Genomic DNA, 54,874 nt, shown 5'->3' with positions numbered 1-54,874 from the left:
CAGGATATTCTCACCTGCGTGCGCGAGGGCACCACCATCGCCGAGGCCGGGCGGCGGCTCATGGCGAATGCCGAGCGCCACCTCAAGCCTGCCGCCGAGATGGCGCGTCTGTTCCGCGACGCCCCCGAGGCGGTGGCGGAAAGCGCGTCCCTCCTCGCCCGCATCGACTTCACCCTCAAGGAGCTGAAATACGACTATCCCGAGGAGCCGGTGCCCCCCGGCTGGACGCCGCAGGCGTGGCTTGAGGAACTGACCTGGCGCTGTGCCGCCGTGCGCTATCCCGAAGGGGTGCCGGAGAAGGTGGAAAAACTGCTGAGGGACGAGCTGGCCCTCATCCGCAAGCTCGAGTACGCGCCCTATTTCCTCACCATCCACGACATCGTGCGCTTCGCCGAGAGCCAGGGTATCCTCTGCCAGGGGCGAGGCTCGGCGGCGAATTCCGCCGTCTGCTACGTGCTCGGCATCACCGCCGTGGACCCAGCCGACAACGATCTTCTCTTCGCCCGCTTCATCTCCGAGGAACGGCGCGAGCCGCCCGACATCGACGTGGATTTCGAGCACGCGCGGCGCGAAGAGGTGATCCAGCACATCTACGAGAAATACGGCCGCCACCGCGCCGGCATCGTCGCCACCGTCATCCACTACCGCCCGCGCAGCGCCATCCGCGACGTGGGCAAGGCCCTCGGGCTGACCGAGGACGTCACGGCGCGCCTCGCCTCCACCCAGTGGGGCAGTTGGGGGCGGGACATTTCCGACGCGCATATCCGGGAGGCGGGGCTCGACCCGTCAAACCCTTTCATCCGCCGCGCGGTGCAGTTGGCCGGCCGGCTGATGGGCGCGCCGCGCCACCTCTCCCAGCATGTGGGCGGCTTCGTGCTGGCCCGCGAGCGGCTGGATGACACGGTGCCCATCGGCAACGCCGCCATGGCGGACCGCACCTTCATCGAATGGGACAAGGACGACATCGACGTGCTCGGCCTGATGAAGGTGGATGTCCTGGCGCTCGGCATGCTCACCTGCATCCGGAAGGCGCTCGACCTGATGCGCGACCACGAGGGCATCGACTGGGGTCTTGCCGACGTGCCAAGCGGGCAGGCGGACGTCTACGCCATGCTCCAGCGCGGGGATTCCATCGGCGTGTTCCAGGTGGAGAGCCGGGCGCAGATCAACATGCTGCCGCGCCTGAAGCCGAAGGAGTTCTACGATCTCGTCATCCAGGTGGCCATCGTACGGCCGGGACCGATCCAGGGCGACATGGTCCACCCCTATCTGAGGCGCCGCAACGGGCTGGAGGCGGTGGACTACCCCTCCCCCGCCCCGCATCTCGGCGACAAGGACGAACTGCGCGACGTCCTCCACAAAACGCTCGGCGTGCCGCTGTTTCAGGAGCAGGCCATGAAGCTTGCCATGGTCGCCGCCCGTTTCTCCGATGTGGAAGCCAACAAGCTGCGCCGGGCCATGGCCACCTTCCGCAACCTCGGCACCATCCACGAATTCGAGAGCCTGATGGTGGAGCGCATGGTGGCGCGCGGCTACAAGCGGGAATTTGCTGCGCGCTGCTTCGAGCAGATCAAGGGCTTCGGCAGCTACGGCTTTCCCGAGAGCCATGCCGCCTCCTTCGCCAAGCTCGTCTACATCTCCTCCTACATCAAGTGCCGGCACCCGGCCGCCTTCGCCTGCGCGCTGCTCAACGCCCAGCCCATGGGCTTCTACGCCCCGGCGCAGATCGTGCGGGATGCCCGCGAGCATGGCGTGGAGGTGCGCCCGATCGACGTCAATTTCAGCCATCACGACAACACGCTGGAACACCGCAACGATGGCACCCTCGCCCTGCGTCTCGGCTTCCGACAGGTGGATGGCTTTCACGAGGACTGGGGCGGGCGCCTCGCCGCCGCCCGCGCCGTTCCCTTCGCAAGCATCGAGGACCTCGCCCGCCGTGCCCGCCTGCCCACCCGCGCGGTGAAACTGCTCGCCGATGCGGATGCCTTCCGCTCCATGGGCCTCGACCGCCGCGCGGCGCTGTGGCACGCCCGCCGCCTGCCGGACGACGACGCCCTGCCCCTGTTCGCGGCGGCGGACGCCCGTGAATTGGGCGTTGAAGAGGAGGTGACGCTGCCGCGCATGGCGCGGTCGGAGCACATCGTCGCCGACTACCAGACGGTGCGCCTCTCCCTGAAGGGGCATCCCATGGACGAACTGCGCGAGCATTTCCGGAAAGAACGCATTCTTTCCTGCGCCGAGGCATCAGCACTGAAGGACGGCGCCTTTGCCCGCACCGCCGGCGTGGTGCTGGTGCGCCAGCGGCCGGGCAATGGCAAGGCCATCTTCATCACCATCGAGGATGAGACCGGCATCACCAATATCGTCCTGTGGGAGCGGACGCTGGAGCGCTTCCGCCGCGAGGTGATGGGCGCGCGCCTGCTTTTGGTGGAAGGACGCATCCAGAAGAGCCCGGAGGGGGTGGTCCATCTCATGGCCCAGCGCCTCACCGACCGCACCGCCGACCTCGCCTTGCTCTCCCAGGTGCGGCAGCCGCGGATGGAGGTGGCGCGGGCCGACGAGTTCGCCCACCCCCAGCATCCGCGCAAGCATCCGCGTGACGTAAGGGTACTGCCCAAGTCCCGGGACTTTCACTGAGCGCGCCGCCCGCGATGCCGCAGAGGTATCCAGCAGCCCAAGTCCGTAAGGGGGCAGGCGAAAACCCGATAAATCGGGCAAAAAAGGCACGAGGGCCCCGCGCACTTCACGATTTATCCACAAAAACCCGTGAGGCTTCAGAGCATATGGAACCTAAGGCCGGGATACCGTCGCCGTGAAGCCGCTCCTCATCGTTACCGGATTTGTGGCCGCCGCCGCCGTGGGCGCCGGCATGGCCATCAGCCCGCTCCTGTCCGCCAAAGACGACGGCCCGGCGACCACCCAATCCATTTCCCAGCCGGCGAACCCGGCTGCCGGACAGGCCGCCCAGGGCAAGGGCGCGACCGCCGCGCAGAAGAGCGCGGCCGCATCGGCCCAGCCGGTGCCGGCCCCCGCGCCGGAGCCCGCGGCTCCGCCGCCGGTCACGCCGCGCAAGAACTACACCTACAAGTCGTTCGACGTGGATGGCTCCTACATCGCCATGACCTTCGACGACGGCCCGAACCCGGAGACGACGCCGCGCCTCCTGCAGATCCTGCGCGAGCGCAACATCAAGGTGACCTTCTTCGTGCTCGGCAACATGGTCGCCAAGCACCCCGAAGTGCTGAAGATGATCGCCGACGAGGGCCACGAGATCGGCAGCCATTCCTGGAGCCATCCGCAGCTCACCCGCATCAGCCAGGCGGCCGTGGACAAGGAGCTGGGCAACACCTCCGAAGCCATCTTCCAGGTCACTGGCAAGCGCCCGATCTATCTGCGCCCGCCCTACGGCTCCATGAAGCCGTCGCTGCGCAGCTACATCGAGGACAAGTACGGCCTGACCATCGTCAACTGGTCGGTGGACCCCAACGACTGGAAGAACCGCAACAGCCAGGCTGTGCATGACGCCATCATGGCGCAGGTGAAGCCCGGTGCCATTGTGCTCTCCCACGACATCTACGCCACCACCGTGGATGCCATGCCGCGCATCCTCGATGAGCTGGCGGCCAAGGGCTACAAGTTCGCTACGCTGTCGCAGATGGTGGCCATGGACAAGCCGCTGAAGGTGGCCCTCGCCACCCCCGGAACAACCACCGCCAAGAAGCCGAAGCCCGCTGGCGCGAAGCCCGCCGGCACCTCCAAGCCGGCCGCCGCCGCGCCGAAGCCGGCCGCATCCCCGGCCCCGGCCCGCAGTGCCGGTGTCTACTGACGCGACAAACCTATCCCCTCAAACGGCGCTCCGGTCCCCGGGGCGCCGTTTTTCGTTTCGGACCGGTCAGTCCTCGCCCGGATGGGTATGCCCATGATGGTCGTGGTGGGCATCCAGCGCGGGGAGCGTGAGGCCGAAGGTCTTCACCAGATCGTCCACCTGTGCCGGCGACAAATAACGCGGATTGAGGCCGCGCAGCAGCAGATAGAGCTTCGCCGTCTCTTCCAGTTCCTCGGTAGCGAAGACCGCCGCCTCCAGCGTGTCGCCCGCAACCACCGGACCGTGATTGGCCAAGAGCACTGACGTGTACCGGCCGGCAAGGCCCCGGATCGCGTCAGCGACGGCGGGATCGCCCGGCCGATAATAGGGCAGAAGCGCCGTCTGCCCGGCGCGCATGAGGTAATAGGGTGTCATGGGCGGCAAGGCCGCGCGCGGGTCGATCTCCGGCAGCATGGTGAGTGCCACCGAGTGGGTCGAGTGCAAGTGCACGATGGCCCTTGCCGTGCCGCGGGTCTCGTAGAGCGCCGAATGCAGCGGGATTTCCTTGGTGGGCGGATCGCCACTCAGGAGCCGTCCAGCGGCATCGAGGCGGGAGATGCGCGCGGGATCAAGGAAGCCGAGGGACGCATTGGTGGGCGTCACCAGCCATCCGCCGTCGTCGAGCCTCAGGCTGATATTGCCGGACGAACCGGGCGTCAGCCCCCGCTCGAACAGGGAGCGCCCGAAGCGGCAGATCTCCTCCCGCAGTCTGGTCTCGTCCATGGCCGGCCTCCGCTTGTTCCGCCGACGCACCAAAGCGAAGCGGAACTCCCTTGGCAAGCGTGAACCGCACCGCGGTTAAAACGATTTGATCCACCATCGGCGGACTCTTACAAAAGGCTCCAGATGCCGTCTGGCCAACAGGCGGCCGAGACACGGGGAAACGGCCATGGTCGAGCAGGCGGACGGAACAGCGGGCAACCAGGGCGCCGGACGCGCGGGCGTGATCGGCCTCGGCTCCATGGGCTTCGGCATGGCCCAATCGCTGCTGCGGGCGGGGCTTGATGTCGCCGGCTGCGATGTCGGCGCGGCCGTGGTGGAGCGCTTCGTCGCGGCGGGCGGGCGTGGTGCGGGCTCACCGGCTGAGGCGGCCGAAGGGGCGGACATGGTGGTGAGCGTGGTGGTCAACGCCGCGCAGACGGAGGCCATCCTGTTCGGGCCTTCCGGCGTCGCGGAGACGCTGCCCGAGGGTGCCGTCTTCATCTCCTCCGCCACCATGGACCCGGACATCGCCCGCAGCCTCGCCGCGCGGCTGGAGGCCACCGGGCGGCACTATCTCGACGCCCCCATCTCCGGCGGCGCCCAAAGGGCGGCGGAAGGGGCGCTCACCATCCTCGCGTCCGGCAGCCCCACCGCCTTCGCCAAAGCGAAGCCAGCCCTCGACGCCATGGCCGCCAAGCTCTACGCGCTGGGTGACGCTCCCGGTCAGGGTGCCGCCTTCAAGATGATCAACCAGCTCCTCGCCGGCGTGCACATCGCCGCCGCCAGCGAGGCCATGGCCTTCGCCGCGCGGCAGGGGCTGGACCTGAAGAAAGTCTACGAGGTCATCACCGCCTCGGCCGGCAACAGCTGGATGTTCGAGAACCGCATGCCGCACGTGCTCGACGGCGACTACACGCCGAAAAGCGCCGTGGACATCTTCGTGAAGGACCTCGGCATCATCCAGGATATGGCGCGCAGCGCGAAGTTCCCGGTGCCGGTCTCGGCCGCCGCCCTGCAGATGTTTCTCGCCACTTCCGCCGCCGGCATGGGCCGCGACGACGACGCCTCCGTTGCCCGCCTTTATGCCCGCATCACCGGCACGAAGCTGCCCGGCGAGGGGAGCTGAGGCGCGGCGGGAGTCGCTTTTTTGCCGCGGCAGGGACGTTACACTCCGTCGCGATTCGTTACCTTTGGAGAATGCCTGTGCAACCTCGCCCCGCGAGGGTCAGGCATAGACCCGACGCAACCACATGAGGATCCTGCCGATGACCCTCTCGCTCCGCGCCTCTTTCCTCGCGCTCCCTCTTCTGGCCCTCTGCGCCGGCCCGGCTCCGGCGCAAACCGCCGCCAATCTCACCGCAGAGCAGGCCCAGGCCCTGCGCACCGCCTGTTCGGCGGACGTGAAGAAGCTGTGCGGTGACGTGCAACCCGGCGGCGGCCGCGTGGTCCAGTGCATGCAGAGCAAGAAGGAACAGACTACCCCGCCCTGCCAGGCCGCCCTCGGCGCCCTCGGCAAGAAGTAGTTTCCTCAGCGAACCTCAGGCGCGCGAGGCTGGCGTTATCTACCGCAGCGCACGGCGGCCCGCGCGCTGACTTGCTCCGCTCTCCCTCCGTCAGCGCGGCGGTGGTTTTGCGGCATTGCATCATGGCTCAGGTGGCGTTTCACTGGAGGTGAATTCGGAGCCTGACCTTGCCCCATCCCTCGACCACCCTCGAGACCCCGTTGCTGCGGTTCCTGAAGGACACGCACGCGGATTTCTCCCGCATCGACGAGGGCGAGGTCGCCTCCTACATCCCCGAACTGGGCAAGGCCAATCCTGACCATTTCGGCATCGCCGTCGCCACCACGGACGGGCATGTCTACGAGGCGGGCGACACGCAGGTGCCCTTCACCATCCAGTCGGTGTCGAAGGCCATGGTGTTCGCCCTGGCTCTCGATCTGCTGGGGGCGGAGCGGGTGGAAGCGGCCATCGGCGTGGAGCCGAGCGGCGAGGCGTTCAACTCCATCCGCCTTCGAGCCGACAACAAGCCGTTCAACGCCATGGTGAATGCGGGCGCCATCGCCTGCTCGGGCCTCATTGCCGAGAGCACCGGCGGGGATGCGTTCGAGCTGATCCGCCAGGCCCTCGGCCGCTTCGCCGGGCGCGACCTCGGCCTGGACGAGGCGGTGTTCGAGAGCGAGCGCTCCACCGGCGACCGCAACCGTGCCATCGCCTACCTCCTGCGCACCTATGGCGGCGTCACGGGAGACGTGGACCGGCTGCTCGATGTCTATTTCCGCCAGTGCTCCGTGCTGGTCACCGCCCGAGACCTTGCAGTGATGGGCGCGACCTTCGCCAACCACGGCGTCAACCCGCTCACCGGCGTCACCGTGGCCTCCAGCTACGCGGTGGCGCGCACGCTGGCGGTCATGAGTTCATCCGGCATGTACGACTTCGCCGGCGAGTGGATCTACCGCGTGGGCGTGCCGGCCAAGAGCGGCGTCGGCGGCGGCATTCTCGCGGCGCTGCCGTCCCAGCTCGGCCTCGGCACCTTCTCTCCGCGGCTCGACATGCACGGCAACAGCGTGCGCGGCATCCGCACCTGCGAGGCCATTTCCGAGGCCTTCGACCTGCACATGCTCTCCCGGCGGGACGATGTGCGCACCTGCATCGTCGCCGATTACGATTTCCGCACCGTGCCCTCCAAGCCCGGCCGGCAGCCGCACGAGCAGGACATCCTCTCCGCCCGTTCCGGCGCCATTCGGGCCATCGAGCTGGCCGGCAAGCTTTCCTTCGCCTCCATGGATTACGTCACGCGACGCCTCACGGACCCCGGTGACGTGCCGGAGTTCCTCATCCTCAACCTGCACCGCGTCGCCACCATCACCGACGCGGGCTTGAGGCTGCTGACCGGCCTCATCAAGAACCAGCTGCCGGCCGCCACCACCGCGGTCATCGCCGGCGTGGAGGCGGCCTCCCCGCTCAATCCCCAGCTGAAGGCGCTGCGCGAGCAGGGCGTGCGCGTGCGCATCTTCCCCACCTACGACGCGGCGGTGGAGTGGGCCGAGGACCAGGTGGTGTACCGCCATGGCGGGTTCTCGCGCATAGAGGTGGAGGCGGACCTCAGCCGACAGGCGCTGCTCGCGGGCCTTTCCCCTCAGGAGTTGGCCGATCTGTCCCGGCTCGGCACCCGCGTCGTATTCCCGGCCGGCACAAGGATCATCTCCGCCAACGAGCCGCCGGCCAGGGTCTATTTCCTGCTGCGGGGCATGGTCAGCGCGCGCTCGGTGGGAGACGTGCGGCTCTCCACCATGATCCCCGGCATGGTGTTCGGGGAAATGGCCCTCATCGAGCAGCCGCGCAGCACGGACGTCTGGGCGGACACGGAGGCGGTGTGCGTGGAGGTGACGGCCGACCAGTTCCATGCCTTCCAGGAGACCCACGCCCGCGCCGCCGACAAGATCATGCGCAACCTCGCCATCCTGCTTGCCGGGCGCATCCGCATGGCCACCGCCCGCATCGAGATGCTGACCGGATAAACCCTTCCGCATCATTGGCTTGCATCATCACAGGCACAAGCCCCAGGAGGCCGTCCGGTCGCGCACCGCGCCTAGCACTTTCGGCCAGCCTTGAGCGAAGCCCTTTACAACCCCCCGTTCCCCTCCCAGTCTTCTTCCAAAGAGAAGAATTCGGGAGGTGAAGATGGTGGATACGGTGGAGAACCGGCCACAGGCCGTGCAGGCGATGCCGGCGGTCCGGGCGGTGACGTTCGCGGACGTGAAGGCCTCGCTCATCGAGGGACTGTCAGACTTCGCGCAGGCTCCGGCCTTCGGCCTTGCGTTCGGCGCGCTTTATGCGGCGGGCGGTCTCGCCATCGTTGCCTGCGTCTTCTTCTTCGAGCTGGGCTATCTCGCCTATCCGCTCTTCGCCGGATCCGTGCTGATCGGGCCGTTCGTGGCGGCCGGGCTCTACGATGTCAGCCGGGAACTCGAGGCGGGCCGCCAGCCCACATGGCAGGGCGTCCTGTCCACCATCTTCGCCCAGCGCCAGCGCGAGCTTGGATGGATGGCGTTCGTCACCATCTTCGCCTTCATCATCTGGATGTATCAGGTGCGGCTGCTGCTCGCGCTGTTCCTCGGCTTCGCCTCCTTCGCCACGCTCAACGACTTCCTGAAGGTGCTGTTCACCACCTCGGACGGCATCGCCTTCCTGGCGGTGGGTCACGTGATCGGTGCGGCGCTGGCGTTGGGGCTCTTCTCCATCACGGTCATCTCCTTCCCGCTGCTCATGGACCGGGATCTCGACGTGGTGACCGCGATGATCACCAGCGTGCAGGCGGTGCTCACCAGCCCTGGTCCGATGATCCTGTGGGGCATCTGCGTCGTGGTGCTGATCGCCATCGGCACGGCACCGGCCTTCCTCGGGCTGATCTTCGTGCTGCCGGTTCTGGGGCACGCCACATGGCACCTGTACCGCCGGGCCGTGGCGCCGCTTCCCTGAAACGGCCACGCCGGCGCGAAGACGGCGTCGGGGCACGCCGCCTAGCGCTTCGGCTTGGAGGGAGATTTAGGCGCGGCGGCCTTGCGCGCCTGCGTCTTCTTGCTGGCGGTAGCACTCTCCGTGGCGGACGCGAGCGCCTTAGCGGGCTTGGGTGTCGTTGTTTTGGCCGTCGTAATCTTGGCAGCCGCGGTCTTGGCAATCGCGGTCTTGGCAGCCGGTTTCCTGACCCGCGCAGCTTTGCCCGAGGCGGTTTTGACTGCCGCAACTTTGGCCGGCTTCGCTGAGCCCTTGGCCTTCGCCACCTTCGGCTTCACGGCCTTAGGTTTCACCGACTTTGCGACCGTCGCTGTCCTCGCCGCCTTGGCGACCATCGTCTTGGCAACGCCCTTGGTCCTCGCCCCCGCTTTTGCCAGCCTGGTATCGGCGGCAGGCACCGGGGCCGGAGCAGCCTTCGCCTGTGCTGCAAGCGCCTTGCTCACCTTGCCCTTGGCGCCTTTGGTTCGGGCGGGCGGCGCAGCGTCCTTCTCCTGCGCCTCATCGGCCGGCGACGGTTTTTCCGGGTCCACGGCAAGCGCCGCTCCGCCCTTCGCGGACTTCGTCTTGGCCGTTTTCGCCTTGCTCGCCTTCGCCTTTGCCGACTTCGGGGCAGCCTTTACCGGCTTCGGCTCCTTCGACGGCTTTCCCTTCGGCGCCTCGGGCTCGGCCTGCTCGGGCGCAGCGTCCGTGCCCTTGGCCACCTTGGCCTTGCCTTCCCGGACCTTGGTTGCCTTCGCTTTCGCCGGCTTCGCCTTGGCGGCGACTCCTTCGGCGGCGCTCGCGGCTTCGGCCTGCGCCTCCTCCCAGCGCCGCGCCATGATGGCGCCGAAGGACAGAATCAGCTCGGAGAGATCCTCCTCCTGAACCGCCGCAGCAGCAGTTTCGACGGAGAACCAGAATCCATAGCGCTGGAACCGTTCCGGCCACTTCTGCAGCAGGCGCTTGACCTTGAGCGGGAACACCAGCACGTCGCAGAGCACCGAGCGGGTGCCGAGGCGCTTCTCGTAGGTGTATGCGCCGAGCGGCTCGCGGGAGACCACGCCGACGAGGCCGGCCTCCTCATAGCATTCGCGGGCGGCCGTCTTTGGAGGCGTCAGTCCCTTGATGGGCCATCCCTTGGGGATCACCCAGCGGCGCGTCTCGCGGGAAGTGATGAGGCGGACCTGCACCTCGCCGTCGCGCCGCACACGGTACGGCAGGGCAGCATATTGCACCCTGCGTCCCGAAGGCCCGCCGGTGACCGCGAGATGGGGCCATTCCGACGAAGGCGCCATGACGATCCAACATCGGCGGTACGTGAAAAACAGACGCAATACACGGGGGACCCGTTCTCCGCCCGCCGACGGTAGAATCGGTCATTATGACTGATCTATCACAAAGCATTCCTGCCAAGAAATCGGCCTGAAACGCGAGTGCCGGCCCCTATTGGGGCTCGGCTTCGTAGACCAGGACGGTACGGGCCCGCACCTCGATCTCCCCGGCCTCGACCGGCACGGCCATGCGGGCCGAATCCGCCTTCATCATCATGGGCGCCGGCATGATGGGACCGCCGCTCTGCCCCTCGGGCTGGATCGACATGATGCGCGTGAGCCGAAGCCCCGCAGCCGCCGCGACGCCCTTCGCCTGCTCGATGGCATCCTTTACGGAGGCGGCGCGCGCTTCGCCTTCCAGACGGTCGGTGTCGGCGAGGGCGAAGGAGAGGCCGGAGGCCTGGTTGGCACCGGACTGCACCACCTTGTCGAGGAGCCCGCCGAGCTTGCTCAGGTCGCGCACCGTGATCCGCACCGAATTGCGCACCTCGAAGCCGATCAGCTTCGGCGTCTCGCGTGACGGCGGCTGCGGATAGGACTGCTGAGGCTGGATGGAGAAGGAGGAGGTGGAGATGTCGTTCGGCGCAATGCCGGCCGCCTTCAGCGCCGCGATCACCTCCGACACCGCCTTGGAATTGGCGGCAAGGGCGTCATCGGCGGTCTTGGCATTGCTGACGACCCCGGTGGTGAGCACCGCCATATCCGGCGGCGCGGTGCGCTTCGCCTCGCCCACCACAGTGATGGTGGCCGCCGCCGCCGCAGGCCCCGCAACGGCAAGCGTTGCGGCCAAGGCCGCCGCGAACACGGCCGCCGTGCTGGCCGCGGCGCGCGGAAGGGAAACGATGCGGGCCGGCGAATGACGCATGGAGGTATCCTCGTTCGGCCCCGGGCGTTCTGTCACCGGGACATGGACCCGCAGACGACAGCGCGAACACGGCGCCATTGCGGCGAGGCCGCCCCCGTCCCCACCCTTAGGGCACGCGTCTCCCGGCTGGACGGGAATCTGTTGTTCCCGAGAGGCAGGATTGGTAGAGCAGCAGGAACATGCCGCACTTTGGGGGCCTGTAGCTCAATGGTTAGAGCTGACCGCTCATAACGGTTAGGTTGCAGGTTCGAGTCCTGCCGGGCCCACCAAATCTCAATGGCTTGTGGACGAAGTGCGATTTGGAGCGCTCACGCGTTCGGCGGCGAGGCAAGCCATCTGTAAATAGCCTTCAGGTGTCGCGTTCACTCTGTTGGCTGAGGGCGGCTACCGCGATGTTCGCTGCCGGTAGCAGAAGCTGTGAAGCTCAGACTCACCGGGAAGGCGAGACTAGTTCTTCGCCCGTCCGGTCGGGGCGCCGGCCACGTACTGGATGGCGCGGTGAATCAGCTCGGCCAGATTCGTCGCCCCGAGCTTGGCCTTGAGCTGGGAGCAGGTATTGGCCACCGTCTTGTAGCTGACGCCCAGTTCGTCGGCGATCTGGCCATAGGCCTTGCCCTCGGCAAGCAGCGCCAGCGCCTGCAGCTCGCGCGGAGTGAGATCGGCCATCACGCCGCTGCGCCCGCGTGTGCCGAGCAGGGCCACCTCCAGCGCGAGGTCGTGGCTGATGTAGGGCTGGCCGCGCCGCACCTTCTCGAAGGCTTCGAGGAGGTCGTCGGGCGAGGTGTCCTTCAGGAGATAACCGGTCGCACCGGCCTCCAGCGCGCGGCTGGCGATCACCGGGTCGGCGTGCATGGAGAAGACCAGGATGGGCATGCGCGCCGCCTGCGCCCTGAGCCGCCGCACCAGAGCGAGGCCGGCGAGGCCGCTGCCGTTGAGCGCGAGATCCACGATCACCACGTCCGGCCGCTTGCGACGGAACAGGCGATAGCCGGCCAGCGCCGTCTGCGCCTCCATCAGGTCGCTGATGCCCGCGTCCTCCAGCAAGTGCCGGCAGCCCTGCAGCACGATGGGGTGGTCGTCGATGAGGAGAACGCTGGTCATACCGAATGCCCTGGCCCTGAACGCACGCGCCTGCCCTCGGCGGAGGCCGAAGACGCAGAGGCAGAATGCCCCAACGGGATGGGAAGCTCCACAAAAAGGCGCGCCCCTCCTTCGCTACCCCGCTCCAGTCGACAGATGCCGCCCAGCGCGCGCACCCGTTCCTTCATGCCCGAGAGGCCGTGGCCCATGGATGGAATGGCCGGCGGCCCCTGCCCGTCATCCGCGACGACAAGGCGCAGCATGCCCCCTGCGCCACGTCGGCCTTCCTCGCCCACGATGATGCGCACGGAACGGGCATTGCCGTGCTTGAGCGCGTTGGTCACGCCCTCCTGCGCGCAGCGATAGACAGTGGCGTCGAAAGATGGCTCGTAATGATCGGAGAGCACACCGGTCTCCAGCGCGAATCGCCGCTCGGGATCGTGCTGGCGGAAATCGGCGACGAGGCTGGAAAGCACGTCCTTCAGCGGCACATGGTCGAGCGCAGCGGGGCGGATGCGGGTGAGCAGGCGGCGGTTGGCGACCTGCATCCGCTCGACGATCTCAATGAGGCTCTTCGCCCGCGCCACCATGCGCTCAGCATTCTCCGCAGGTGCGGTGGCCGCGAGGCGGGCGAGCGAATCGGCGCTGGCCTTCAGGCCGAACATGAGTGGCCCCAGCTCGTCATGCAGATCACCGGCGATCTGGCGCCGCTCGTCCTCCTGCAGGCTCACGAGACGGCCATAGAGGTGGGCATTCTCCTCCCGCGCCGCGCCGAGGGTTTCGGCGAAGGCGTTGAAGCGCTCCGCCACCTCGGCGAGCTCGCGGGTGCGGGGCGGTTCGACGCGGCAGGCGAACTCGTTGTGCTCCAGCTCGTCCAGAGCGCCGCGGAAGCGCGAGAGATCCCGTCGCACCTGTCCCAGGGCGACGAACAGGGCCGAGAGGATGGCGAAGTTCACCGCGAGGGCGACGCTGGCGAAATCGAATACGTCGTCCCAGACCTCCGCCACCTCGTCGTCGGGAACGCCCTCGATCCGCACCCGGCCGATGAGACGCCCGTCAGCCACCACGTCGATCCGTCGCGTGACCTGTGACACGCCGATGAGCCGGGCGAACCAGGAGGGCGCCGCCTCGCTGTTTGCCGGCGCGCCATCGGCGGGCAACACGGCCGGGCGCCCGTCCGGCCCCTCGAGGGAGATGCGCACATGGCGCAGGTGGCGCAGGTGGGGCGGAAAGGCCGCGGCGAGGGTCGTTCCCTGCTCCGTGGCCACACGCTCGGCCACCTCGCGGACCATATTTTCCGCCATCTCGATGGAGGCCACCATCTCGCGCCCGGCCGCAACGCGCGCATTCACCACCACCACGGCGCCCGCAACCACAGCGGCGACCAGATTGATGGCGAGAACGGCGCCGAGCACGCGGGTGCGCAGCGACACGCGGCGCACCGACGCCTCCCCTGCGCCCGCCTGTCCCGCCTCGTCTTTCGCGCCCGCGATGCCCCGCGGCAACGAGGCGCGCGTGGCGGGGTGGACGCTCATGGGTTCCTCCGTTCGGCCGCCGGCGCGGCAAGCGCGGCGAGGGCGTTCTCGCGACTCGCCCCGGCGGCCCGCAGATTGAAATAGTGCTGGCACAAATCACTATAGCCGATCCGCCGGACCGCGCGACCGACCGTGATGAAGCCCCCGAGCAGCGCCTGCGGGCTTTCGACCACAGAAATTTCGCCCAGCATCCGCTCCAGCTGGAGCGTCCGGTTGGCGAGCATGCGGCGGTTCTCGTCGAACACGGCGTCGGCCTCGCTCAAGAGCGCCGAGATCTCCGCCACAGCCTCGGCCGACGCGGGCGCTCCGGCCGGCGCGGACCGCGTGGCGAGAAAGACCTCGGGCGGGGTATTATCGCCGACATCCAGCCACTCGCGCGCCGCACTGCCTCGCGGGCCGGCTCCTTTGGCGGCACTGCCGGCCCCGGGCGGTGGCGCCGCCTCCGGCGCCGAAGCCGCGCTGGAGGCAACCGGCCGACGCTCCTCCTCCTCGCCACACGACGCCAGCACGAGCGTGCCCGCCGTTGCCAGAAGGCACACTGCGAAGAGCCGGGCGATGGACAGCCGACGGGAAGCACGGCCAAGGCGCATCGGCAAAGCAGTCTCTCCCACGTAATCTGCCTTCTCCGCTGACATCTTCACCGCCCGGCCATCTGCATGGACCGCGTCTATCTCTGAATATTTTCTCAGAACAAGAGGCATTCAGATTCCATCTTGGCGAAAACACGAATGATATAAAGCACAACACCTCCGCCAACAGCACAAATAAACGAACCCGGACGGAGCTTGGAACGCTGCGGCAGCGGTCGGCAAACAACATACTTATCAGACACTTATGGAAGTCCGGCAACCGTCTTTGCCAAGTGTTCCCACAATGAATTGCCGAATGATCGGCAGACAAAGGTGCGGATACCGCTTCAACTGGTGCCACACAAGATAACGAACCATAAGAATTCAATAAGAAAAAGAAGAACGGGTCTCAGGTCGCAATCGGAGGACGACCGCCACCCTGGCCATCACCAGCTCTGCTTCCCGCGAGGTGCGATCTCCTGCGTCCCGGCCATGGGGCGGAGGTGCGGACCATCTGCGCAAGCGGAGGGGAAGCTTCGGCTCCCGTGTCGCTCCCGCTGCCATCCGGCCGCGTGGGGCATGCACGGGTGCGGGAGGGACAAGTCCAACCGAGTGAGGAACCACCCAAGGAAAACGCCAAATGACGAGATTGTTTTCTTCCGTCTCCCTCTGTGCCGTGACCCTCGCCCTGGCGGCGGGTTCCGCGGCCGTTAGTTCGCAGGCGCTCGCCAACGACAAGCTCGTCGAACTCGCCAAGAGCGACGACAACTGGCCGATGACCGGCAAGAACTACGACGCCAACAACTACAGCCCACAGAAGCAGATCAACAAGGCGAACGTGAAACAGCTTCGCCCGGCCTGGTCTTTCTCGACCGGCGTGCTGTCCGGCCACGAGGGCACCCCGCTCGTCGTCAACAATATGATGTTCATCCACTCGCCTTACCCGAACACGACATTCGCGGTGGGCCTGGATGATCCCGGCCACATCCTGTGGCAGCACAAGCCGAAGCAGAACCCCACCGCCCGCGCGGTCGCCTGCTGCGACGTGGTGAACCGCGGCCTCGCCTACTGGCCTGGCGACGGCAAGACCCCGGCGCTCATCCTCAAGACCCAGCTTGACGGCCACATCGTGGCGCTCAATGCCGAGACCGGCGCGGAGTTCTGGAAGCTGGAGAATTCCGACATCAAGGTCGGTTCCACCCTCACCATCGCCCCCTATGTGGTGAAGGACACGGTGCTGGTGGGCTCCTCGGGTGCCGAGCTCGGCGTGCGCGGCTACGTCACCGCCTATGACGTGAAGACCGGCGCGCAGAAGTGGCGGGCCTATGCCACCGGCCCGGACGAGCAGGTGAAGCTCGCCGACGACTTCAACAAGGCCAATCCCCAGTACGGCCAGAAGGGCCTCGGCACCGGCACCTGGGAAGGTGACGCCTGGAAGATCGGCGGCGGCACCAATTGGGGCTGGTACGCCTTCGATCCCGGCACCAACATGATCTACTACGGCTCCGGCAACCCCGCGCCGTGGAACGAGACCATGCGTCCCGGCGACAACAAGTGGACCATGACCATCTGGGGCCGCGACATCGACACCGGTGAAGCGCACTTCGGCTACCAGAAGACCCCCCACGACGAGTGGGACTATGCCGGCGTCAACGTCATGATGCTCTCCGAGCAGAAGGACAAGGCCGGCAAGATGCGCAAGCTCCTGACGCATCCGGACCGCAACGGCATCGTCTACACCCTCGACCGCACCGACGGCTCGCTCGTGTCTGCCGACAAGATCGACGACACGGTGAACTGGGTGAAGCAGGTGGACCTGAAGACCGGCCTGCCCCAGCGCGATCCGGAATACGCGACGCGCATGGACCACAAGGGCCGCGACATCTGCCCCTCGGCGATGGGCTACCACAACCAGGGTCACGACAGCTACGACCCGGAGCGGCAGTCCTTCTTCATGGGCATCAACCACATCTGCATGGACTGGGAGCCCTTCATGCTCCCCTACCGCGCGGGTCAGTTCTTCGTCGGCGCCACGCTGTGGATGTATCCCGGCCCGAAGGGCAACAAGCAGACCTATGAAGGTCTCGGCCAGGTGAAGGCCTACGACGCCATCAACAACAAGTACAAGTGGGAAGTGATGGAGCGCTTCGCGGCCTGGGGCGGCACGCTCGCCACCGCCGGCGGCGTGATGTTCTACGGAACGCTGGACGGCTTCATCAAGGCCCGCGACAGCGACACCGGCGAGCTTCTGTGGAAGTTCAAGCTGCCGTCCGGCGTCATCGGCCATCCCATGACCTACACCCACAAGGGCGTGCAGTACGTCGCCATCTATTACGGCGTCGGCGGCTGGCCGGGTGTGGGCCTGGTGTTCGACCTCAACGATCCCACCGCCGGCCTCGGCTCCGTGGGCGCGTTCAAGCAGTTGCAGAATTACACCCAGATGGGTGGCGGCGTGATGGTGTTCTCGCTCGACGGCAAGGGCCCCTACGACGACCCGAAGGTGGGTGAATACGCTTCCGGCGGCTGACCTCCGACAACCGCCCCTTGCCGGCCGCCGTCACCTCGGCGGCGGCCGGTTTCTTCTTTCGCCACAAGCGCATCCATCGCCACCCTGATCGCCTGCCGAACGACGGCGCGACCGGACGCGAGCCAGACGGAGGCCGAACCGATGACCTGTTCTGCGAGCACCCCCGCGCGCCCCGCCGCGACGTCCGCCACCAGCCATTTCGTCGCCGGAGCCCTTGTCGCCGGGACACTGGCCCTCTTCGCCGCGCCAGCGCTCGCCCAGACGGCGGAATCCGGCAAGATGTCGCCGCAGACAGCCGCCGGGGGCTCGGCCGCGCCGGCGCAGGCCGCGACTCCTCCCGATCCCTCGATCCTGCGCGTCTGCGCCTCCGAGGTGGAAGCCCCGTTCTCGCAGAAGGACGGAAAGGGCTTCGAGAACCGCATCGCCGGGGTGCTGGCGCAGGCCATGGGCCGCAAGGCCGTCTTCGTATGGACTTCCAAGCCCGCCATCTACCAGGTGCGCGACCAGCTTGACGCAAAGCTTTGCGACGTGGTGATGGGCGTCGACACCGGCGACGCGCGGGTGCTCAGCTCCAAGCCCTATTACCGCACGTCCTATGTGCTGGTGACCAAGGCCGACCGCAACATCACCGCCACCGACTGGAACGACCCGCAGGTCAAGGCGCTCAACCGCTTCGTCGTCCGCTTCTACTCGCCGGGCGAGACCGTGCTGAAGCGCCTCGGCAAGTATGAGGACAATGCCGCCTATCTCTACAGCTTGGTGAACTTCCGCTCGCCGCGGAACCAGTATGTGCAGGTGCCCGGCGAGCGCGTCGTCTCCGAGGTCGCCAATGGCGAGGCGGACATCGCCTTCGCCTTCGCGCCGGAAGTGGCCCGCTATGTGAAATCGTCCCAGGTGCCGCTGCGTATGAGCCTTGCCGGCAACTCCGTCACCAAGTTCGACGGCACCGAGATGCCCCTCCACTACGACCAGTCGGTCGCCGTTCGCCTTGGCGACACCGCGCTTCTCGCCGAGATCGACGCGGCGCTGGTGAAGGCGCGGCCGCAGATCGACGAGATCCTGGCCGACGAGGGCATCCCCCTGCTCAAGCCCAATTCCTGATCCGGCCCAAAGCCGTCATTTCCATCGGAACTTTTCTGGAAGGTCCAATGCACAGCCGTTTTCTGTCGCGGGGCGTCAAGGCCCTCCTCGCCGTCGCGTTCGTGTCCGGCTTCGCCCTTGCTGCGCAGGCCACGCTCAACTTCACCAATACGGTGACCGGCCAGCCACTGGACCTGTCGGACGCTCCTGCGGAGGGCCGCGATACCGAAGCGGTGAAGAAGTTCCTCGCCACCGGCGTGAACGTCTACGTGGAGAATCCCACCTGCCTACCCAAGGGCAAGGATCTGTTCCTCTCCATGTGCTCCGGCTGCCACGGTCATTATGGCGAGGGCAAGATCGGCCCCGGCCTCAACGACAGCTACTGGACCTACCCGAAGAACATGACCGATCAGGGCCTGTTCGAGACCATCTTCGGCGGCGCGCAGGGGCAGATGGGGCCCATGTACGGCGCGCTCAATCTCGACGAGATGCTGCTGGTGATGGCCTGGGTGCGCCACTTCTACAAGGACGATCCCAACGACGCGGTGTGGCTGACCCCGGCCCAGCGCGCGGCCTTCAAGCGCTTCAACGAAAAGGAAGATCAAACGCCGGATCTCGACAAGGCACCGGTGTGCAAGGCGACGGCCGCGAGCGCGGCCGGGAGCAAGTGAGAAGGGAGGACAACAGATGAAGCATAAGGTTCGCATGCCCATGCTCGCCGCCGCTGCCGCGTTCGCGGTCACGGCCCTCGCCGCCGGCGGTGCCGCTGCCTATGACGGCACCAATTGCAAGGCGCCCGGCAACTGCTGGGAGCCGAAGCCCGGCTATCCCGACAAGGTGGCCGGCAGCAAATACGACCCCAAGCACAACCCGGCAGAGCTGGCGAAGCAGGGCGAATCCATCACCCAGATGGAAGCGCGCAACAAGAAGCGCGTTGAGTATTTTCAGAAGACCGGCCAGTTCGTCTACGACGTGAGCAAAATTCCGTCCAACTGACTTGGCCTTTCCCGACCCCCACCAGCAAGGCTGAGCCTTTCCGCGAAGCCGGGCAATCCTCCGATGGATGGTGGGCAACTGGCGCGGCCGCTCGGGACCTCCGCGCGGGACCAACATCCCCCGCTCCCGTCGGCTGCGCCTTTCTTGCCGCAAGGCCAAGGGGACACCTGATGCACGCCATCGCCGATCCGGACGGCGCGCTCGCCCAGTGGCGCGACCGCGCGCTCGATTTCGAACGGGCGGTCGGGCGCATCGTGCTCGGCCAGGAGCGGGTCATCCGTCTCCTGACCATCGCGGTGTTCGCCCGCGGCCATGTGCTGCTGGAGGGCGACGTCGGCGTCGGCAAGACGACGCTGCTGCGCGCACTCGCCCGCGCCATCGGCGGCGCCTATGAGCGGGTGGAAGGCACCATCGACCTCATGCCGGCCGACCTCGTCTATGACGCCCGCGTCGGCGAGGATGGACGCCCACGGGTCGATCCCGGCCCGCTGCTGCGCCGGGGGCCGGAGCTCTCCGTCTTCTTCTTCAACGAGATCAACCGCGCGCGGCCGCAGGTCCACGCCATGCTGCTCAGGCTGATGGCCGAGCGCACCGTCTCCGCGTTCGGGCGCGAATACGTCTTCCCGTTCCTTCAGGTGTTCGCCGACCGCAACCGCGTGGAGCGGGAGGAGACCTTCGAGCTGCCCGCCGCCGCCCGCGACCGCTTCTTCATGGAAGTGCAGGTGAAGGCGCCGGAAGATTTCGCCGCTCGCCGCGCGCTGGTGTTCGACCCGCGCTTCCACGACACCGACCTCCTGATCGCGGAGGTGCCGGAGGCGATCATCGACTACCGGAGCCTCGATCAGGTCTCCCGTGAAATCCAGAACACCATCCCCGCCAGCGACGCCATCGTCGCCTACACAATCGCGCTGTGGGATGCGATCCGCACGCCCGACAAGGCCGGCATCGCCCTTCCCGGCGTTCGGATGGATCGCCTTGTTCAGGGCGGTGCCAGCCCGCGCGGCATGTCCTACCTCATCCGTGCCGCGCGTGTGCGTGCGTGGCTGGAGGGGAGGGACATCATCGTTCCGGAGGATCTGCGCGCCGTCTTTCCCGAGGTGATGGCCCACCGCATCTTCTTCGATCCGGTCTATGAAATGCGGCGCGAAGAGATTTCCGCCGATCTCTGCCGCGCCGCATTCGCCACGGTGCCAGCACCATGAGCCGCATCACGACCGGGGATCCCGAAGGGGAATACGGCGGCAACGTCGTGCCTTATCGCCTCAGGTGGCGCCCTCGCGGGGTGCGACCCGGCGCGCATCCGGGCCAGGGCGATGGCGGTGACGGCACCTTCCGCACCCTCGTGCCGCTGGTGGCGCGGCCGGACCCGCGCCGCATCGACCTGCGTGCCTCGCTGCGCGACCCGTTCGAAGGCGTGCATGTCCGCACCTTCGCCCCACGACGCGCCACGACCGTCGCGGTGCTCACCGATCTGTCCCGCTCCATGGGTTTCGACGACACGGGCGCTGAGGTCGCACGCCTCGCCGCGACGCTCGCAGCTTCGGCCGCCGCGACGGGGGATGAATTCACCCTCATCGGCGCTGGTGGCGACCTGCGTGAGGATGCCTTCATTCCCGCCACGCGACGCCGGGGGCTCGGCGCGCAGGTGGCGGCCGCCATCTCGGACGCGACGCCATCCGGGACGAGCACGAGGGGCCTCGCCACCGCGGCGGAGCGCCTGCCGCGGCGCCGCTGCCTCGTCTTTCTCGTCTCCGATTTCCTCATGCCCGAGGCCGATCTCGACCTGACCCTCGATGCCCTGTGGCGGCACGATGTGGTGCCGGTGCTGGTGCGCGACAGCCGCACCGAGGGCGACGTGCCGGCCTGGGGCCTGATGGAAGTTGCCGATGCGGAGACTGGCGGGCGGCGGCTGGTGTTCATGCGTCCGGGGCTGAGGGCAAGGTGGCAGGCGACGGCGCGGGCAAGGATCGCCGCCCTGGAGGCCCGCTTCGTCACGCGTGGATACGCGCCATTCCACCTCGTGAACCGGTTCGATGCCGATGCGCTGGTCGCGTTCCTTGCCAGCCGCTAGGCACTGTCGCACGGCGGCCCTGGCGCTCTTCGGCGCGCTTCTGGCAGGTGCGCCCGCCCACGCGGCGGGGGTGGACCTCTACGCACCGCGCGCCTTCGGCTATCTCATCGGCGACACCATCTCGCTGGAAGCGGTCGTGACCCTCGATGCCGGCTGGCGGCTCGACGAAAGCGCCCTGCCCCGTCCCCGCCCCGTCACCTACTGGCTCGACCTGAAGCGCCTCGACGTGAAGCCGGAAACCACGCCGGATGGCGCCCCGCGCTATCGCCTCACCCTCACCTACCAGACCTTCTATTCCCCTCTGGAGCCACGCGCGCTCGACGTTCCCGCCGTGCCCCTCGCCGCCCGCAAGGGCGACGCGCGACAGACGCTGACCATTCCGGCCTGGACCTTCGTCTCTTCCCCCTTGCGCGAACTGGTCGCCAGCCAGCGGGGCAACCCCATGGCACTGCAGCCGGATATCCGCCCCCGCCCCTATCCCCTCGCCGGGGATGCGCAACTCGCCGCTGCTGCGGCGGCCGTGGCTGCGGCAAGCCTCCTCGCCTTCGCGGCGGCCTCGGGATGGGGACCGTTCGCCGGCCGGAGCCGGCCATTTGCGACCGCTTTGCGCCACATGCGGCGGCTTCCCGACCTCGACGCACAGCTTGGTTATGAGGACGCCCTCCAACTCCTCCACCGCGCCTTCGACGAGGCCGCGGGACAACGGCTGTTCGCCGAGGATGTGCCGGGCTTCCTCGCGCTACGACCCGCGCTCGTAGGCGAGGCTGAGGCGATAGACCGCTTCTTCACGGCTTCCCGCATCGCCTTCTTCGGCGATGCGCCTGAGACGGCCATGGCCTTGCTGCCGCCCGAAGCGCTGATCGATCTCGCCCGCCGACTCGCCACCGTCGAGCGGCGGGGCGGCACGGGGCAGGGAACGCGAAAGGAGGCTGCCTGATGCTCGGCCTCGATGTGGATCATCCCGCGCTCCTGTTCCTGCTCGCGCTCGCCTTGCTCCCGCTCGGGGCATTGCCCCTGCGCGGCGCCGCACTGCCATCGGTGGCGCTGGTGCCGCGCGACGGGCTTTCGATCGCTGTTTCCCTCGGAATACGCCTCGCCGGCACCTTCGCCATCGGTGCCCTCGTTCTCGGCCTCGCGGGGCTGAACCTGAAGGCGCGGGAGGTCGAGCGCATCGGTTCCGGCGCCAACCTGATGCTGCTCATCGACCGCTCGGCCAGCATGGACAACACCTTTGCCGATCGCGCGCCGGGCGCCGGGGAGGAATCGAAATCCGCCGCCGCCAAGCGACTGCTCACGGAGTTTCTGGGTCGCCGCCCGCGGGATCGCATCGGTATCGCCGCCTTCTCCACGTCGCCCATCCCGGTGTTGCCGCTGACCGACCATCACGAGGCCGTCGCCGCAGCCGTGGCCGCCATCGACCGGCCGGGCCTCGCATTGACCGACGTGGGGCGGGGCCTCGCCCTGGCTCTCGACAGCTTCGATGCATCAGCCGCTTCCGGCGGCTCGCGCGCCGTTCTGCTGGTGTCGGACGGCGCGGCCGTCATCGATCCACGGGTACAGGCAGCGCTGCGCGATTCTCTGAAGCGCTCGCCGGTGCGGCTCTATTGGCTCTTCCTGCGCACCGTTGGCTCGCCCGGCATCTTCGACAAGCCACGCGTCCCCGGCGAGGACACGCCGCAGGCCATGCCGGAGCGCCACCTCAATCTCTTCCTCGCCAGCCTCGGCGTGCCCTATCGCGCCTTCGAGGCCGGCAGCCCGCAGGCCGTTGCCGACGCCATCGCCGAGATCGACCGGCAGGAGAGCCAACCCATCCCCTATTTGGAGCGCATCCCGCGCCGCGACCTCACGCGGCTCTGCTATGGGCTTGCCGCCGCCGCGTGCGCATTGCTGCTCGCTGCCCGCCTGGCCGAACGCGGCCTCGGCGCCCGGCGGCGTACCGCCACCGACCTGCCCGGCATCGACACGCGGAGGGCAGCATGAAGCTGCGTATCCTCAGCCTCCGCCGCATTGCCGCACTGACCTCCCTCGCGGTGATGACAGTGGCACTGGCGGCGTTGGCCATAACGGGAACTCGCATGGCCCTCCATGCCAAAGCCAACCGCACCATCGCGGCGCTCGCTGCAGGCCGCGACCTGCCGGTCGAACTCGATGCGCCGGATCGACTGCTCATGGCCCGCGCGCATTTCCTCATGATCCGCGACCGGCTGGACGAGGCGCAGCCGCTTGTGGATCGGCTCGCCGCGGACCGCAGCCCGCTTGCGGTGGCCGCACTCTACGATCTCGCCAACGCCCGCCTCGCCACCGCCATCTCGTTTCTGGAGAAGACGGAGATCGATCCCGCCGTGCCGCAGGTGCGTCTCGCCAAGGCGGGCTATCGCGCGGCGCTGGTGCGCGCGCCGGACTTCTGGGACGCCAAGTATAATCTGGACATCGCCATGCGCCTCGTGCGCGATTTCCCGCAGATCGAGCAGGACCAGCAGGACGAGGCGCAGGAGACGCCGAAGCGGCTCTGGACCGACCTTCCCGGCCTGCCCAAGGGACTGCCGTGATGGGGCGACCGGACGCCCGCACGCTTGTCCTCGCCGCGGCATTCCTTCTGGCGCTGGCGGCCATCGTCGCGCCGAGGCTCCAACGGCCGACCGACGCCTACCGGTTGCTGGCGGTGGTGGACATCACCGGCTCCATGAATGTGCGCGACTACAGCTTCGAGGGCCGCCCGGCCTCGCGACTCGACACCGTGAAGCGGGCTCTCAGCGGCCTCGCCGCCCGGCTGCCGTGCGGCTCGCGCATGGGGCTCGGCATCTTCACCGAGCGGCGCACCTATCTGCTGTTCGAGCCGGTCGAGGTCTGCGCCGACTTCGCGCCGCTCGATGGTGCCATCGGTGCGCTCAACTGGCGGATGGCGTGGGAGGGGGACAGCTACATCTATTCCGGCCTCTATTCCGCCATCGACCTCGCCGGACCGCTCGACGCCGACCTCATTTTCTTCACCGACGGACAGGAGGCGCCACCGCTGCCAACCTCGGGCGCGCCTGCCTTTTCCGGCGAGCCGGGCAAGGTGCACGGCTTGGTCGTCGGCGTCGGCGGCATCGAGCCGGCACCCATTCCCAAGTTCGACCGGGACGGGCGGGAAATCGGCTTCTACGCCATGACCGACGTGCCGCAGGAGAACCGCCACGGCCTGCCGCCGTCCGGCTCGGAGCAGCGCGAAGGCTGGCACCCGCGCAACGCTCCGTGGGGCGCCGACGAGGCGACTGGGCAGGAACATCTCAGCGCCGTCCGCACCGACCACCTCAAGGATCTCACCGAGGCGACGGGCCTTGCCTACGCGCCTCTGGCCGATGCCGGGACTCTCGCCGCCGAAGTCCATGCATCGGCCCGCCCCCATCCGGTCGCCGGCACCATGGACACCGCGCCGCTACCGGCCGCCCTCGCTTTGCTGCTGCTCACCGGGCTCTACCTCGCCCAAGTGTGGGACCGGCGCCCGACTTTCCTGCGCAACCGAAGGATTTCCACTTCATGATTTTTGCCCGCCTCTCCCGCCGCGCCCTCCTGCCCGCCCTCGGCGTCCTCATCGCGCTTGCCGCGCCCGCACAGGCCCACGGCCCGACCCCACAGAAGGCCGAGGCCAAGGCCACCGTCGCCGCGACGCCCGACGCCGTATGGAAAATCGCCGGCGATTTCGCCGGCATCGGGGCCTGGCACCCCATGGTGAAGGCGGCGAAAGCCAAGGGCGGCAACGTGGCCGGCGCGGAGCGTGTGCTGTTGCTGGAAAAGGGCGAGATCACCGACGGGCTCGATGATGTGGACGCCGCCCAGCGCAGCCTCTCGTGGCGGCTCAACACCGAGAATGTGGAGGCGCTGCCGGTCAGCTTCTACACCATCACCCTCTCCGTGAACGATGCCGGTGGCGGCAAGAGCGAGGTGGTGATGGCTGGCCGCTTCTATCGCGGCGACACCTCCAACTTCCCACCCGACGAACTCAACGACGAAGCCGCCGTCGCGGCCATGACGGCGTTCTTCGAGGCCGGTGTCAACGGGCTCAAGGCCAAGGCCGAAGGCAAGTGAAGTTACTGGCGGCGCTTGTCTTTTCCTTTCTCGCCGCCCTACTCCTCGGCTGGAGCGCGCCCGCGACCGCTGGCACGCTCCTCGCCCTGTGCCAAGGGGCCGCGGAGGTGGATGTGATCGACACCGCGACCGGTGCGGTATCGACGCGGGTGAAGGTGGACAAGGTGCCGGCCGGAATCGCGATTTCTTCTGACGGCACAGCCGCTTACATCACCCACCCGGACATCGGCCTTCTCACCCGTCTCGATGTGAAGACATGGACAGTCGCGGGCACCGCCCATATCGGCGGGCAGCCGTTCGGCATCGTGGCGGCGCCGGATGGTGGGGCGTTGTATGTAAGTGACTGGTCTGGCGACAGAATTCTGCGCATTGACGCCCGCAGCCTCGCCGTCACCGGCACCCTTGCGGTAGGGCGGTCGCCGGCGCATCTCGCCATCGATCCGGATGGGCGCACGCTCTACAGCGCCGATCGGGAGAGCGATGAAGTCAGCATTATCAACACCTTAGACTTCACCCGTACCGCCGTCATCCCGGTCGGACGGGCGCCTTATGCGCTGGATGCCTCCCATCCCGAATTGGTGGCGGTGGCGGATGTGCGGAGCGGCGATATTGCATTGATAACAAAGGAAAAAAATGATACGAAGCGCATCGTCGGCATGAAGATGCCCTATGGCGTCGCATTCGTGCCCGGCCGGGGGCTCCTGCTGGCGACGGACCAGCAGGCGGGCATGCTGGATGTCATTGATATTGCGACAGAAACCATCATCCACCGCATCCGGCTGGGCGGCTCCCCGGAGGGGGTGGTGGTGGATGCAGCGGCGGGGCGGGCCTATGTCGCCGAATGGTTCGCTAACCGCGTAACCGCCTTGAATCTCGACGATTTTTCCATCGCGACGCGCATCGCGGTCTGCGACGGCCCGCGTGTGATGGCGCTCGTGCCCTGACCGTCCCGGCACGGCTGGATTCAGCTGCATTCGGCTGCGTTTCACCACCGGAATCGGTATGTTCAGGCCGGTGTCAGCGGACAGTCAGCGCGAGAGTCAGATTTTCGCGCCGCCCCCCGCCCGGAACGGATGAAGAGTCGCACATGAACGCATGGGTTGCAGCCGGGGTTGCATTCGTCACCATGGCCGTGACGATGGCGGCGGGGATGGCCATCGGCAGCCGGCTGTCGGACTCCCGCTACGAGGACGGCTCGGTCAAGAACCTGCGGACCAGCGTCGCCATCATCGCGACCATGTCGTCCCTGCTGCTGGGTCTGATGGTGAACTCGGCCCGCTACAATTTCAGCGACGCCTATTCCGACGTCCAGAAATACGCCGCCGTCCTCCAGATCACCGACCTCAACCTGCTCAGCTTCGGCGCGCCCGCCTGCCCGCTCCGGGGCGACCTCCAGGCCTATGCCCGCCAGCTCGTGGCGGAGACGTGGACCACGGGCGAGGATGAGGCCTCAGGCTCCGCGCAGGTGTCGGCCCTCACCGCGCTCCTGCGGTTCGATGCCGGCGTGCGGAACCTCAAGAGCGAGACCGCTGACCAGCAGGACGTGCGGGGCACCCTGCTCGCTCTGTCGCGGCAATTGGTGGAGTATCGCTGGAAGGTGACGGGCGTCGCCCGCACCACCACGCCGGCCGGCTTCATCTTCGTGGTCATCTGCTGGTTCGCGCTGATCTTCCTCTATTCCGGCGTGTTCGCGCCACGGAACGCGCTGGTGCTCACGGGCCATGCGCTGGGCATGATCGGCATCTCCGCCGCCATCTTCCTGGTGATGGAGATGGGCCAGCCCTTCACCGGGCCGATCAAGGTGTCCCCCGCCCCGGTGGAGCGCCTGCTGGCGCGCATGCAGGCGGAGCCCTGCCCCACGGTGGCGCCGCAGCGCTGAAACGGCGACGGCCGGATCGCGGAATGCGACCCGGCCGTCGAATGCCCCGGACGAAGCCGCCTCAGTTCAGGCGGGGCTGCTGCGATGTGCCCTTGTACCAGTCGAAGGGCTTACCCTCGGTGGAGAGCATCACCGACTTCACGTCGAAATGGTCGTTGAAGCTCTCGATGCCGAACTCGCGGCCGATGCCGCTGTCGTCCACGCCGCCCCAGGGCGAGGCGGGATCGAGACGGTGGTGGTCGTTGATCCAGACGATGCCGGCCTTCACCTTCGCCGCCACGCGATGGGCGCGGTGCACATCGCGGGTGCGGATGGCGGCGGCGAGGCCGAACGGGCTGTCATTGGCGATGGCGAGGGCCTCCTCCTCCGTCTCGAAGGGGATCACCACCGTGAAGGGGCCGAACACCTCCTCGCGGGCGATGCGCATGTGGGGCGCCACGTCGGCAAACACGGTGGGTTCCACGAAGAAGCCGTTCTCGTGGCCGGGCACGATGCGGCGCTGGCCGCCGGCCACGAGGCGCGCACCATCGTCATGGCCCGCCTGCACGAAGGAGAGCACGCGGTCGAGCTGGCGCTGGGAGACCACGGGGCCGAGCTGGGTCTCGGGATCGCGGGGATCGCCGATGCGGATGGCCTTGGTCTTGGCGGCGAGGCGCTCCACGAACTCGTCATAGATGGTCTTCTGCACGATGTGCCGGGCGGCACAGACGCAGGTCTGGCCGGCGCCCACGAAGGCGCCGAAGGCGGCATAGTTCACCGCCTGCTCCACGTCGTAATCGTCGAACACCATCACCGGCGTCTTGCCACCCAACTCCAGCGTCTGGTGGGCGAAGACCTTCGCCGCCGCCGAGCCGGCGATGCGGCCGGCCTCGGTGCCGCCGGTGAGCACCAGCTTGTTGATGTCGTGATGCTCGGCGAGGAAGCGGCCGGAACTGGCGCCGATGCCGTTGACCACATTGAACACGCCGGGCGGCAGGCCGTTGTCGCTCATCAGCTTGGCGAGGCGGAGCGTGGTGAGGGGGGTGTATTCGGAGGGCTTCACCACCGTCGTGCAGCCGGAGGCGAGCACCGCCGCCAGCGACTTGCACAGGATCATCAGCGGGTGGTTGAAGGGCGTGCAATTGGCCACCACGCCGATGGGCGTGCGGCGGGTGTAGTTGAGATAATTGCCTTCCACCGGGATCACGTCATCGCGGCGGGCGAGCGCAAGGCCGCCGAAATAGCGCAGGAAATCCGGCAGGCGGCCGAGCTGGGCGCGGGTCTCGTTCACCGGCCGGCCGTTGTTCTGGGTTTCCAGCTGGTACAGCTCGGGCAGCGCGGTCTCGAAGGCATCGGCGATGCGGTTGATGAGCTTCACCCGCTCGCGGATGGCCATGCCGCCCCAGGCGTCGCCGTTGAAGGCGGCGCGGGCGCTCTTCACCGCCGCGTCCACATCCTCGCGGGTGCTGTCGGGAATGATGGCGATGACGGCGCCGGTGGCGGGGTTCTTCACCTCCACCGTGCCGCCGCCGATGCTCTCCACCTCGCGGCCATCGATGAAATTGCCCCGCGCCGCGACGGCGGCTTCGGCTTTGGCGTTCATGACGTTTCTCCGGTTTTTTCTCAAAGGACGACGGCGTGGCGCGACAGGGCCGCGACCACCCGCTTTTCGGCATCGGCGATATGGTCCCGCAGCAGGCGGGCGGCCTTGCGGCCGTCGCGGGACTGGAGCGCCTCGATGATGGCGACGTGCTCGGCGATCAGCCGGTCGGGGTCGCGCCCCTGCATGGTGCCGATGCTGACCAGCACCAGCCGGTCGGCCTGAGCGACCAGATCCACCACCTCTTCCCGCATCCGGCGATGGGGGGAGCACATGGCCACCGCGACATGGAAGGCGCGGTTGTAGCGGATGAAATCGGACTTCGACGCATCGAAGGTGCGGAAGGAATCAAGGGCGGCCAGCACCTCGTCGGTCGCGTGGCGGGCGGCGTCGGCCGCGCAGGCCGGCTCCATCACCTCGCGAAAGCGGAAGATGTCCCGCGCGTCGGCCAGCGACACCGGGTTCACCCGGTAGCCCTGGCGCGGGAGCACGGTGATGAGGCGCTCCTGCTCCAGCCGCAGCAGGGCCTCCCGCACGGGCTGCTTGCTCACCTCGAAACGCCCGGCCAGCTCCTGCTCGCGCAGCTCCTCACCGGGCTGGAGACGGCAGCCGAGAATCTCGTCCTTCAGCCGCGCATAGACCGCGTCCCGCAGCAGGCCGGAGCCGCCCATGGCCTTATCAGAGGCGATGTTTTGATCGATCAACATATTTCATGCCCTGACGAACTGGCGGAAGTTTGGAGGAGAGATAACGACAGAACAACGGAAAAATGTCGCTTGACGTGGGTTTTCGGTTCTGTCTGAAATATCACGACAAAAAATTTAGCCGTCAAGAGCATCTCAGGGAGAGAAAAAATGCCCACACTCACGAAGCGCACAACAGCCTCGTGGCTCGCCGCGACGGCGCTGTCCGCGCTCGCGGTCCTGCCCGCGGCGGCGCAGCAGCCGCCCATCAAGATCGGCTTCATGACGGTGCGTTCCGGCGCGCTGGCGGCCGGCGGCAAGCAGATGGAGCAGGGCATGGAATATTGCCTTGCCGAGCGGAATGGCATGATGGGCGGCCGCAAGGTGGAGCTCATCACGGTGGACACCGCCGGCCAGCCCGCCACCACCAAGACCCGCGCCCAGGAACTGGTGGAGCGCGAGCGCGTCAACGCCATCATCGGCCCGCTCGCCGCCTTCGAGGCGCTGGCCATCGACGACTACATCCGGCAGGTGGGCGTGCCGGTCATCTCGCCCTCGGCGGCGGCGGAAGACCTCACCCAGCGCAAGCAGAATCCGTGGTTTGTGCGCGCCGTGGGCACCTCGGCCCAGGCCAACCACGCGCTCGGCGAATATGCCGCCAAGGATCTCAAGCTGAAGCGCGTCGTCACCATCGGCGACGATTTCGCCTTCGGCCACGAGGCCACCGCCGGCTTCCAGCGCGCCTTCGAGGACAATGGCGGACAGGTGGTGCAGAAGCTGTGGCCGCCGCTGAACGTCGCCGACTACGGCAGCTACATCAGCCAGATCCGCACCGACGTGGACGCCGTCTACGCCGCCTTCGCCGGCGGCAACGGCCTGCGCTTCCTCCAGCAGTACGCCGAATACGGCGCGCCGGTGAAGGTGATCGCGCAGATGACCACGGTGGACGAAGGCATCCTCAAGTCCATGGGCAAGGAAGCCGTGGGCGTCATCTCCTCCGGCTGGTACACGGCGACCCAGGACGTGCCCGGCAACAAGGAGTTCGCCGCCGGCATCCGCGCCAAGTACGGTGCCGACCCCGGCTACTACACCGCCGGCGCCTACGAGGCGTGCGCCTTCCTCGATGCGGCCGTGAAGGCCATCGACGGCAAGGTGGAGGACAAGCAGGCGCTCATGAAGGCGCTGCGTTCCGTGAAGCTGGAGAAGGGACCGTATGGCGAGGTCACCCTCGACGAATACGGCAACCCCATCATGAACGTCACCATCCGCAAGACCGAGGAGAAGGACGGGCGGCTGCAGAACGTGGTCATCAAGACCTATCCGAAGGTGACGCAGTTCTGGACCTACGACCCCAAGGCCTTCCTCGCCGAGCCGGTCTACAGCCGCGACTACCCGCCGGCGAAGAATCTGGGGAAGTGATTTCGGGGATTTAAGCCCCGGACTTCTCCCTGCTGAGAGCCGTCATGCCCCGGCTTGTCCGGGGCATCCACCACGCCGCTTGCCGGCTGCATGACTCCCGGCAACCGGCCCGGTCGCATCGTGGATCCCCCGGACAAGCCGGGGGATGACGGCTCGATAGGCATCGTCCCGGGCCCCCTCTTCCTTATCCGAGGACCAATCATGACCTTCTGGGTCAGCCAAAGCCTCAACGCCCTCGCGCTCGGCGGGCTCCTGTTCATGCTGGCGTCGGGCTTCAGCCTCATCTTCGGGCTGATGCGGGTGGCGAACCTCGCGCACGGCGCGCTGTTCATGCTGGGCGCCTATCTCGGCCTTGCCGCGGTGAAGGCCGGGTTCGGCTTCTGGGCGGCGGCGGCAGCGGCGGCGGTGGCCGTGGGGCTGCTCGGCGGCATCATCGAGCGCACGCTGCTGCGCCGCCTTGCCGGGCGCACCCTGCCGCAGGTGCTGCTGACGCTGGGCCTTGCCTTCATCATCGCCGACGCCTGCCTGATGATGTGGGGTGGCGACCCCATGCGCCTGCCGCCGCCGCCGGAACTCTCCGGCGCGGTGCGCATCGGCGATGCGGTGTTCCCGCGCTACCGGCTGTTCGTCATCGGCGCGTCGGCGGCGGTGGCGCTGGGGCTGTGGCTGCTGGTGGAGCGCACCCGCGCCGGCGCCATGATCCGCGCGGCGGTGGACGACGTGGGCATGGCCCGCGCCATCGGCGTCTCCGCCTCCACCCTCTTCACCGCCGTCTTCTGCCTCGGCACGGCGCTGGCCGGCCTCGGTGGGGTCATCGGCGGCCCCATCCTCTCGGTCTATCCCAGCCTCGACCAGGACATGCTGCCGCTCGCCCTGCTGGTCGTGATCCTCGGCGGCGCCGGGAGCCTCGCCGGGGCGTTCGTCGGCGCCTACGCCATCGGCTTCATCTACACATTCGGACAGGTGCTCGTGCCCGACCTCGCCTATGTGATCCTGTTCCTGCCCATGATCGCGGTGCTCTCCGTGGCGCCGCAGGGCCTGTTCGGCCGGAGGCTCGGATGAGCGCGCGCGCCCTCCCCTTCGCGGTGGCGCTGGCCGCCATGGCCATGGTGCCGCTGTTTTCCACCTCGCCCTTCTACGTGAACCTGACCAGCCAGGTGACCATCGCCGCCATCGGCGCGCTGGGCCTGAACGTGCTGGTCGGCCATGCCGGGCTGAATTCGCTGGGCTTCGCGGTGTTTCCGGGCCTCGCCGCCTATCTGGTGGCGTGGCTCTCCACCGTGGGCGGGATCGATCCGGTTTTCGCGGCGCTGGTGGCGCTGGGCGGGACGCTGGCGGTGGCCGCGCTGTTCGCCCTCGTCGCTTTGCGCACCACCGGCCTCGGCTTCGTGATGATCACCATGGCCCTGTGCCAGATCGTCTGGGGCGCCGCCTATCGCTGGACCTCGGTGACGGGCGGCGACAACGGCCTCTCCGGCGTGCCGCGCCCCGGCGGCGCGTGGCTGCCACTGGAGAAGCCGGAATATTTCCTGTGGCTGTGCCTCGCGGTGCTGGCGCTGGCCCTCGTCCAGCTCGGCCGCTTCTTCGACAGCCCGCTCGGCGTGGCGCTGCGCGGCACGCGGGACCAGCCGCGCCGCATGGGCGCGGTGGGCTACGACGTGTGGCGCATCCGCTTCGTCGCCTGGATGCTCGCCGCCGCCTGGGGTGCCGCCGCCGGCCTGCTCTATGCCTGGTACCACCAGTTCGTCAGCCCGCACATGATGGCGGTGACGGCCTCCGCCGAGGTGCTGCTGATGGTGGTGGCGGGCGGGGCCGGGACGCTGGCCGGCCCGCTCATCGGCGCGGCGCTGGTGGTGCTCCTGAAGAACCTCGCCTCCATCTGGATCGACCGCTGGGTGATGCTGCTCGGCTTCACCTTCGTCGTCATCGTCCTCCTGATGCCGGACGGCATCGTGCCGGGCTTCAACCGCCTCACCGCGTCGCTGAAGCGGCTCAGGCCCGGCCCCGCCCCCAAACTCGTGCCGAGGGAGCGCGCCGATGGCTGAGCCCGCACTCCACATCGATGGCCTGACCAAGCAGTTCGGCGGCCTGCCCGCCATCGCGGACGTCAGCCTCGACATCATGCCCGGCGAGCGGCACCTGCTGCTCGGCCCCAACGGCGCGGGCAAGACCACGCTGTTCAACCTGATCTGCGGCGACCTCACCCCCACCGGCGGCTCCATCCGGCTGTTCGGATCGGAACTCGTGGGCCTGCCGCCGCGCAAGCGCACCGGCTTCGGACTCGCCCGCACCTACCAGATCCTCACGCTCTTCCCGCACGAGACCCTCTGCCGGAACGTGATGCTGGCCCTCAACGGCCTCAGGCGCGACAAATGGCGGGCCTGGTCCCCCTTCGGCGCCGATGCGTCGCTGCGGGCGGAGGCGCTGGCCATCCTCGACCGGGTGAAGCTCGCCGACCTCGCGGACCGGCCCGTGTCCCAGACCGCCTATGGCGACCGGCGGCGGCTGGAAATCGCCATGGCGCTGGCCCTCGCCCCGCGCGTGCTGCTGCTGGACGAGCCCCTCGCCGGCCTCTCCCGCGACGAGCGGGTGATGGTGCAGGACCTCCTCGCCAATCTGCCCGAGGAGATGACGGTCGTCCTCATCGAGCACGACATGGATGTCGCCCTCGCCTTCGCCGAGCGCATCACCCTTCTTCATCACGGCCGGGTCGTGACCACCGGATCGCGCGCCGACATCGCCGCCGATCCCCGCACACGGGAGGTGTATCTCGGTGCCTGAAGCCCTCACCTTGTCCAACCTCCACGTCTATCACGGCGAGATCTGCGCCGTGCGCGGGCTGGACATCACCTGCGCGGAAGGCGCCGTGACTGCCCTCCTCGGCCGCAACGGCGCGGGCAAGTCCACGACCCTCTCGGCCATCGCCGGCCTCAACGACGCCCGGCAGGGCCGCATCGAACTGTTCGGCACGGCGCTGGAGAACCGCAAGCCGGAGGCCATCTGCCGGCTGGGCGTGGGGCTGGTGCCGCAGGGGCGGCGCATCTTCCCCTCCCTCACAGTGCAGGAACACCTCGCCATCGCCTACCGGCCGCCGCGCCACACCGCGGCGCGGGTGTTCGACATCGCCTCGGTGGAGACCCTCTTCCCGCGCCTGAAGGAAAGGCGCCGGCAGCTCGCCGGCTCCATGTCCGGCGGCGAGCAGCAGATGCTGGCCATCGCCCGCGCGCTCGTGACCAATCCGCGCGTGCTGCTGCTGGACGAGCCGGCGGAAGGCCTCGCCCCGCAGATCGTCGCCGAGGTGGCCGACGCCATCGCCGCCCTGAAGGCGGACGGACTTTCCATCCTCCTCGTGGAACACAATTTGCCGCTGGCGCTGCGGCTCGCCGACACCTGCGTCGTCCTGTCTTCGGGAGAGGTGGTCTGGCGCGGACCGCCTCAGGTCCTCGCCGACGATCCCGCCCTCATGGCCCAACATCTGGGAGTGCACTGATGCTCACCGCCAACACAAGCGCCGCCGGCCTCTCCGCGCACGTCACCGGCACCGGCCCCAGCATCGTGTTCCTGCATTCCCTGCTGTCCGATCGCGGCAGCCTCGAACCCATGGTGCCGCTGCTGTCCGACAGGTTCCGGCTGGTGCTGCTCGATCTGCCGGGCTTCGGCGGCTCACCGCGCGCGGGCGGGCTCGATGCGCAGGCGGATGCGGTGGCGGCGGCGGTGGCGGCGGCCTGTCCCGGCGAGACGCCGATCCTGTTCGGCAACGGCTACGGCTCGTTCCTCGCCCTCGCCACGGCCCTGCGCCATCCGCACCTGTCGAGCGGCCTGTTCCTGGCCGGCTGCGGCGCCGGCTTCACCGAGGAGGGGCGCGGGGCGTTCCGCTTCATGGCCGCGAAGGCCGGGACGGACGGGCTGGAGGCCATCGCCGAAACCGCCATGCTGCGCCTGTTCCCGGCGGCCATGGCGGCGCGGGTTCCGCAGACTCTGGCGGAGCGGCGCGCGGCCTTCGTCGCCACCGATCCGGAGGTGTTCGGCGAGGCCTGCGGGATTCTCGCGACTCTGGATCTGAAGGACGCGGCCCGGCATCTCGCCGTGCCCGTGTTCGCCTGCGCCGGAGCGCTGGATGCGGCGACGCCGCCGGTGATGGCGCGGGAACTCGCCGACCTCGTGCCCAACGGCACGTTCCACGAGATTCCCGATTGCGCGCACGTGCCGACCCTTCAGGCGCCGGCCGAGGTGGCGGTGCTGCTCACGGGGTTCGTCCATACCGTGGAGGCGCCGCCGGAGCCGGTCGCCGCCTCCCAGGCGGGCTGAGCGCGCGCGTCAGGCGACGGTCGGCACGTCCATGGCGAGGGCCACCAGCGTGGCGCCGAGCGCGAGCAGGAAGTTGAGACCGCCGCTGCCGCCGAACACAAAGGTGACGCCGACGCTCAGCAGACCGGCGACGAGGGTGAGGAGAATTCCGAAAGCGATGCCCTTCATGGGTCTTGTCCAGAAACACGATCGGGCCAACCTGCCCGCTCTCGTCTGATGCTCCGGACGGCGGGCGGAATTTCGACGGCAAAGCGGCGACTTTGCTGCGGGCGGAGCGGACGCCCACAGATCGACGAAACGTGATCTTTTCGCCACGGCGGACGCGGGGGCTCAGTCCGTGAAGCCGGCGACGCCGTGCGGCACGTAAGGCGCCTCCAGCGCCGCGATCTCCTCCGCCGTCAGGGTCAGCGAGAGGGCGGCCACGGCGTCCGTGAGATGGCCGGGCTTGGACGCGCCGATGATGGGGGCGGTGACGCCCTTCTTCTGCAGCAGCCATGCGAGGGCCACCTGCGCGCGCGGCACGCCCCTGTTGGCGGCGATGGCGCCCACCGCGTCCACCACCTCGCGGTCGCCCGCCACATAGAGCGTCTTGCCGAATTCGTCGCTCTCCAGCCGATAGGTCGCCTCGTCCCATGCCCGCGCCAGCCGGCCGCGCGCCAGCGGGCTCCAGGGGATCACAGCCACCCCTTCCTCGACGCACAAGGGCAGCATCTCCCGCTCCTCCTCGCGATAGAGGAGATTCATGTGGTTCTGCATGCTCACGAAGCGGGTCCAGCCGTTGAGGCGGGAGATGTAGATCGCCTTGGTGAAGCGCCATGCCGGCATGGAGGAGGCGCCGATGTAGCGCGCCTTGCCCGCCTTCACCACGTCGTGCAGCGCCTCCAGCGTCTCCTCGATGGGGGTCGCGTGGTCGAAGCGGTGGATCTGGTAGAGGTCCACATAGTCCGTGCCGAGCCGGCGCAGGCTGGCGTCGATCTCGGCCATGATCGCCTTGCGCGACAGGCCGGCGCCGTTGGGGCCGGGGCGCATGCGGTTGAACACCTTGGTGGCGAGCACCACCTCCTCGCGCCGCACGAAATCCTTCAGCGCGCGGCCGACGATTTCTTCCGACGTGCCGTCGGAATAGACGTTGGCGGTGTCGAGGAAATTGATGCCGAGGTCGAGCGCCTGGCGGATGAGCGGCCGGCTCTCCTCCTCCTTGAGGGTCCAGGGGTGGGAGCCGCGGTTCGGCTCGCCGAACGTCATGCAGCCGAGGCACAGCTTCGAGACTTCAAGGCCGGTCGCGCCGAATTTCACGTAGTCCACTGCCCGTCTCCCGCGATTGAGGCGCCTACCATCGCCGCCGGCGGCGGACTTGCAAGCACTCAATGCATCACGATACCGCGCTCGGGCTCGGCTGGCGCGGATGGGCGCGCACCAGCGCGCCGGCGGCCGCGCCCGCCTCCTCGAACCAGCTTGCATCCCGATGCACCAGCGAGGCGGAGAAGGCGCCGTCCAGCAGCAGCAGGATCTGCCGCGCGAGGGCGGTCGGCGTCTCGAAGCCGGCGCTCTCCAGCTCGCCCGCGAGCCATGTGGCGAAGGCCGCCTTGTGGCGGGCGCCGATCTTCACCGCCGGATGTCCCGGCAAGGCGGCCAGCTCCGCCGTGGTGCGCAGGAAGCCGCAGCCCTTCCATTTGGGATGCCGCGCGCTCTTGGCAAGCGCCGCGAAGATGGCCGCAACCTTCGCATCCGCCCCGCCCTCGGCGGCGGCGAACCACCCCGCCATCTGCGTCAGGTTGGGCTGGTCGCGGGCGTCGAGATAGGCGGCGACGAGGTCGTCCTTGCTGTCGAAATGATAATAGAGCGTGCGTTTGGTGACGCCCGCCGTCTCCGCCACCGCATCCATGCTCACCCGGCCGATCCCCTCCGCATAGAACAGCTTGGAGGCGGCCTGGACGATCTTCGCCCGTGTGTCCTTGGCGCGGATGTCCTGGGCCCGGCCGTCCTGAGCGCGCCGGTCCTGGGAACGGGCATTTTGGGCGCGGGCTTCTTGGGCACGCTTGTCTTGAACACGGGCATTGGGGGGCTTCGGCATGGCCGCAAGGTATACCGTACAGTGAGTATACTCAACCGGACGCCGCGGGCATGGTCGGGGCCTCATCGAACGGGGAGTTCCCTCATGACGGACCTTGTGCTGAAGACGGTCGACGGCGCCATCGCCACCCTCACCCTCAACCGCCCGGAAAAGCTCAACGCTTTGAGCTACGCCACCATCGAGACGCTGCTGCGCCACCTCGACGAAATCGAGGGCGACGACGCCATCCGCGGCGTCATCCTCACCGGCACAGGGCGCGCCTTTTCGGCGGGCGGCGATATTCCCGAGTTCTCGCGCTCGGTGGCGCAGAGCCCCGAGGCGGCGTTGCGGGATTTCGTGGCGCGCGGCCAAAGGCTGACGGCGCGGGTGGAGGCGTTCCGCAAGCCGCTGGTGGTGGCGGTGAACGGCCTCGCCTATGGCGGCGGCTGCGAGGTGACGGAGGCGGCGCCGCTCGCCATCGCCAGCGACCGGGCAGTGTTCGCCAAGCCCGAGATCCTGCTCGGCATGCCGCCCACCTTCGGCGGCACCCAGCGCCTGCCCCGCCTCGCCGGCCGCAAGCGGGCGATGGAACTGCTGCTCACCGGCGAGACCTTCACCCCACAGCGCGCGCTGGAGCTGGGGCTGGTGAATGCCGTGGTGCCCCACGACGACCTGCTGCCCCGCGCCCGCGACCTTCTGGAGCGCATCCTCGTCCACTCCCCGCTCGCGGTTTCCACCATCCTCACGGCGGTGACGCGCGGCATCAATCTGCCCATCGCCGAGGGCCTGCTGGTGGAGGCCGAGCAGTTCGCCCGCATGGCCCCCACCGCCGACCTGCGCGAGGGGCTGGATGCCTGGATCGCCCGCCGCGCGCCGGCCTATCCCGGCCTCTGGACGGCGGTGGTGGAGGGCTGAGCCATGGAGGGACACACCAGCTTCTCCCGCGAGACGTTCGCCGCCTTCACCGCCAACGACCGCCCCGGCCCGGTGCACCTGCTGAACCTCATCCGCCTGCGCCCGCGTGTGACGTATGCGGACGGCCGCGTCACCACCGGCGCTGAGGCCTATGAGGCCTACAGCCGCCTCAGCGCGCCGGTGCTGGCGGAGATCGGCGGGCGCATCGTGTGGCGCGGGGCGTTCGAGCTGTCCCTCGTCGGGCCGCCGGAGACCCACTGGGACATCGCCTTCATCGCCGAATATCCCAGCCCCGATGCGTTCGTGCAGATGCTGCGCGATCCGCGCTATCGCGAGGCCATGGCGCACCGGCAGGCGGGCGTCGCCGACAGCCGGCTCGTGCGCTTCGATCCGCTGCCGGCCGGCAGCGGCTTTGCGGGATGATTGGCGGCGCGGCATCGCCCGGTGCCGCGCCGCTCCCTCAGTCGGCAGCGCCCGGCGGCCACCCGGCCTGCGGGGTCGCCCGGCCCTCCTCTTCCAGCCAGCGCGCGAGGGCATCGACGTTGCGCGGATTGCGCGGCGCCCGGCTGCGGACGAAATAAAAGCCGCCCTCCAGCGCGATCACCGGCCCCAGCACCCGCAGCCGGCCGGCGGCGAGGTGCGTGTCCAGATAACGCGCGTCGGTAAGGACGACGCCGGCCCCGGCCAGCGCCGCCTCCAGCGCCTGCGCCCGGTTTTCCACCACCATGCCGCCGGCCGGAGCCTCCCCCTTCTGCCGCGTCTGTTGCCACCACAGCGGCCAGTCGCGGAAGCGGGCACGGGCACGGATGACCGGCCAATCGGATGGCCGGCCCAGCGCGAGGCCGGGCGCGGCGGCGGGCACCAGCGTCTCGCGGAAGAGCAGCCGCGCCTGAATGCCGGGCCAGTCGCCCATGCCATTGCGGATGGCGCAGTCCACATCCTCGCCGTCGAGGTCCACCACCCGCTGGGTGGTCAGCACCGCGATCTCGATGTCGGGATGGGCGCGCTGGAAGCGCGGCAGGCGGGGCAGCAGCCAGTTGGCGGCCAGCGTGTTCACGGTGGAGAGCCGGATCTGCCGCAGCCGTCGCTGCAAGGGCGCCACCGCCGCCTCGATCCGGCCGATGGCATCGCCCATGGCGGCGAGCAGCGCGGTGCCCTCGTCGGTCAGCATGGAGACGCGGCCCGAACGGGTGACGAGCCGCGCGCCCAGTTCCGCCTCAAGGTCCGCGATGCGGTGGGAGAGAGCCGAGCGCGAGATGCCCAGCGCCTCGGCCGCCGCCCCCTGCCTCTTGTGCCGCGCCAGCGCATCGAGGGCCGCAAGGCCCCGGAGCGAAGGCAGATTGGACGACATGGACGCTTCCCCGCACGCACCAGACAGGTGAGAATTTCTCACCCATTTGAGCCCAAACATCGGCTAGCTTCCAGCAGGTTCTTGATGAGGACACCCGATGACCGGCCCCGCCCGCACGCCCCTTGCCGCCGAGGCTGTGCCGCCGCGCACCAAGCCCTCGAACTATCCCGCCCCATTCGCCGCGCGCATGGCGGGGCGGGAGAAAAGGCAGCTCGGCGATGCGTTCGGCCTCTCCCGCTTCGGCGTGAATCTCACCACGCTGGCGCCGGGCGCGCAGTCCGCGCTGCTGCACCGGCACTCGAGGCAGGAGGAGTTCGTCTATATCCTCTCCGGCACGCCCACTTTGCGCACGGACGCGGGCGAATTCCCGCTCGGCCCCGGCATGTGCATCGGCTTTCCCGCCAACGGGCTCGCCCACCACCTCGTCAACCGCAGCGAGGCGGAGGTGCGCTATCTGGAAATCGGCGACCGCGACCCGCAGGATGCCGGCACCTATCCCGAGGACGATCTCGTGGCGCATTTCTCCGCCGCCGGCTGGTCCTTCACCCGCAAGGATGGAACGCCATGGTGAGACCCGCATGATTTCCCACGTGAATGTCGGCACCAACGACATCGTCGCCGCGCAGGCCTTCTATGACCCGCTGATGGCGCGGCTCGGCTGGCGCCTGCGCTTCTTCGATGCCGCCGACGGGAAGGCCGGATGGCAGCCGGCGGAGGGGCGCTTTCCCCTGTTCCTGCTGTGCCGGCCCTTCGACGGCGGCCCGGCCACCCCCGGCAACGGCGCCATGGTCGCGCTCCTCGCGCTGGACCGCGCCAGCGTGGACGACATCCACCGCATGGCGCTGGCCGCCGGCGGCACGGACGAAGGCGGCCCGGGCCTCAGGCCCCACTATCACCCCAACTATTACGGCGCCTATTTCCGCGACCGCGACGGCAACAAGATTTGCGTGTGCTGCCACGCGGCGGAGGCGCCATGAACCAGTCCGAGGACCCGACCGTGACGCTCACGCGCGAGCAGATGCTCCACCATGCCGATGCCTGGATCGCCGCCTGGAACCGGCGCGACGTGGAGGCGGTCCTCTCCGCCTTCACCAACGATGCCCGGTTCCGCAGCCCCATCGCCCTGCAGATGACCGGGAGCCCCACGCTGGAGGGCCGCCCGGCCATCGAGGCCTATTGGCGCGCCGCGCTGGCGCGGATCGAGCGGCTGGAATTCCGCCTGCTCGCCGCCATCTGCGACGAGCCGGGCCAGCGCATGGTGGTCCACTATGAGGCGACGCTGGGCGACACCGCCCGCCGCGCGTGCGAAATCTTCGTCTTTCGCGGCGGGCTGAAGAGCGAGGCCGAAGCGCTCTATGGCGATACGGTCGCGCTGCCGGGCGGCGGCACGGCGGGTTCCTTGGTGCCCGCAGCCCCCGTCTCCGGCATGGCGAACAGATAGAGCAGGAAGCCCGCTGCCCCGATGGCGGAGAGGGTGAGGAAGGCCGCGCTGTAGCCGGCGGAGACGATGATGACGCCGGCGATGGAGGCCGAGAAGGCCGCCCCCAGCCCCTGAGCCGTGGCCACCGCCCCCTGGCTAACGTTGAACCGCCCGGTGCCGCGCGTGAGGTCCGCCACCACCACGGGGAAGAGCGCGCCGAAGATGCCGGCACCCACGCCATCGAGGCACTGCACGGCGAACAGCCAGAACGGATCGTTGGACAGGGGATAGAGCGCGCCGCGCAGCGCCAGCACCGCGAAAGCGACGAGGAAGATGGGCTTGCGGCCCCACGCGTCCGCCTTCGCGCCCACCATGATCGCCATGGGCACCATCACGCATTGCGCCGCCACGATGCAGAGCGCGATGAGGGAGGTCGCCTGATCCTTGCCCACCACATAGGTGAGCAACTGCCCCGTGGTGGGTAGCATCGCCGCATTGGAGAGGTGGAAGAGGAAGCAGGTGAGCGCGAAGATCAGCAGCGGCCGGCTCGACAGCAGCATCTTCAGGCCGGAGGGCTGCTCGTGGTGGGCGGGATCATGGGAGAGGCCGCGCGCCAGCGTGTCGTCGATCTCCCGGCGCGGCACCGCCAGCATGGCGCCGATGCTGAGCACGGCCAGCACCGCCATGAGCCAGAACACCACGATGGGGCCGAAGATTACGGCCGTTCCCGCGGCGATGGCGGCGGAGACCGCATTGCCGAGATGGTTGAACGCCTCGTTGCGCCCGATGCGCCGCGCGAACGCCTTCGGCCCCACGAGGCCCAGCGTGATGCCGGAGAGCGCGGGCGGAAAGATCGCCCCCGCCATGGCCGCAAGAGACTGGCTGCCCGCCACCAGATAGAAATTCGACAGGAAGGGCAGCGAGAGGCAGGTCAGCGTCACCGCCAGCGCACCGGCGATCACGATGGCCGGCTTGTTGCGGCTGCTGTCGATGAGCGCGCCCGCCGGGGTCTGCGCGAGCAGCCCGGTGAGCCCGGCGATGGTCATGACGAAGCCGACGGTGGCCTCCGTCCAGCCCTGCTCCGGCCCGCGCACGGCGAGCAGATAGATGGCGAGATAGGGCCCCAGCCCGTCGCGCACGTCCGCCAGGAAGAAATTGAGCGCATCGAGCCCCAGCGCCGCACGCCGGGACGGCCCCGGGTGGGCCGTCTCCGCGCCGGCGCCATCCCGCCCCACCCTTTGAACATCACCCGTGACCATCGGCAGCCCCCAAACTCGTCATTCCATGCGCGGAAAAGGCGGCCGAAGCGTCCCGCCATCCGGCAGGAAGCAGCGGCAGCGTGACAACGCCGCTTGGTGCTGTCCAGATCCAGTTCATGCTCAAGATTGCGACGGCTGGTTCACGGCTCGGCGCGGTGCTCCTCGCGGGCGGCTTCCCAGACTTCGCGGGCGGCATCGAGATTGAGGGCGGCGATGGCGAGGCCGACGATGAGGTCCGGCCACGCGGAGCGCCACAGAACGGCGGTGACGGCGCCCGCCGCGATGATGGCCACGTTGGCGAAAGCATCGTTGCGGGCGGAGAGGAAGGCGGCCTTCGTCAGGCTGCCGCGATGGTGCCGGTAGCGGGCAAGAAGAAAGGCGCAGGTGAGGTTCACCCCCAGCGCGCCGAGGCCGGTGAGCGACAAGGCGAGGGGCTGCGGCGCCACCGGGTCGAGGAATTTGTCCCACGCGGTCCACACCGTGGCAAGGCCGGGGATGAGCAGGATGAGCGCCAGCGCCATCCCGACCTTGGCCCGCGCCCGCGCCGACCAGGCGAGGGCGACGAAGATGAGCAGGTTGACGCTGGCGTCTTCCAGAAAGTCCACGCTGTCGGCGAACAGCGAGACCGAGCCGATGGCCAACGCCACCGCGAACTCCACGCCGAAATAAGCGAGGTTCGCCAGCGCCACCACCAGCACGGTCCGGCGCAGGCCGGCGTGGTCCGCAACCTGCCCCTCCGTCATCGCGCCCCCTCTTTCCTCTCGGCCGTGGCGCAGAGGTTACGCGAGGCGCCCGGTGTGTCGAGCGCTCAGGAGAGCACGCCCCGCCACACCGCCACCAGCAGGAACACGCCCATGCCGATGCGGTAGAACACGAAGGGCCAGGAGGAGAGGCGCTCCATCACCCGCATCAGCGTCCAGATGGCGACGAAAGCGGAGAGCGAGGCGGTGAGGAGGCCGACGCCCAGCACCTCCCAGCCCTGCATGTCGAGGCCGGCGTGGTGCAGCTCCAGCAATTCCTTCACGCCCGCCGCGAAGATGGCCGGCAGGCCGAGCAGGAAGGAGAAGCGGGCGGCATCCTCGCGGCGCAGGCCGAGGAACATGGCCGCCGTCAGCGTCGAGCCCGAGCGCGACACGCCGGGAATGAGCGCGCCCACCTGGGCGAGGCCCACCACCAGCGCGTCGGGCAGCTTGATCTGCGCGAAGGTGCGGGTATGGCGGCTGGTCATTTCCGCGATGCCCAGCAGGAGGCCCATGACGAGGCTGGCCGCGCCAATGACCCACAGTTCGCGGAAGGACGAGCCGCAGGCGTTCAGCTTGCTCTTCAAGAGCACGCCGGCGATGACGATGGGGATGGTGCCGAGGATGATGCCGAGCACGGTCTTCGGCGCGTGGGCGGTGAAATCGCCGGCGCGCACGGCCGAGATGGAGCCGCAGGCCAGCGCGCGCAGGTCGCTCCAGAAATACGTCACCACCGCGAACAGAGCGGCGAGCTGCATGGCCGCCGAGAAGGCGGAGCCGGGATCGGGCCAGCCGAGCACCGCCGGCACGAGGCGCATGTGCGCCGTGGAGGAGATGGGCAGAAGCTCGGTGATGCCCTGGACGACGCCGAGGACGGCCACCTTGCCGGTGCCGAGGGCGACGAACCCGGTGTCCACCCCATTGGTGCAGACGCTGGCCATGGTGTCGAATTCCGCTTGCTGTGAGGACGGCGTGGCGCCCGCAGGAAGAGCGCGCGCAAGCACGGGCAAGCGCGCGCGAATACAGGCGTCCCTTGCTATCTGCTTCGCACGCGCGACGGAACCGGGCGGGGTGCGCGTTGTCACCGCAGTGCCGCAGCGGAAGACTTGCGCAACGGCGGTTGCCGGCTCCTCCCGGTGCGCCACCTCGCGGAACGGAAGGGATGCCGCGCGCCGCCGGCCAGGCTCCAGAAGCATCAGCCAACACACTGTCCAATAGACTAAAATTGCATTTCACCGGTGCCGGAAGCGGGGCCGCGAGATGCCGCACCCAAGGCGAGACGCGGGCAATTGCGAACAGAGATTGAAATCTTCTATGGTCCGTCGCCATCCATTGGGCCTGCGCCGCCCATTACTTTAGGTAATATCAAAAATTACCTGACCTGAGGTCAGCCTGAATGGCGAATATTGAAGCCGTGCCGCCGACTGAAGAGACTTCACCGCCCGCGGGCGTTCCGGAACCGGCGCGTCCGCAGCCGTTCGAGGGGCTAGCGCGGGAGCAGGTGTCGGAGATGCTGCGCCTGCCCCATTTCGGGCGGCGCGGCGCGCTGGTGGCGGTGGGGCTCATCGCGGTGCTGTGGGCGGCGAGCGGCTTCTACCGGGTGCAGCCGGACGAGCAGGGCATCGTGCTGCGCTTCGGCAAGTGGGTGGCGACGGAGCCCTCCGGCGTTCACTACCACTGGCCCTACCCCATCGACACCATCCTCCTGCCCAAGATCACCCAGATCAACCAGATGGTCCTCGGCTCCCGCGACGGACGGCGCGAGCGCAGCCAGATGCTGACCGGCGACGAGAACATCGTCGAGGTGGACTGCGTGGTGTTCTGGCGCATCCGCGACGCCGGCCAGTTCCTGTTCAATGTCGCCGATGCGGAAGGCACGCTGCGCGTGACCGCCGAGAGCGCCCTGCGCGAGGTCATCGGCCAGAACCCCATCCAGGCGGCGCTTTCCGACAAGCGCCAGCAGATCGCCCAGCAGACCGAGGTCGTGCTCCAGCGCCTGCTCGACAAGTATCAGGCCGGCATCGTCATCACCCAGGTGCAGCTGCTGCGCATCGATCCGCCCGCCGCCGTCATCGACGCCTTCAACGACGTGCAGCGCGCGCGGGCCGACCAGGAGCGGGCGCGCAACGAGGCCGAGGCCTACCGCAACGACATCCTGCCCCGCGCCCGCGGCGAGGCCGAGCGCATCGTGCAGGAGGCGCAGGCCTATGGCGAGCAGGCGGTGGACCTCGCCAAGGGCGAGGCCCAGAGCTTCCTCGCCGTGGAAGCCGCCTATGAGCGGCACAAGGACGTGACCCTCCGCCGCCTCTATCTGGAAGGCGTGGACGAGGTGCTGAAGCATTCCGGCCGGGTCATCGTGGACCTCTCCGCCCACGGCAGCAGCATCGTGCCCTATCTGCCGCTCACCGAGGCGGAGAAGCGCGCCGCCACCCTCCCCGCCCCGCCCGTCGCGGATCAGGCCAGCACGGGAGGCTCCAAGTGAAGCGCGCCGGTTTCATCGCGCTGGGGGTGGGCATCCTCCTCGTCGCCTTCGCCTCCTCCTTCGCCTTCACGGTGCAGCAGACCCAGCGCGCGCTGGTGGTGCGGCTCGGCATGCCCATCGCCATCCACGATCAGCCCGGGCTCTACTTCAAGGCGCCGTTCATCGACACTGTGATTTATTTCGAGCGCCGCCTGATCTCGCTGGAGCCGCCCGCCGAGCAGATCATCCTCGGCGACCAGAAGCGCATCGAAGTGAGCACCTACACCCGCTTCCGCATCACCGATCCGCTCGCCTTCTACCAGGCGGTGGGCGGCGTGGAGCAGGGCCAGTCGCGGCTCGCGCAGATCGTCAGCTCGGCGGTCCGGCGGGAGCTGGGACAGGCCAAGCTGGTGGATCTCCTCTCCACCGAGCGCGACCGCATCATCGACAAGATCCGCAACGAGGTGATCGAGCGCGGGCGCTCCCTCGGCGTGGACGTGGTGGACGTGCGCCTGCTGCGCGCCGATCTGCCGGCCGAGACCAGCCAGGCCATCTATGACCGCATGAAGTCCGAGCGCCAGCGCGAGGCCAAGGAGCTGCGCGCGCAGGGCTTCGAATGGGCGCAGGAGATCCAGGCCCGCGCCGACCGCCAGCGCACCGTCATCCTCGCAGAGGCGCAGCAGAAGTCCAAGGTCGCCCGCGGCGAGGCCGACGCCAAGGCCTCCCAGATCCTCGGCGAGGCCTATGACCACAGCCCCGCCTTCTACACCTTCCTGCGCACCCAGCAGACCTACCGGCAGACGCTCGCGGGCGCCTCGCCCATGCTGCTGCTCTCGCCGGATGCCGACTTCCTCGGCGCCCTGACGCGCGGGCCGACCCTCGCCGACGGCATGAGCGCAACAGGCGTGAGCGCGACAGGCGTGAGCGCAACAGGCCCGGGCGGACCGGCCAAGGGCACGCCCCTGCCCGGCCCAGCCCCGACCGGCACCCCGAAGCCCTGACCGGCCGCCCCCCGACGCATTTGAGAAGGACACCCGGCGATGGATCTCGGCGCTGACCTTTCCTGGTTCGGCACGAGCCTGAAGATCTTCCTCATCGACATCCTGCTGAGCGGCGACAACGCCTTGCTCATCGCGCTCGCCTGCCGCAGCCTGCCGGCGGAGCAGGTGCGCAAGGCGGTGATGCTCGGTGCGGCGGGGGCGGTCTTCTTCCGGCTGGTCATCGCGGCCCTCGCCGGCACGCTCATGGCCATCCCGCTGCTGAAGATCGGCGGCGGGCTGCTGCTGGCCGTCATCTCCATCAACCTGTTGGCGGGGGAATACCGGCGGCGGCGCGAGGGCGACCGGGAGGTGGAGCTCGACCCCTCCCTCGGCCAGGGCGGCGGCCTGCTGGGGGCGGCGTTGGTGATCCTCATCGCCGACGCCATCATGAGCCTCGACAATGTGGTGGCGCTGGCCGCCGTGTCGGAAGGCCATCTCAGCCTTCTGGTGGGCGGCGTGCTGTTGTCGGTGCCGCTCATCTTCTTCGGCAGCTTCGTGATGGCCGAGGCGATGAAGCACATCCCCGCCCTCACCTTCATCGGCACCGCCTTCCTCGGCTGGATCGCCGGCAGCCTCATCGTCACCGATCCGCTCTGGTCCGGCTGGGTCGCGGCCAATGCGGAAGCCCTGTTCGTGCTGGTGCCGCCCGCCGCCGCCATCTTCGTGCTCGCCAACGCGCGCTTCACGGCGGATGCGCGGACCGCCGGAGACGGGAAAAGGCAAGCCCCATCCCCCAAGCGCGCACGCATCCTGCCGGCGGTCGCCACGCCGGCACCGGTGGCCGTGGCCGTGCCTGTGAGTGTTGCGGTGCCCGTGAGTGCGGTCGCAGCCGCCCCGGCCCCCGCCCCCATGGCCATTGCCGTCGCCGAACCCGTCCGCACGGCGGAACCCGTCCTCCCTGCCGCGCCCGTCGTTGCGGTGGCGGAAATACCGGCGGCCGCGCCTCCCGCCCGGCCCGCAGCCCCGGTCCGGCGGCCGTCCCAGAACCTGCCGCCTGCGCCCGACTATTCAGACAAGGTGATGATCTACGGACTGATCGGGCTGTTCGGCCTCGTCGCCGTGGTGATGATCAGCGTGCTCATCATGGCCCACGGGGTCGGCTGAAACGGCGCTCTATCCACGCCGCGCCCACGGCAGCACCACCGTCTCGCCGTCATGGGTGAAGCGCACGGCGTCCACGCCGAAGGCCTCGGCGAGATAGGCGTCGTTGAGCACCGCGGCCGGCGCGCCCTCGGCGAGGAGCCGGCCGTCCTTCATCAGGGCGAGGCGGTCGCAGAAGCGGCCGGCCAGCGTCAGATCGTGCAGCACCGCCACCACCACCGCGCCGCGCCGGGCGGTGTCGCGCAGCAGCGCCATCACTTCCAGCTGATGCAGCGGATCGAGCGCGGCGGAGGGCTCGTCGGCGAGGAGGATGGGCGCCTCCACCGCCAGCGCGCGGGCGAGCAGCACCCGCGCCCGCTCGCCGCCGGAGAGGGTATCGGCGGAGCGAGTGGCGAGCGCCTCCACCCCGGCCGCCGCCATGGCCCGCCGCGCGGCCTCATCCACCGCCGCCGTGCCATGGGGCAGGCGCCCCAGCGCCACCACCTCCTCCACCGGCAAAGGCCAATGGATGCGCCCATCCTGCGGCAGGTAGGCGATGGTCCGCCCGAGCCCGCGACGGCCGATCTCGGCGGCGTCGCGGCCGTCGTAAAGAACGTTGCCCGAGGTCGGCACTTCGAGGCCGGCCAGCACCCGCATCAGGCTCGTCTTGCCGGCACCGTTGGGGCCGAGCAGGCCGAGGAAGGTGCCGCCCTCGACATCGAGGCTGAGGTCGCGCACCAAAGTCGCGGCGCCGCGCGTGACGGTGACGGAACGGGCGGCGAGCCTCATGCCTCCCTCCCCCTGAGCCGGGCGAGGAGGAACAGGAAGAAGGGCGCGCCGATGAGCGCCGTCACCACGCCGAGCTGAAGCTCCGGCCGGGTGGGGATGAGCCGCACCACGATGTCCGCCCCGAGGGTGAGGGCCGCGCCGGCAAGCCCGCTCGCCGCCAGAAGCCGGCCCGGCCGGTGGCCCACCAGCGGACGCACCAGATGCGGCACCACCAGCCCCACGAAGCCGATGGCCCCCGCCACCGCCACGCTCGCCCCCACCGCCGCCGCCGTACCGCCGATGACCAGCAGCCGCACCCGGCGCAGGGAGAAGCCGAGGCTTTCGGCCGCGTCCTCCCCCAGTGTGAGGGCATCGAGCGCCGGGCCGGTGGCGAGCACCAGCCCCCAGCCCACCACCATGAAGGGCAGCGCCAGCGCCACATGCACGAGACTGCGGTCGGCCAGCGAGCCCATGAGCCAGAACACCAGCTCCAGCGCCGCATAGGGGCTCGGCGCGAGGTTCAGCGCCAGCGCGGTGAGCGCGCCCGCGAGGCTCGACAAGGCGACGCCGGCGAGGATCAGCATCACCGTCCCCGCCCCGCGTGCCGCAAGCGCCAGCAGCACGGCGGTGGCCGCCGCCGCGCCCATCAGCCCGCCCAAGGGCAGCGCCAGCGCGAAGGAGGCGGAGAAGCCGAAATAGAAGGCGATGACCGCCCCCAGCGCCGCCGCTCCGGAGACGCCCACCACACCGGGATCGGCCAACGGATTGCGCATCAGCCCCTGCAAGGCCGCCCCGGTGAGGCCGAGGCTGAAGCCCACCGCCGCGCCGAGGATGGCGCGCGGGAGGCGCAGTTCCGACAGCACCAGCGCCGCAAGGCTCTGCCGGCCGGCGAGAAGATCGCCGAAGGCGGCGCCAAGATCGAGCGGCGCATAGCCCACCGCCACCGAGGCTGAGAACAGCACCAGCACCAGAAGGCCGAGGGCGAGAACGAGGCGCGACGGCATCAGCGCGCGCCCTCGGCGGACGCGTGGACGGCCGCCGGTCGCGCCGCTTCCGGACCGGCGAGCCGCGCCCGCGCCGCCGCGAGCTGAGCCGCCGCCTCGGCGAGGTCCGGCCCGGCGCAGGTCCACAGCTTGAGCGGCAGCGCCAGCGTGCGGTCCTTGAAGGGAGCGAGAGCCGGATGGTGCAGCAAGGCGTCGGCCAGCGAGGGCGGCGCCGTATCATCGGCATTCACCACCACGAGGTCAGGCGCGGCGCGCACGATCTCCTCCAGCGCGAGCTGGCCCATCTTGTCGGTGGGAAGCTGGGCCGCGAGGTTGGTGAGGCCGGCCTTTTCCATCAGTTCGTCCGCCAGCGAGCCGCGGCCGGTGGTGAAGCCGTTGGGCCGCAGCACCACGGCGGTGGGGCGCGGCCCCGCCACCGGCGGCAGGCGGGCGAAGGCCTCTTTCATCTCCCGCACCATGGCCGCGCCCCGCTCCGGCACGCCGAGCCGCGCCGCCACAGTGCGGATCTGGGCGTAGGCCTCGTCGAGGGTCTGCGGTTCCGTCAGCTCCAGCACCTCGAAGCCGAGGCGGCGGAGCACGGCGGTGGCGGTGCGGGTGGTGTAGGCGCCGGCGAGCACGAGGTCCGGCTTCAGCGGCACCACCTCTTCCGCCAGCCCGCGATTGACCGGCACGTCGTGCGCGCGGTCCGCCACGTTGGAGGCGAGGGGATCGCGCGCGAGATGGGTGACGGAGAGCACCTGTCCGGGATCGGCGAGCCGCAGGGCCAGCTCGTCCGCGCACAGATTGAGGGAGACGACGCGGGGCCGGCCGAGTGGCGGACCATGGGCCTCCTCCGCCCGCGCCGGAGCGCAGGCCAGAAGGGCCGCGAGCATCAGCCCGGCCGCCGCGCCTTTCACCAAAACCTCACCGATCATTCCTCACCAATCAAACCTCACCACGTGAGCTTCACCCCGCCATAGGCACCGAAGCCGGGGGCGAGGAAGCCGTTGGGGTTCTCGTAGGTCTGGTTGAACAGATTGTCGATGCGCCCGAACACGGTGGTGACGGTATTCAGCCGGTAGTTGGCCGCCAGATTCACCACGGTATAGCCGGGCTGGTCGATGTAGTTCGACGTGAGGCGCACGATGTCCCACCAGGAAGAGGCATAGACGAGGCTCGCCGCCAGATCGAGTTCGTCGGTCGGCCGCCAGCCCAGCGTCAGGCTGACCTTGTTATTGGGCCGGCGCAGGGGATAGCAGGAGGTGGCGTTGATGGGCGCGCAGGCGGCGCCGAAGGGCTGGCCCGGCGGCACGTAGCCCACCACGTCGGTGTAGGTGTAGTCCACCCGCGCATCGATGCGGTCCGTCACCTTCACCGCCACGAACGCCTCCACGCCCTGGGTCACGGCGCTGGAGATGTTGACGTTCTGGAACGTCACCGGATCGTAGCTGATGAGGTTGGTGATGTTGTTGTGGAAGTACGTGACCCCGAACAGCACCCGCTCGCCGAACGCCTTCTGCTCGAAGCCCGCATCCCAGCCTTCGCTCTCCTCCGGCTGGAGGTTCACGTTGCCGTAATAGGGCGCGTAGAGCTGGTAGAGGGTGGGCGCCTTGAAGCCGGTGCCATAGCTCGCCTTCAGCTTGGTGCCGGTCTCGTCGAACAGCAGCGCCGGGGCGAGGCGGAAGGTGGTGTGGTCGCCGAAGCTGTCGTCGGCGTCGTAGCGCACGTTGGCGGCGAAGAAGAGCCGGTTCCAGACGTTGCCCTGGTACTCGGCATAGACGCCCGTGTCGCCGGTGGAGGCGTCCACATTGGTGTAGGCGGTGGACGAGGTGATGGACTCGTTCCGCCGCTCGGCGCCCACCAGCAGGTTCTGGCCCGGCGCCACCAGATAGTTGGAGCGCACGTAATAGACCTGCCGGTCGCCGTCATAGGTGCCGTTCACGCTCGGATTCGGCCCCACGGTGGGGTTCGACGTGGTCAGCTCGCTGGCGCCGAAGGAGGTGACGAGAGCGCCGTCCAGCGCGGTCCACACGCCCTCCCCCTTGGTGAAGAACATGCCCGTATAGGCCGTGGAGCGCAGCGCCGCCGGGATGCCGGCATAGGTGGGCGGGGGGAAGACGTCCGGCGTGAAGGCGAGGCTGGTGTCGATGTAGCGGGCGACGAAATTCACCGCGAAGGTTTCGGTGGCCTGCCAGTCGAGCCGGGTGGAGTAGGTCCAGTTGTCATAGGCGTTGGGATTGCGCGGCCAGAAGGGGGGCACGATGTTCTGCGGCGTCACCGGGATCTCGGTGGACGAGAAGTGGGTGACGTTGAAGGAATAGGCCAGCTTCTCGGTGGCGCCGGTGAGGCTCGCATACTGGTTGAAGGTGCCGAGCGCGCCGCCCTCCGCATAGGCGGAAACCTTGGGCGGCCCCTCCCCCTTCTTGGTGGTGATGGAGATGACGCCGCCGATGGCATCCGAGCCATAGAGGCCGGACTGCGGGCCGCGCAGCACCTCCACCCGCTCGAGATCGGACGCCAGCAGCTTGCCGAAATCGAACGCGCCGTTGGTGGCGGCGGGATTGCCGGCATCGATGCCGTCGATCAGCACCTTCACATGATTGGAATTGGTGCCGCGGATGAACACCGAGGTGGTGCCGCCCGGCCCGCCCGTCTGCACCACGTTGAGGCCGGGCAGCGATTGCAGCACGTCCGGCAGGGTGCGCTGCTGGTTGCGGGCGATGTCCTGCTCGGTGACGATGCTGACGGAACTCGCCACCTCGGTCTCGGGCGTGGGAATGCCGGTGGCGCTCACCACGATGGTGGGCAGGTCGCCCGCATTCTGGTCGTCCGCCGTCTGGGCGAGGGCGGGCGCAACACAGGCAAGCGGAACACAGGCGAGCGTGAGCAGGGCCGCGGCCGGCAGTGCGCGGCGGGATCGGGACGGGACGGCGGAAGACATGAAGGCACTCGACGGCACGGGTGGTCCGTCACCGCGAACGAGGCATTCCCGGCCATATCGGGCCCGGAAAAACCGCCATCAGGAGAACCCCGCCCGACGTGCTCGCGCGTGACCACGGCTGACGGCAGGTCTCCTGGCTCGCGGGTCATCGCCCAGACTGCCGCCTTCCCAGGTCTCGCAACCCAGTGGCTGATGGCAGAGGACTCGCCGCTTACAGTTGCGGGGGCAGCCACGGCATTTCCGGTGAGACCGGAGCACCGCGTTCCCTTTTGATCCCTTGCGGGAACCGTCATCGCGACCATAGGCGTCGGCCGCCCCCTGCGTCAACGGCACCTTCGCAGATGCAAAAACCTGAACGCAACTGCGGGAAGACCGCGCCGGCAGGCGTATCGCGCGATCACATCTTGCTCATTGCTTCAAGAATGCGTGGTCCGAAATCACCGGCGACCCGTATCGCGAGCGTGCGGCTGCCTGCAAAAACGGCAGCAGCAAAGGCCGCACCCGACATTCCGCTAGGTTATGGTGGCGCGCCCCGCTCAATTCGCTTAAACGATTGAGAGCCGCCCCGCCACCGAGCGGGCGGGTACTACAAAAGTATAATAACCGAATAATCGGGAACACAGGGAGTAGAAGATGCGACTGAGGAGCATGGTCGCGGCTTTGGCCGCAGGCGTTGCCGTTTTCGGGCTTGCCTTTTCCGGTGCAGCTTACGCCGCCGACCCCATCAAAATCGGCCTGACCGGCCCCTTCACCGGCGGCTCGTCCTCCATGGGCGTCAGCATGCGCGACGGCGTGAAGCTCGCCGTGGAAGAGGTGAACAAGGCCGGCGGCGTGCTCGGCCGTCCGTTGCAGCTCATCGAGCGCGATGACGAGGCCAAGAACGAGGTGGGCGTGCAGATCGCCCAGGAGCTGATCAACAAGGAAGGCGTCGTCGCCACCCTCGGCTACATCAACACCGGCGTCGCCCTCGCCTCCCAGCGCTTCTATCAGGAAGCCGAGATCCCGGTGATCAACAACGTGGCCACCGGCACCCTGATCTCCAAGCAGTTCGTGCCGCCGGACAACAAGAACAACTACATCTTCCGCACCTCGGCCAATGACGCCATCCAGAGCGCCATGATCGCCGAGGAAGCGGTGAAGCGGCAGGGCTTCAAGAAGCCGGCCATCCTCGCCGACTCGACCAATTACGGCCAGCTCGGCCGCGCCGATCTGGTGAAGGCCCTCGCCACCATGGGCGTGAAGCCGGTTGCCGAAGAGAAGTTCAACATCGGCGATACCGACATGACCGCGCAGCTGCTGCGCGCCAAGGAAGCCGGCGCCGACGTGATCCTCACCTACGCCATCGGCCCCGAGCTGGCGCAGATCGCCAACGGCATGGCCAAGCTCGGCTGGAAGGTGCCCATGATCGGCTCGTGGACGCTCTCCATGGCCAACTTCATCGACACCGCCGGTGCCAACGGCAACGGCGCGATGATGCCGCAGACCTTCATCCAGCTGCCCGACACCCCCAAGCGCAAGGCGTTCATCGAGGCCTATCAGGCCGCCTACAAGATCGATCGCATGCCTTCGCCGGTCTCGGCCGCGCAGGGCTATGATTCGGTCCTGCTGCTCGCCGCCGCCATCAAGCAGGCCGGCTCCACCGACGGCCGCAAGGTCCGCGACGCGCTGGAAAACCTCAACACCAAGGTCGAGGGCGTCGTCACCGTCTACGACAAGCCCTTCTCCGCCACCGACCACGAAGCCATCACCGCCAACATCCCGGTGTTCGGCCTCGTCAAGGACGGCCGCGTCGTCGCCGCCCATCCCGAAGACATCGCCGGCGACAAGGCGGTGCGCGTGAAGCCCAAGAACTGAGGCTGAGGGCTGGCGTTCGAGCGCGAGACCCGACACTCGATCACCGTCATCCCCCGGCTCGTCCGGGGGATCCACGGGGCGACCGGGAGTAGTGCCTGAGCGGATAATGCCGGCCCAGCTGCGAAGTGGGTGCCCCGGACAAGCCGGGGCATGACGGCACTGGGAGGGGTATCGGTTCATAGCCCGCCCCGACGGTTAGCCCCTTCGCCCACACCATTCGGATCGCCGCGCCATGGAGCGCGGCGGCCGGTTCGCCCGGAACCCTGCCCCGACGCGGGGGCCGCGCCCCCTTCCGGAGACCGTCATGAACGTCCTGTCGCAGCTCATCGTGAGCGGCATCGCCGTAGGCATGATCTACGGCGTCATCGCCTTCAGCTACCAGCTCACCTTCGCCACCTCGAAAACCCTGAACTTCGGCCAGGGCGAGGCCCTGATGCTGGGGGCGCTGGTGGGCCTCACCACCATCAATTTCCTCATCGGGCAGGCGCTCGGCACCCTGTGGGCCTACCTGCTCATGCTGCCCATCGTCTTCGCCTTCGGCCTCGCGCAGGGCGCGGTGGTGGAATGGCTCGGCGTGCGGCAGGCGGTGAAGGCGAAGTCGGAAGCCGGCTGGATCATGGCGACCATCGCGCTGGGCATCATCTTCCGCAATCTCGCCGAGAACATCTGGGGCCGCGACGCCTTGCGCTTCCCCTCCCCGCTGCCCGAGGCGGCGCTCACCATCGGGCCGGTGCGCATCCAGCCCATGGAGATCGCCATCGTCATCGGCGCGCTCGCCATCATGCTGGCGGTGGAAATCTTCAACCGGCGGTCCATCTTCGGCAAGGCCGTGGTGGCCACCGCCAATGACCGCGACGCGGCGGGCCTGATGGGCATCGACACGCGGCGCGTCATCACCTTCTCCTATGCCCTGTCCTCCATGACCGCCGCCTTCGCCGGCGTTCTCATCGCCCCCG

54 protein-coding genes, 1 tRNA gene and 1 riboswitch (2 of these 56 cut by a window edge) are annotated in these 54,874 nt (G+C 68.6%); of the genes, 36 read left to right on the top strand and 19 right to left on the bottom strand.

Annotation, left to right across the window (positions count from 1 at the left end; all coding sequences use genetic code 11):
• On the top strand, positions 1-2,637 hold the 3' portion of the coding sequence (locus ACE3QW_RS00535; RefSeq protein WP_374250001.1) for an error-prone DNA polymerase. 663 nt of this gene lie to the left of the window's left edge; the window shows 2,637 of its 3,300 coding nt (coding positions 664-3,300); the start codon falls outside the window, past its left edge; its stop codon occupies positions 2,635-2,637.
• Between the two features lie 175 nt (positions 2,638-2,812).
• Positions 2,813-3,826: a polysaccharide deacetylase family protein gene (locus tag ACE3QW_RS00530; RefSeq protein WP_374250000.1), complete on the top strand. Its 1,014-nt coding sequence runs from the start codon at positions 2,813-2,815 to the stop codon at positions 3,824-3,826.
• Between the two features lie 66 nt (positions 3,827-3,892).
• On the opposite strand, the gene ACE3QW_RS00525 is transcribed toward ACE3QW_RS00530, so the two are convergent.
• Entirely contained in the window at positions 3,893-4,588 is a 696-nt protein-coding gene (locus tag ACE3QW_RS00525) for an aldolase (RefSeq protein WP_374249999.1), read from the bottom strand.
• A 166-nt stretch (positions 4,589-4,754) separates the two neighbouring features.
• Here ACE3QW_RS00525 and ltnD point away from each other — a divergent pair, with 166 nt between their 5' ends.
• The 4 genes from ltnD to ACE3QW_RS00505 all read left to right on the top strand — a co-directional run bounded on the left by ltnD (position 4,755) and on the right by ACE3QW_RS00505 (position 9,048).
• Complete coding sequence (gene ltnD, locus ACE3QW_RS00520; RefSeq protein WP_374249998.1) at positions 4,755-5,693, top strand: L-threonate dehydrogenase; 939 nt, start codon at positions 4,755-4,757, stop codon at positions 5,691-5,693.
• Positions 5,694-5,832: 139 nt separating this feature from the next.
• Positions 5,833-6,090: a cysteine rich repeat-containing protein gene (locus tag ACE3QW_RS00515; protein WP_029559087.1), complete on the top strand. Its 258-nt coding sequence runs from the start codon at positions 5,833-5,835 to the stop codon at positions 6,088-6,090.
• Positions 6,091-6,251: 161 nt separating this feature from the next.
• A complete protein-coding gene (gene glsA, locus ACE3QW_RS00510) occupies positions 6,252-8,087 on the top strand; it encodes a glutaminase A (protein WP_197023082.1) in 1,836 nt (611 codons plus the stop codon).
• Between the two features lie 163 nt (positions 8,088-8,250).
• A complete protein-coding gene (locus tag ACE3QW_RS00505; RefSeq protein WP_374249997.1) occupies positions 8,251-9,048 on the top strand; it encodes a DUF2189 domain-containing protein in 798 nt (265 codons plus the stop codon).
• Positions 9,049-9,089: 41 nt separating this feature from the next.
• On the opposite strand, the gene ACE3QW_RS00500 is transcribed toward ACE3QW_RS00505, so the two are convergent.
• The gene (locus ACE3QW_RS00500) at positions 9,090-10,358 is read right to left on the bottom strand and encodes an NUDIX hydrolase (protein WP_374249996.1); all 1,269 of its coding nucleotides are present in this window, start codon (positions 10,356-10,358) and stop codon (positions 9,090-9,092) included.
• 148 nt (positions 10,359-10,506) lie between these two features.
• Positions 10,507-11,259 carry an SIMPL domain-containing protein gene (locus ACE3QW_RS00495; protein ID WP_374249995.1) on the bottom strand — a complete coding sequence of 251 codons (753 nt, stop codon included), beginning with the start codon at positions 11,257-11,259 and terminating at the stop codon, positions 10,507-10,509.
• A 193-nt stretch (positions 11,260-11,452) separates the two neighbouring features.
• Between ACE3QW_RS00495 and ACE3QW_RS00490 the strand changes: the two genes are divergently transcribed.
• Positions 11,453-11,528 (top strand) — tRNA-Ile (locus ACE3QW_RS00490).
• 178 nt (positions 11,529-11,706) lie between these two features.
• On the opposite strand, the gene ACE3QW_RS00485 is transcribed toward ACE3QW_RS00490, so the two are convergent.
• The 3 genes from ACE3QW_RS00485 to ACE3QW_RS00475 are packed head-to-tail and all read right to left on the bottom strand — an operon-like array spanning position 11,707 to position 14,575.
• On the bottom strand, positions 11,707-12,360 hold the full coding sequence (locus ACE3QW_RS00485) for a response regulator transcription factor (RefSeq protein ID WP_024278271.1): 654 nt from the start codon (positions 12,358-12,360) through the stop codon (positions 11,707-11,709).
• A complete protein-coding gene (locus ACE3QW_RS00480; protein ID WP_374249994.1) occupies positions 12,357-13,874 on the bottom strand; it encodes an ATP-binding protein in 1,518 nt (505 codons plus the stop codon). The genes ACE3QW_RS00485 and ACE3QW_RS00480 overlap by 4 nt, the downstream gene beginning before the upstream one ends.
• Positions 13,871-14,575 (bottom strand): hypothetical protein, encoded by a 705-nt coding sequence (locus tag ACE3QW_RS00475; protein ID WP_374249993.1) that lies wholly within the window; start codon positions 14,573-14,575, stop codon positions 13,871-13,873. The genes ACE3QW_RS00480 and ACE3QW_RS00475 overlap by 4 nt, the downstream gene beginning before the upstream one ends.
• 508 nt (positions 14,576-15,083) lie before the next feature.
• Here ACE3QW_RS00475 and ACE3QW_RS00470 point away from each other — a divergent pair.
• The 13 genes from ACE3QW_RS00470 (at position 15,084) to ACE3QW_RS00410 (ending at position 27,064) form a co-directional block, all read left to right on the top strand.
• On the top strand, positions 15,084-16,970 hold the full coding sequence (locus ACE3QW_RS00470; protein WP_250166371.1) for a methanol/ethanol family PQQ-dependent dehydrogenase: 1,887 nt from the start codon (positions 15,084-15,086) through the stop codon (positions 16,968-16,970).
• A 141-nt stretch (positions 16,971-17,111) separates the two neighbouring features.
• Positions 17,112-18,071: a methanol oxidation system protein MoxJ gene (gene moxJ / locus ACE3QW_RS00465; RefSeq protein ID WP_374249992.1), complete on the top strand. Its 960-nt coding sequence runs from the start codon at positions 17,112-17,114 to the stop codon at positions 18,069-18,071.
• A gap of 47 nt (positions 18,072-18,118) precedes the next feature.
• Positions 18,119-18,721, top strand: coding sequence for a cytochrome c(L), periplasmic (gene moxG, locus ACE3QW_RS00460; RefSeq protein ID WP_029554823.1), 603 nt, complete (start codon positions 18,119-18,121; stop codon positions 18,719-18,721).
• 34 nt (positions 18,722-18,755) lie between these two features.
• On the top strand, positions 18,756-19,046 hold the full coding sequence (locus ACE3QW_RS00455) for a methanol dehydrogenase [cytochrome c] subunit (RefSeq protein ID WP_029554824.1): 291 nt from the start codon (positions 18,756-18,758) through the stop codon (positions 19,044-19,046).
• Positions 19,047-19,216: 170 nt separating this feature from the next.
• On the top strand, positions 19,217-20,248 hold the full coding sequence (locus ACE3QW_RS00450) for an AAA family ATPase (RefSeq protein WP_374249990.1): 1,032 nt from the start codon (positions 19,217-19,219) through the stop codon (positions 20,246-20,248).
• Positions 20,245-21,117 (top strand): DUF58 domain-containing protein, encoded by an 873-nt coding sequence (locus ACE3QW_RS00445; protein WP_374249989.1) that lies wholly within the window; start codon positions 20,245-20,247, stop codon positions 21,115-21,117. Before ACE3QW_RS00450 ends, ACE3QW_RS00445 begins: the two co-directional genes overlap by 4 nt.
• Before the next feature lie 70 nt (positions 21,118-21,187).
• A complete protein-coding gene (locus tag ACE3QW_RS00440; protein ID WP_374249988.1) occupies positions 21,188-22,054 on the top strand; it encodes a nonribosomal peptide synthetase MxaA in 867 nt (288 codons plus the stop codon).
• On the top strand, positions 22,054-23,097 hold the full coding sequence (locus ACE3QW_RS00435) for a vWA domain-containing protein (RefSeq protein WP_374249987.1): 1,044 nt from the start codon (positions 22,054-22,056) through the stop codon (positions 23,095-23,097). The genes ACE3QW_RS00440 and ACE3QW_RS00435 overlap by 1 nt, the downstream gene beginning before the upstream one ends.
• Positions 23,094-23,666, top strand: a complete 573-nt coding sequence (locus ACE3QW_RS00430; RefSeq protein WP_029554829.1) for a hypothetical protein — start codon at positions 23,094-23,096, stop codon at positions 23,664-23,666. The genes ACE3QW_RS00435 and ACE3QW_RS00430 overlap by 4 nt, the downstream gene beginning before the upstream one ends.
• Positions 23,666-24,640, top strand: coding sequence for a vWA domain-containing protein (locus ACE3QW_RS00425; protein WP_374249986.1), 975 nt, complete (start codon positions 23,666-23,668; stop codon positions 24,638-24,640). The genes ACE3QW_RS00430 and ACE3QW_RS00425 overlap by 1 nt, the downstream gene beginning before the upstream one ends.
• The gene (locus ACE3QW_RS00420) at positions 24,637-25,185 is read left to right on the top strand and encodes an SRPBCC family protein (protein WP_374249985.1); all 549 of its coding nucleotides are present in this window, start codon (positions 24,637-24,639) and stop codon (positions 25,183-25,185) included. Before ACE3QW_RS00425 ends, ACE3QW_RS00420 begins: the two co-directional genes overlap by 4 nt.
• Positions 25,182-26,129 (top strand): YncE family protein, encoded by a 948-nt coding sequence (locus tag ACE3QW_RS00415; RefSeq protein WP_374249984.1) that lies wholly within the window; start codon positions 25,182-25,184, stop codon positions 26,127-26,129. The genes ACE3QW_RS00420 and ACE3QW_RS00415 overlap by 4 nt, the downstream gene beginning before the upstream one ends.
• 143 nt (positions 26,130-26,272) lie before the next feature.
• Positions 26,273-27,064 (top strand): hypothetical protein, encoded by a 792-nt coding sequence (locus ACE3QW_RS00410; protein ID WP_374249983.1) that lies wholly within the window; start codon positions 26,273-26,275, stop codon positions 27,062-27,064.
• A 61-nt stretch (positions 27,065-27,125) separates the two neighbouring features.
• Here the strand turns inward: ACE3QW_RS00410 and ACE3QW_RS00405 are convergent, their stop codons facing one another.
• Both ACE3QW_RS00405 and ACE3QW_RS00400 read right to left on the bottom strand, forming a co-directional pair.
• A complete protein-coding gene (locus tag ACE3QW_RS00405) occupies positions 27,126-28,646 on the bottom strand; it encodes an aldehyde dehydrogenase (RefSeq protein WP_029554834.1) in 1,521 nt (506 codons plus the stop codon).
• Positions 28,647-28,666: 20 nt separating this feature from the next.
• The gene (locus tag ACE3QW_RS00400; protein WP_245279239.1) at positions 28,667-29,350 is read right to left on the bottom strand and encodes a GntR family transcriptional regulator; all 684 of its coding nucleotides are present in this window, start codon (positions 29,348-29,350) and stop codon (positions 28,667-28,669) included.
• 147 nt (positions 29,351-29,497) lie between these two features.
• Between ACE3QW_RS00400 and ACE3QW_RS00395 the strand changes: the two genes are divergently transcribed.
• The 6 genes from ACE3QW_RS00395 to ACE3QW_RS00370 all read left to right on the top strand — a co-directional run bounded on the left by ACE3QW_RS00395 (position 29,498) and on the right by ACE3QW_RS00370 (position 35,053).
• The gene (locus ACE3QW_RS00395; protein ID WP_374249982.1) at positions 29,498-30,745 is read left to right on the top strand and encodes an ABC transporter substrate-binding protein; all 1,248 of its coding nucleotides are present in this window, start codon (positions 29,498-29,500) and stop codon (positions 30,743-30,745) included.
• Between the two features lie 201 nt (positions 30,746-30,946).
• Positions 30,947-31,807: a branched-chain amino acid ABC transporter permease gene (locus ACE3QW_RS00390; protein WP_374249981.1), complete on the top strand. Its 861-nt coding sequence runs from the start codon at positions 30,947-30,949 to the stop codon at positions 31,805-31,807.
• On the top strand, positions 31,804-32,790 hold the full coding sequence (locus tag ACE3QW_RS00385) for a branched-chain amino acid ABC transporter permease (RefSeq protein WP_250166358.1): 987 nt from the start codon (positions 31,804-31,806) through the stop codon (positions 32,788-32,790). The genes ACE3QW_RS00390 and ACE3QW_RS00385 overlap by 4 nt, the downstream gene beginning before the upstream one ends.
• Positions 32,783-33,526 carry an ABC transporter ATP-binding protein gene (locus tag ACE3QW_RS00380; RefSeq protein WP_250166357.1) on the top strand — a complete coding sequence of 248 codons (744 nt, stop codon included), beginning with the start codon at positions 32,783-32,785 and terminating at the stop codon, positions 33,524-33,526. Before ACE3QW_RS00385 ends, ACE3QW_RS00380 begins: the two co-directional genes overlap by 8 nt.
• Complete coding sequence (locus ACE3QW_RS00375) at positions 33,519-34,235, top strand: ABC transporter ATP-binding protein (RefSeq protein WP_029876933.1); 717 nt, start codon at positions 33,519-33,521, stop codon at positions 34,233-34,235. Before ACE3QW_RS00380 ends, ACE3QW_RS00375 begins: the two co-directional genes overlap by 8 nt.
• Positions 34,235-35,053 (top strand): alpha/beta fold hydrolase, encoded by an 819-nt coding sequence (locus ACE3QW_RS00370; RefSeq protein WP_374249980.1) that lies wholly within the window; start codon positions 34,235-34,237, stop codon positions 35,051-35,053. Before ACE3QW_RS00375 ends, ACE3QW_RS00370 begins: the two co-directional genes overlap by 1 nt.
• A 9-nt stretch (positions 35,054-35,062) precedes the next feature.
• Here the strand turns inward: ACE3QW_RS00370 and ACE3QW_RS00365 are convergent, their stop codons facing one another.
• The 3 genes from ACE3QW_RS00365 to ACE3QW_RS00355 form a co-directional block, all read right to left on the bottom strand.
• A complete protein-coding gene (locus ACE3QW_RS00365; protein ID WP_374249979.1) occupies positions 35,063-35,221 on the bottom strand; it encodes a hypothetical protein in 159 nt (52 codons plus the stop codon).
• Positions 35,222-35,383: 162 nt separating this feature from the next.
• Positions 35,384-36,358 carry an aldo/keto reductase gene (locus ACE3QW_RS00360; protein ID WP_374249978.1) on the bottom strand — a complete coding sequence of 325 codons (975 nt, stop codon included), beginning with the start codon at positions 36,356-36,358 and terminating at the stop codon, positions 35,384-35,386.
• A 67-nt stretch (positions 36,359-36,425) separates the two neighbouring features.
• The gene (locus tag ACE3QW_RS00355; RefSeq protein WP_374249977.1) at positions 36,426-37,127 is read right to left on the bottom strand and encodes a TetR/AcrR family transcriptional regulator; all 702 of its coding nucleotides are present in this window, start codon (positions 37,125-37,127) and stop codon (positions 36,426-36,428) included.
• An 84-nt stretch (positions 37,128-37,211) separates the two neighbouring features.
• Here ACE3QW_RS00355 and ACE3QW_RS00350 point away from each other — a divergent pair, with 84 nt between their 5' ends.
• Both ACE3QW_RS00350 and ACE3QW_RS00345 read left to right on the top strand, forming a co-directional pair.
• On the top strand, positions 37,212-38,021 hold the full coding sequence (locus tag ACE3QW_RS00350) for a crotonase/enoyl-CoA hydratase family protein (protein WP_374249976.1): 810 nt from the start codon (positions 37,212-37,214) through the stop codon (positions 38,019-38,021).
• 3 nt (positions 38,022-38,024) lie between these two features.
• Positions 38,025-38,444: a DUF1330 domain-containing protein gene (locus ACE3QW_RS00345; protein WP_374249975.1), complete on the top strand. Its 420-nt coding sequence runs from the start codon at positions 38,025-38,027 to the stop codon at positions 38,442-38,444.
• A gap of 37 nt (positions 38,445-38,481) precedes the next feature.
• On the opposite strand, the gene ACE3QW_RS00340 is transcribed toward ACE3QW_RS00345, so the two are convergent.
• Positions 38,482-39,372 carry a LysR substrate-binding domain-containing protein gene (locus tag ACE3QW_RS00340; RefSeq protein WP_374249974.1) on the bottom strand — a complete coding sequence of 297 codons (891 nt, stop codon included), beginning with the start codon at positions 39,370-39,372 and terminating at the stop codon, positions 38,482-38,484.
• Positions 39,373-39,469: 97 nt separating this feature from the next.
• Between ACE3QW_RS00340 and ACE3QW_RS00335 the strand changes: the two genes are divergently transcribed.
• Genes ACE3QW_RS00335 through ACE3QW_RS00325 form a run of 3 tightly spaced genes read left to right on the top strand, consistent with a single transcriptional unit; the run spans position 39,470 to position 40,813 of the window.
• Entirely contained in the window at positions 39,470-39,943 is a 474-nt protein-coding gene (locus tag ACE3QW_RS00335; protein WP_374249973.1) for a cupin domain-containing protein, read from the top strand.
• Positions 39,944-39,950: 7 nt separating this feature from the next.
• On the top strand, positions 39,951-40,349 hold the full coding sequence (locus tag ACE3QW_RS00330) for a VOC family protein (protein WP_374249972.1): 399 nt from the start codon (positions 39,951-39,953) through the stop codon (positions 40,347-40,349).
• Positions 40,346-40,813 (top strand): nuclear transport factor 2 family protein, encoded by a 468-nt coding sequence (locus ACE3QW_RS00325; protein WP_374249971.1) that lies wholly within the window; start codon positions 40,346-40,348, stop codon positions 40,811-40,813. The genes ACE3QW_RS00330 and ACE3QW_RS00325 overlap by 4 nt, the downstream gene beginning before the upstream one ends.
• Here the strand turns inward: ACE3QW_RS00325 and ACE3QW_RS00320 are convergent.
• From ACE3QW_RS00320 to uppP, 3 genes are all read right to left on the bottom strand, one after another.
• On the bottom strand, positions 40,726-42,051 hold the full coding sequence (locus ACE3QW_RS00320) for an MFS transporter (protein WP_081837372.1): 1,326 nt from the start codon (positions 42,049-42,051) through the stop codon (positions 40,726-40,728). The two genes, ACE3QW_RS00325 and ACE3QW_RS00320, sit on opposite strands and share 88 nt — an antisense overlap.
• 140 nt (positions 42,052-42,191) lie before the next feature.
• A complete protein-coding gene (locus tag ACE3QW_RS00315) occupies positions 42,192-42,794 on the bottom strand; it encodes a cation transporter (RefSeq protein WP_374249970.1) in 603 nt (200 codons plus the stop codon).
• Between the two features lie 65 nt (positions 42,795-42,859).
• Positions 42,860-43,732, bottom strand: coding sequence for an undecaprenyl-diphosphatase UppP (gene uppP, locus ACE3QW_RS00310; RefSeq protein ID WP_029554852.1), 873 nt, complete (start codon positions 43,730-43,732; stop codon positions 42,860-42,862).
• Positions 43,733-44,187: 455 nt separating this feature from the next.
• Here uppP and hflK point away from each other — a divergent pair, with 455 nt between their 5' ends.
• Genes hflK through ACE3QW_RS00295 form a run of 3 tightly spaced genes read left to right on the top strand, consistent with a single transcriptional unit; the run spans position 44,188 to position 47,396 of the window.
• Positions 44,188-45,273 (top strand): FtsH protease activity modulator HflK, encoded by a 1,086-nt coding sequence (hflK, locus tag ACE3QW_RS00305; protein WP_374249968.1) that lies wholly within the window; start codon positions 44,188-44,190, stop codon positions 45,271-45,273.
• Positions 45,270-46,253, top strand: a complete 984-nt coding sequence (gene hflC, locus ACE3QW_RS00300; RefSeq protein ID WP_250166345.1) for a protease modulator HflC — start codon at positions 45,270-45,272, stop codon at positions 46,251-46,253. The genes hflK and hflC overlap by 4 nt, the downstream gene beginning before the upstream one ends.
• Before the next feature lie 39 nt (positions 46,254-46,292).
• Positions 46,293-47,396 carry a YjbE family putative metal transport protein gene (locus ACE3QW_RS00295; protein WP_374249967.1) on the top strand — a complete coding sequence of 368 codons (1,104 nt, stop codon included), beginning with the start codon at positions 46,293-46,295 and terminating at the stop codon, positions 47,394-47,396.
• Between the two features lie 9 nt (positions 47,397-47,405).
• Here ACE3QW_RS00295 and ACE3QW_RS00290 read toward each other — a convergent pair whose 3' ends face one another.
• From ACE3QW_RS00290 to ACE3QW_RS00275, 4 genes are read right to left on the bottom strand one after another with little or no spacing between them, the layout of a single operon-like run.
• Entirely contained in the window at positions 47,406-48,161 is a 756-nt protein-coding gene (locus ACE3QW_RS00290) for an ABC transporter ATP-binding protein (protein ID WP_374249966.1), read from the bottom strand.
• Positions 48,158-49,144, bottom strand: coding sequence for a FecCD family ABC transporter permease (locus ACE3QW_RS00285; protein ID WP_374249965.1), 987 nt, complete (start codon positions 49,142-49,144; stop codon positions 48,158-48,160). Before ACE3QW_RS00285 ends, ACE3QW_RS00290 begins: the two co-directional genes overlap by 4 nt.
• Positions 49,144-50,058 carry an ABC transporter substrate-binding protein gene (locus ACE3QW_RS00280; RefSeq protein WP_374249964.1) on the bottom strand — a complete coding sequence of 305 codons (915 nt, stop codon included), beginning with the start codon at positions 50,056-50,058 and terminating at the stop codon, positions 49,144-49,146. The genes ACE3QW_RS00285 and ACE3QW_RS00280 overlap by 1 nt, the downstream gene beginning before the upstream one ends.
• 17 nt (positions 50,059-50,075) lie before the next feature.
• The gene (locus ACE3QW_RS00275; protein ID WP_374249963.1) at positions 50,076-52,064 is read right to left on the bottom strand and encodes a TonB-dependent receptor plug domain-containing protein; all 1,989 of its coding nucleotides are present in this window, start codon (positions 52,062-52,064) and stop codon (positions 50,076-50,078) included.
• Positions 52,065-52,169: 105 nt separating this feature from the next.
• Positions 52,170-52,370: riboswitch (cobalamin riboswitch) on the bottom strand.
• A 327-nt stretch (positions 52,371-52,697) separates the two neighbouring features.
• Here ACE3QW_RS00275 and ACE3QW_RS00270 point away from each other — a divergent pair.
• Positions 52,698-53,918 carry an ABC transporter substrate-binding protein gene (locus ACE3QW_RS00270; protein ID WP_374249962.1) on the top strand — a complete coding sequence of 407 codons (1,221 nt, stop codon included), beginning with the start codon at positions 52,698-52,700 and terminating at the stop codon, positions 53,916-53,918.
• Between the two features lie 304 nt (positions 53,919-54,222).
• A protein-coding gene (locus ACE3QW_RS00265; protein ID WP_029554861.1) for a branched-chain amino acid ABC transporter permease crosses the window boundary here: on the top strand, positions 54,223-54,874 show its 5' portion. The gene runs 248 nt beyond the window's last position; only the first 652 of its 900 coding nucleotides appear in the window; it begins with the start codon at positions 54,223-54,225; the stop codon falls past the right edge of the window.

It is taken from the genome of Xanthobacter sp. (genome assembly GCF_041911315.1).
GTDB classification, from domain to species: domain Bacteria; phylum Pseudomonadota; class Alphaproteobacteria; order Rhizobiales; family Xanthobacteraceae; genus Xanthobacter; species Xanthobacter aminoxidans.
The sequence above is the reverse complement of the archived record's forward strand: the minus strand, read 5'-3'. Positions and strand labels throughout refer to the sequence as shown.

Bases quoted from the DNA above. Each gene is read 5' to 3' on its own strand.
- ACE3QW_RS00525 (WP_374249999.1), bottom strand. From the start codon at position 4,588: ATGGACGAGACCAGACTGCGGGAGGAGATCTGCCGCTTCGGGCGCTCC.
- ltnD (WP_374249998.1), top strand. From the start codon at position 4,755: ATGGTCGAGCAGGCGGACGGAACAGCGGGCAACCAGGGCGCCGGACGC.
- ACE3QW_RS00515 (WP_029559087.1), top strand. From the start codon at position 5,833: ATGACCCTCTCGCTCCGCGCCTCTTTCCTCGCGCTCCCTCTTCTGGCC.
- ACE3QW_RS00505 (WP_374249997.1), top strand. From the start codon at position 8,251: ATGGTGGATACGGTGGAGAACCGGCCACAGGCCGTGCAGGCGATGCCG.
- ACE3QW_RS00500 (WP_374249996.1), bottom strand. From the start codon at position 10,358: ATGGCGCCTTCGTCGGAATGGCCCCATCTCGCGGTCACCGGCGGGCCT.
- ACE3QW_RS00495 (WP_374249995.1), bottom strand. From the start codon at position 11,259: ATGCGTCATTCGCCGGCCCGCATCGTTTCCCTTCCGCGCGCCGCGGCC.
- ACE3QW_RS00485 (WP_024278271.1), bottom strand. From the start codon at position 12,360: ATGACCAGCGTTCTCCTCATCGACGACCACCCCATCGTGCTGCAGGGC.
- ACE3QW_RS00480 (WP_374249994.1), bottom strand. From the start codon at position 13,874: ATGAGCGTCCACCCCGCCACGCGCGCCTCGTTGCCGCGGGGCATCGCG.
- ACE3QW_RS00475 (WP_374249993.1), bottom strand. From the start codon at position 14,575: ATGCCTCTTGTTCTGAGAAAATATTCAGAGATAGACGCGGTCCATGCA.
- ACE3QW_RS00470 (WP_250166371.1), top strand. From the start codon at position 15,084: ATGACGAGATTGTTTTCTTCCGTCTCCCTCTGTGCCGTGACCCTCGCC.
- moxJ (WP_374249992.1), top strand. From the start codon at position 17,112: ATGACCTGTTCTGCGAGCACCCCCGCGCGCCCCGCCGCGACGTCCGCC.
- moxG (WP_029554823.1), top strand. From the start codon at position 18,119: ATGCACAGCCGTTTTCTGTCGCGGGGCGTCAAGGCCCTCCTCGCCGTC.
- ACE3QW_RS00455 (WP_029554824.1), top strand. From the start codon at position 18,756: ATGCCCATGCTCGCCGCCGCTGCCGCGTTCGCGGTCACGGCCCTCGCC.
- ACE3QW_RS00450 (WP_374249990.1), top strand. From the start codon at position 19,217: ATGCACGCCATCGCCGATCCGGACGGCGCGCTCGCCCAGTGGCGCGAC.
- ACE3QW_RS00445 (WP_374249989.1), top strand. From the start codon at position 20,245: ATGAGCCGCATCACGACCGGGGATCCCGAAGGGGAATACGGCGGCAAC.
- ACE3QW_RS00435 (WP_374249987.1), top strand. From the start codon at position 22,054: ATGCTCGGCCTCGATGTGGATCATCCCGCGCTCCTGTTCCTGCTCGCG.
- ACE3QW_RS00430 (WP_029554829.1), top strand. From the start codon at position 23,094: ATGAAGCTGCGTATCCTCAGCCTCCGCCGCATTGCCGCACTGACCTCC.
- ACE3QW_RS00425 (WP_374249986.1), top strand. From the start codon at position 23,666: ATGGGGCGACCGGACGCCCGCACGCTTGTCCTCGCCGCGGCATTCCTT.
- ACE3QW_RS00420 (WP_374249985.1), top strand. From the start codon at position 24,637: ATGATTTTTGCCCGCCTCTCCCGCCGCGCCCTCCTGCCCGCCCTCGGC.
- ACE3QW_RS00410 (WP_374249983.1), top strand. From the start codon at position 26,273: ATGAACGCATGGGTTGCAGCCGGGGTTGCATTCGTCACCATGGCCGTG.
- ACE3QW_RS00405 (WP_029554834.1), bottom strand. From the start codon at position 28,646: ATGAACGCCAAAGCCGAAGCCGCCGTCGCGGCGCGGGGCAATTTCATC.
- ACE3QW_RS00400 (WP_245279239.1), bottom strand. From the start codon at position 29,350: ATGTTGATCGATCAAAACATCGCCTCTGATAAGGCCATGGGCGGCTCC.
- ACE3QW_RS00395 (WP_374249982.1), top strand. From the start codon at position 29,498: ATGCCCACACTCACGAAGCGCACAACAGCCTCGTGGCTCGCCGCGACG.
- ACE3QW_RS00390 (WP_374249981.1), top strand. From the start codon at position 30,947: ATGACCTTCTGGGTCAGCCAAAGCCTCAACGCCCTCGCGCTCGGCGGG.
- ACE3QW_RS00385 (WP_250166358.1), top strand. From the start codon at position 31,804: ATGAGCGCGCGCGCCCTCCCCTTCGCGGTGGCGCTGGCCGCCATGGCC.
- ACE3QW_RS00380 (WP_250166357.1), top strand. From the start codon at position 32,783: ATGGCTGAGCCCGCACTCCACATCGATGGCCTGACCAAGCAGTTCGGC.
- ACE3QW_RS00370 (WP_374249980.1), top strand. From the start codon at position 34,235: ATGCTCACCGCCAACACAAGCGCCGCCGGCCTCTCCGCGCACGTCACC.
- ACE3QW_RS00365 (WP_374249979.1), bottom strand. From the start codon at position 35,221: ATGAAGGGCATCGCTTTCGGAATTCTCCTCACCCTCGTCGCCGGTCTG.
- ACE3QW_RS00355 (WP_374249977.1), bottom strand. From the start codon at position 37,127: ATGCCGAAGCCCCCCAATGCCCGTGTTCAAGACAAGCGTGCCCAAGAA.
- ACE3QW_RS00350 (WP_374249976.1), top strand. From the start codon at position 37,212: ATGACGGACCTTGTGCTGAAGACGGTCGACGGCGCCATCGCCACCCTC.
- ACE3QW_RS00345 (WP_374249975.1), top strand. From the start codon at position 38,025: ATGGAGGGACACACCAGCTTCTCCCGCGAGACGTTCGCCGCCTTCACC.
- ACE3QW_RS00340 (WP_374249974.1), bottom strand. From the start codon at position 39,372: ATGTCGTCCAATCTGCCTTCGCTCCGGGGCCTTGCGGCCCTCGATGCG.
- ACE3QW_RS00335 (WP_374249973.1), top strand. From the start codon at position 39,470: ATGACCGGCCCCGCCCGCACGCCCCTTGCCGCCGAGGCTGTGCCGCCG.
- ACE3QW_RS00330 (WP_374249972.1), top strand. From the start codon at position 39,951: ATGATTTCCCACGTGAATGTCGGCACCAACGACATCGTCGCCGCGCAG.
- ACE3QW_RS00325 (WP_374249971.1), top strand. From the start codon at position 40,346: ATGAACCAGTCCGAGGACCCGACCGTGACGCTCACGCGCGAGCAGATG.
- ACE3QW_RS00320 (WP_081837372.1), bottom strand. From the start codon at position 42,051: ATGGTCACGGGTGATGTTCAAAGGGTGGGGCGGGATGGCGCCGGCGCG.
- ACE3QW_RS00315 (WP_374249970.1), bottom strand. From the start codon at position 42,794: ATGACGGAGGGGCAGGTTGCGGACCACGCCGGCCTGCGCCGGACCGTG.
- uppP (WP_029554852.1), bottom strand. From the start codon at position 43,732: ATGGCCAGCGTCTGCACCAATGGGGTGGACACCGGGTTCGTCGCCCTC.
- hflK (WP_374249968.1), top strand. From the start codon at position 44,188: ATGGCGAATATTGAAGCCGTGCCGCCGACTGAAGAGACTTCACCGCCC.
- ACE3QW_RS00295 (WP_374249967.1), top strand. From the start codon at position 46,293: ATGGATCTCGGCGCTGACCTTTCCTGGTTCGGCACGAGCCTGAAGATC.
- ACE3QW_RS00290 (WP_374249966.1), bottom strand. From the start codon at position 48,161: ATGAGGCTCGCCGCCCGTTCCGTCACCGTCACGCGCGGCGCCGCGACT.
- ACE3QW_RS00285 (WP_374249965.1), bottom strand. From the start codon at position 49,144: ATGCCGTCGCGCCTCGTTCTCGCCCTCGGCCTTCTGGTGCTGGTGCTG.
- ACE3QW_RS00280 (WP_374249964.1), bottom strand. From the start codon at position 50,058: ATGATCGGTGAGGTTTTGGTGAAAGGCGCGGCGGCCGGGCTGATGCTC.
- ACE3QW_RS00275 (WP_374249963.1), bottom strand. From the start codon at position 52,064: ATGTCTTCCGCCGTCCCGTCCCGATCCCGCCGCGCACTGCCGGCCGCG.
- ACE3QW_RS00270 (WP_374249962.1), top strand. From the start codon at position 52,698: ATGCGACTGAGGAGCATGGTCGCGGCTTTGGCCGCAGGCGTTGCCGTT.